At 71.9% G+C, this 55239-nt stretch carries 60 protein-coding genes (2 of these 60 running past the window's edge); 31 read left to right on the plus strand and 29 right to left on the minus strand.

Translation table 11 applies throughout. The features are described from left to right. From LWP59_RS04135 to LWP59_RS04150, 4 genes are all read right to left on the minus strand, one after another. On the minus strand, positions 1-570 hold the 5' end (the start) of the coding sequence (locus tag LWP59_RS04135; RefSeq protein ID WP_144643873.1) for a dicarboxylate/amino acid:cation symporter. The gene continues 759 nt to the left of window position 1, outside the view; 570 of the gene's 1329 nt are visible here — the first part of the coding sequence; the start codon lies at positions 568-570; the stop codon falls past the left edge of the window. A gap of 82 nt (positions 571-652) precedes the next feature. Further along, complete coding sequence (locus tag LWP59_RS04140) at positions 653-1276, minus strand: Maf family protein (protein WP_144643871.1); 624 nt, start codon at positions 1274-1276, stop codon at positions 653-655. Between the two features lie 3 nt (positions 1277-1279). Beyond that, on the minus strand, positions 1280-2728 hold the full coding sequence (locus LWP59_RS04145) for a DHA2 family efflux MFS transporter permease subunit (protein WP_144643869.1): 1449 nt from the start codon (positions 2726-2728) through the stop codon (positions 1280-1282). Continuing rightward, positions 2712-3356, minus strand: coding sequence for a PadR family transcriptional regulator (locus LWP59_RS04150; RefSeq protein WP_229858420.1), 645 nt, complete (start codon positions 3354-3356; stop codon positions 2712-2714). The genes LWP59_RS04145 and LWP59_RS04150 overlap by 17 nt, the downstream gene beginning before the upstream one ends. Positions 3357-3644: 288 nt before the next feature. On the opposite strand from LWP59_RS04150, the gene LWP59_RS04155 reads away from it, so the two are divergent. Both LWP59_RS04155 and LWP59_RS04160 read left to right on the plus strand, forming a co-directional pair. Beyond that, positions 3645-3860, plus strand: a complete 216-nt coding sequence (locus tag LWP59_RS04155; protein WP_186383570.1) for a hypothetical protein — start codon at positions 3645-3647, stop codon at positions 3858-3860. A gap of 195 nt (positions 3861-4055) precedes the next feature. Continuing rightward, a complete protein-coding gene (locus LWP59_RS04160; RefSeq protein ID WP_186383571.1) occupies positions 4056-4223 on the plus strand; it encodes a hypothetical protein in 168 nt (55 codons plus the stop codon). Here LWP59_RS04160 and LWP59_RS04165 read toward each other — a convergent pair. Then, positions 4220-4876: a GntR family transcriptional regulator gene (locus LWP59_RS04165; protein WP_144644377.1), complete on the minus strand. Its 657-nt coding sequence runs from the start codon at positions 4874-4876 to the stop codon at positions 4220-4222. The two genes, LWP59_RS04160 and LWP59_RS04165, sit on opposite strands and share 4 nt — an antisense overlap. A gap of 136 nt (positions 4877-5012) precedes the next feature. On the opposite strand from LWP59_RS04165, the gene LWP59_RS04170 reads away from it, so the two are divergent. After that, a complete protein-coding gene (locus LWP59_RS04170) occupies positions 5013-6263 on the plus strand; it encodes an MFS transporter (RefSeq protein ID WP_229858423.1) in 1251 nt (416 codons plus the stop codon). A 3-nt stretch (positions 6264-6266) separates the two neighbouring features. On the opposite strand, the gene LWP59_RS04175 is transcribed toward LWP59_RS04170, so the two are convergent. The 5 genes from LWP59_RS04175 to LWP59_RS04195 are packed head-to-tail and all read right to left on the minus strand — an operon-like array spanning position 6267 to position 10117. Next, complete coding sequence (locus LWP59_RS04175; RefSeq protein ID WP_144644381.1) at positions 6267-6488, minus strand: acyl-CoA carboxylase subunit epsilon; 222 nt, start codon at positions 6486-6488, stop codon at positions 6267-6269. A 7-nt stretch (positions 6489-6495) separates the two neighbouring features. Further along, entirely contained in the window at positions 6496-8136 is a 1641-nt protein-coding gene (locus tag LWP59_RS04180; RefSeq protein ID WP_144644384.1) for an acyl-CoA carboxylase subunit beta, read from the minus strand. A 49-nt stretch (positions 8137-8185) separates the two neighbouring features. Then, positions 8186-8986, minus strand: a complete 801-nt coding sequence (locus LWP59_RS04185) for an SRPBCC family protein (RefSeq protein ID WP_229858426.1) — start codon at positions 8984-8986, stop codon at positions 8186-8188. Continuing rightward, the gene (locus LWP59_RS04190; protein WP_144644389.1) at positions 8986-9297 is read right to left on the minus strand and encodes an ArsR/SmtB family transcription factor; all 312 of its coding nucleotides are present in this window, start codon (positions 9295-9297) and stop codon (positions 8986-8988) included. The genes LWP59_RS04185 and LWP59_RS04190 overlap by 1 nt, the downstream gene beginning before the upstream one ends. Before the next feature lie 13 nt (positions 9298-9310). Next, positions 9311-10117, minus strand: a complete 807-nt coding sequence (locus LWP59_RS04195) for an AraC family transcriptional regulator (RefSeq protein ID WP_229858430.1) — start codon at positions 10115-10117, stop codon at positions 9311-9313. A gap of 63 nt (positions 10118-10180) precedes the next feature. On the opposite strand from LWP59_RS04195, the gene LWP59_RS04200 reads away from it, so the two are divergent. Then, positions 10181-10591, plus strand: coding sequence for a DUF2000 domain-containing protein (locus LWP59_RS04200; RefSeq protein ID WP_144644392.1), 411 nt, complete (start codon positions 10181-10183; stop codon positions 10589-10591). Here LWP59_RS04200 and LWP59_RS04205 read toward each other — a convergent pair. Then, complete coding sequence (locus tag LWP59_RS04205; RefSeq protein ID WP_144644395.1) at positions 10566-11183, minus strand: TetR/AcrR family transcriptional regulator; 618 nt, start codon at positions 11181-11183, stop codon at positions 10566-10568. The two genes, LWP59_RS04200 and LWP59_RS04205, sit on opposite strands and share 26 nt — an antisense overlap. Positions 11184-11252: 69 nt before the next feature. Here LWP59_RS04205 and LWP59_RS04210 point away from each other — a divergent pair, with 69 nt between their 5' ends. Genes LWP59_RS04210 through LWP59_RS04220 form a run of 3 tightly spaced genes read left to right on the plus strand, consistent with a single transcriptional unit; the run spans position 11253 to position 13719 of the window. Continuing rightward, positions 11253-11819 carry a peroxiredoxin-like family protein gene (locus tag LWP59_RS04210; protein WP_144644398.1) on the plus strand — a complete coding sequence of 189 codons (567 nt, stop codon included), beginning with the start codon at positions 11253-11255 and terminating at the stop codon, positions 11817-11819. Continuing rightward, on the plus strand, positions 11816-12562 hold the full coding sequence (locus LWP59_RS04215; protein ID WP_144644401.1) for a DUF899 domain-containing protein: 747 nt from the start codon (positions 11816-11818) through the stop codon (positions 12560-12562). The genes LWP59_RS04210 and LWP59_RS04215 overlap by 4 nt, the downstream gene beginning before the upstream one ends. 2 nt (positions 12563-12564) lie before the next feature. After that, on the plus strand, positions 12565-13719 hold the full coding sequence (locus LWP59_RS04220; RefSeq protein ID WP_229858432.1) for a serine hydrolase domain-containing protein: 1155 nt from the start codon (positions 12565-12567) through the stop codon (positions 13717-13719). Positions 13720-13723: 4 nt separating this feature from the next. On the opposite strand, the gene LWP59_RS04225 is transcribed toward LWP59_RS04220, so the two are convergent. After that, the gene (locus tag LWP59_RS04225; RefSeq protein ID WP_144644404.1) at positions 13724-14296 is read right to left on the minus strand and encodes a helix-turn-helix domain-containing protein; all 573 of its coding nucleotides are present in this window, start codon (positions 14294-14296) and stop codon (positions 13724-13726) included. Between the two features lie 218 nt (positions 14297-14514). Here LWP59_RS04225 and LWP59_RS04230 point away from each other — a divergent pair, with 218 nt between their 5' ends. Then, positions 14515-14901 (plus strand): hypothetical protein, encoded by a 387-nt coding sequence (locus LWP59_RS04230; RefSeq protein ID WP_144644407.1) that lies wholly within the window; start codon positions 14515-14517, stop codon positions 14899-14901. A gap of 265 nt (positions 14902-15166) precedes the next feature. On the opposite strand, the gene LWP59_RS04235 is transcribed toward LWP59_RS04230, so the two are convergent. Beyond that, a complete protein-coding gene (locus LWP59_RS04235; protein WP_144644410.1) occupies positions 15167-15598 on the minus strand; it encodes a hypothetical protein in 432 nt (143 codons plus the stop codon). A gap of 81 nt (positions 15599-15679) precedes the next feature. On the opposite strand from LWP59_RS04235, the gene LWP59_RS04240 reads away from it, so the two are divergent. Then, complete coding sequence (locus tag LWP59_RS04240) at positions 15680-16117, plus strand: MarR family winged helix-turn-helix transcriptional regulator (protein ID WP_229858436.1); 438 nt, start codon at positions 15680-15682, stop codon at positions 16115-16117. Here the strand turns inward: LWP59_RS04240 and LWP59_RS04245 are convergent. Next, positions 16086-16958, minus strand: coding sequence for an alpha/beta fold hydrolase (locus tag LWP59_RS04245; RefSeq protein WP_144644416.1), 873 nt, complete (start codon positions 16956-16958; stop codon positions 16086-16088). The two genes, LWP59_RS04240 and LWP59_RS04245, sit on opposite strands and share 32 nt — an antisense overlap. A gap of 66 nt (positions 16959-17024) precedes the next feature. On the opposite strand from LWP59_RS04245, the gene LWP59_RS04250 reads away from it, so the two are divergent. Then, positions 17025-20153 carry a BTAD domain-containing putative transcriptional regulator gene (locus tag LWP59_RS04250; protein ID WP_144644419.1) on the plus strand — a complete coding sequence of 1043 codons (3129 nt, stop codon included), beginning with the start codon at positions 17025-17027 and terminating at the stop codon, positions 20151-20153. 4 nt (positions 20154-20157) lie between these two features. Here the strand turns inward: LWP59_RS04250 and LWP59_RS04255 are convergent, their stop codons facing one another. Then, positions 20158-20634: an FBP domain-containing protein gene (locus LWP59_RS04255; protein WP_144644422.1), complete on the minus strand. Its 477-nt coding sequence runs from the start codon at positions 20632-20634 to the stop codon at positions 20158-20160. Positions 20635-20687: 53 nt separating this feature from the next. On the opposite strand from LWP59_RS04255, the gene LWP59_RS04260 reads away from it, so the two are divergent. Next, positions 20688-21263, plus strand: coding sequence for a TetR/AcrR family transcriptional regulator (locus LWP59_RS04260; protein ID WP_144644423.1), 576 nt, complete (start codon positions 20688-20690; stop codon positions 21261-21263). A gap of 236 nt (positions 21264-21499) precedes the next feature. Further along, positions 21500-21712 (plus strand): hypothetical protein, encoded by a 213-nt coding sequence (locus tag LWP59_RS04265; protein WP_229858438.1) that lies wholly within the window; start codon positions 21500-21502, stop codon positions 21710-21712. Here LWP59_RS04265 and LWP59_RS04270 read toward each other — a convergent pair. Next, on the minus strand, positions 21682-22818 hold the full coding sequence (locus tag LWP59_RS04270; RefSeq protein WP_229858441.1) for a C40 family peptidase: 1137 nt from the start codon (positions 22816-22818) through the stop codon (positions 21682-21684). The genes LWP59_RS04265 and LWP59_RS04270 overlap by 31 nt on opposite strands. Positions 22819-22896: 78 nt before the next feature. Between LWP59_RS04270 and LWP59_RS04275 the strand changes: the two genes are divergently transcribed. The 7 genes from LWP59_RS04275 to LWP59_RS04305 all read left to right on the plus strand — a co-directional run bounded on the left by LWP59_RS04275 (position 22897) and on the right by LWP59_RS04305 (position 28743). After that, positions 22897-23709 (plus strand): biotin--[acetyl-CoA-carboxylase] ligase, encoded by an 813-nt coding sequence (locus LWP59_RS04275; RefSeq protein ID WP_144644426.1) that lies wholly within the window; start codon positions 22897-22899, stop codon positions 23707-23709. Positions 23710-23744: 35 nt separating this feature from the next. Beyond that, entirely contained in the window at positions 23745-24284 is a 540-nt protein-coding gene (locus LWP59_RS04280) for a PH domain-containing protein (RefSeq protein WP_144644428.1), read from the plus strand. 1 nt (position 24285) lies between these two features. Then, complete coding sequence (locus LWP59_RS04285; RefSeq protein ID WP_144644431.1) at positions 24286-25227, plus strand: hydroxymethylglutaryl-CoA lyase; 942 nt, start codon at positions 24286-24288, stop codon at positions 25225-25227. 96 nt (positions 25228-25323) lie between these two features. Continuing rightward, the gene (locus tag LWP59_RS04290) at positions 25324-25743 is read left to right on the plus strand and encodes a YbaB/EbfC family nucleoid-associated protein (RefSeq protein ID WP_144644433.1); all 420 of its coding nucleotides are present in this window, start codon (positions 25324-25326) and stop codon (positions 25741-25743) included. Continuing rightward, positions 25740-26042 carry a PE domain-containing protein gene (locus LWP59_RS04295; protein ID WP_144644436.1) on the plus strand — a complete coding sequence of 101 codons (303 nt, stop codon included), beginning with the start codon at positions 25740-25742 and terminating at the stop codon, positions 26040-26042. Before LWP59_RS04290 ends, LWP59_RS04295 begins: the two co-directional genes overlap by 4 nt. After that, entirely contained in the window at positions 26042-28471 is a 2430-nt protein-coding gene (locus tag LWP59_RS04300; protein ID WP_191334886.1) for a TNT domain-containing protein, read from the plus strand. The genes LWP59_RS04295 and LWP59_RS04300 overlap by 1 nt, the downstream gene beginning before the upstream one ends. Next, a complete protein-coding gene (locus LWP59_RS04305) occupies positions 28468-28743 on the plus strand; it encodes a hypothetical protein (RefSeq protein ID WP_144646174.1) in 276 nt (91 codons plus the stop codon). Before LWP59_RS04300 ends, LWP59_RS04305 begins: the two co-directional genes overlap by 4 nt. On the opposite strand, the gene LWP59_RS04310 is transcribed toward LWP59_RS04305, so the two are convergent. Both LWP59_RS04310 and hisN read right to left on the minus strand, forming a co-directional pair. Beyond that, a complete protein-coding gene (locus LWP59_RS04310) occupies positions 28733-29248 on the minus strand; it encodes a DinB family protein (RefSeq protein WP_144646176.1) in 516 nt (171 codons plus the stop codon). The genes LWP59_RS04305 and LWP59_RS04310 overlap by 11 nt on opposite strands. Positions 29249-29306: 58 nt before the next feature. Further along, a complete protein-coding gene (gene hisN / locus LWP59_RS04315) occupies positions 29307-30092 on the minus strand; it encodes a histidinol-phosphatase (RefSeq protein ID WP_144646178.1) in 786 nt (261 codons plus the stop codon). 47 nt (positions 30093-30139) lie between these two features. On the opposite strand from hisN, the gene LWP59_RS04320 reads away from it, so the two are divergent. Beyond that, the gene (locus tag LWP59_RS04320; protein ID WP_144646184.1) at positions 30140-30832 is read left to right on the plus strand and encodes a response regulator transcription factor; all 693 of its coding nucleotides are present in this window, start codon (positions 30140-30142) and stop codon (positions 30830-30832) included. Between the two features lie 6 nt (positions 30833-30838). After that, the gene (locus LWP59_RS04325) at positions 30839-32128 is read left to right on the plus strand and encodes an ATP-binding protein (protein WP_144646180.1); all 1290 of its coding nucleotides are present in this window, start codon (positions 30839-30841) and stop codon (positions 32126-32128) included. A gap of 19 nt (positions 32129-32147) precedes the next feature. Here the strand turns inward: LWP59_RS04325 and LWP59_RS04330 are convergent, their stop codons facing one another. The 3 genes from LWP59_RS04330 to LWP59_RS04340 form a co-directional block, all read right to left on the minus strand. Next, a complete protein-coding gene (locus tag LWP59_RS04330) occupies positions 32148-32690 on the minus strand; it encodes a GtrA family protein (RefSeq protein WP_144646182.1) in 543 nt (180 codons plus the stop codon). A gap of 38 nt (positions 32691-32728) precedes the next feature. After that, complete coding sequence (locus tag LWP59_RS04335; protein ID WP_186383655.1) at positions 32729-33268, minus strand: GtrA family protein; 540 nt, start codon at positions 33266-33268, stop codon at positions 32729-32731. Between the two features lie 167 nt (positions 33269-33435). Continuing rightward, positions 33436-35673: a sigma-70 family RNA polymerase sigma factor gene (locus LWP59_RS04340; protein ID WP_191334887.1), complete on the minus strand. Its 2238-nt coding sequence runs from the start codon at positions 35671-35673 to the stop codon at positions 33436-33438. 228 nt (positions 35674-35901) lie between these two features. Between LWP59_RS04340 and LWP59_RS04345 the strand changes: the two genes are divergently transcribed. The 5 genes from LWP59_RS04345 to purE all read left to right on the plus strand — a co-directional run bounded on the left by LWP59_RS04345 (position 35902) and on the right by purE (position 41009). Beyond that, complete coding sequence (locus LWP59_RS04345; RefSeq protein WP_373300017.1) at positions 35902-36765, plus strand: nucleotidyl cyclase domain-containing protein; 864 nt, start codon at positions 35902-35904, stop codon at positions 36763-36765. Between the two features lie 75 nt (positions 36766-36840). After that, entirely contained in the window at positions 36841-38169 is a 1329-nt protein-coding gene (locus LWP59_RS04350; protein WP_144643369.1) for a glycosyltransferase 87 family protein, read from the plus strand. After that, positions 38144-39289, plus strand: a complete 1146-nt coding sequence (locus LWP59_RS04355; RefSeq protein ID WP_144643368.1) for a glycosyltransferase 87 family protein — start codon at positions 38144-38146, stop codon at positions 39287-39289. Before LWP59_RS04350 ends, LWP59_RS04355 begins: the two co-directional genes overlap by 26 nt. Before the next feature lie 6 nt (positions 39290-39295). Continuing rightward, on the plus strand, positions 39296-40480 hold the full coding sequence (locus LWP59_RS04360) for a 5-(carboxyamino)imidazole ribonucleotide synthase (protein WP_144643367.1): 1185 nt from the start codon (positions 39296-39298) through the stop codon (positions 40478-40480). A 22-nt stretch (positions 40481-40502) separates the two neighbouring features. Then, complete coding sequence (gene purE / locus LWP59_RS04365; RefSeq protein ID WP_267903831.1) at positions 40503-41009, plus strand: 5-(carboxyamino)imidazole ribonucleotide mutase; 507 nt, start codon at positions 40503-40505, stop codon at positions 41007-41009. 25 nt (positions 41010-41034) lie between these two features. On the opposite strand, the gene LWP59_RS04370 is transcribed toward purE, so the two are convergent. Continuing rightward, on the minus strand, positions 41035-42684 hold the full coding sequence (locus LWP59_RS04370; RefSeq protein WP_144643366.1) for a class I adenylate-forming enzyme family protein: 1650 nt from the start codon (positions 42682-42684) through the stop codon (positions 41035-41037). Between the two features lie 94 nt (positions 42685-42778). Here LWP59_RS04370 and LWP59_RS04375 point away from each other — a divergent pair, with 94 nt between their 5' ends. Continuing rightward, positions 42779-43948 carry an acyl-CoA dehydrogenase family protein gene (locus tag LWP59_RS04375; protein WP_186383482.1) on the plus strand — a complete coding sequence of 390 codons (1170 nt, stop codon included), beginning with the start codon at positions 42779-42781 and terminating at the stop codon, positions 43946-43948. Between the two features lie 29 nt (positions 43949-43977). Here LWP59_RS04375 and LWP59_RS04380 read toward each other — a convergent pair whose 3' ends face one another. Further along, the gene (locus LWP59_RS04380) at positions 43978-44334 is read right to left on the minus strand and encodes an MmcQ/YjbR family DNA-binding protein (protein WP_186383481.1); all 357 of its coding nucleotides are present in this window, start codon (positions 44332-44334) and stop codon (positions 43978-43980) included. An 84-nt stretch (positions 44335-44418) separates the two neighbouring features. On the opposite strand from LWP59_RS04380, the gene LWP59_RS04385 reads away from it, so the two are divergent. After that, complete coding sequence (locus tag LWP59_RS04385) at positions 44419-44562, plus strand: hypothetical protein (protein WP_186383480.1); 144 nt, start codon at positions 44419-44421, stop codon at positions 44560-44562. Between the two features lie 137 nt (positions 44563-44699). On the opposite strand, the gene LWP59_RS04390 is transcribed toward LWP59_RS04385, so the two are convergent. The 3 genes from LWP59_RS04390 to LWP59_RS04400 are packed head-to-tail and all read right to left on the minus strand — an operon-like array spanning position 44700 to position 47990. Then, positions 44700-45383 (minus strand): TIGR03089 family protein, encoded by a 684-nt coding sequence (locus LWP59_RS04390; protein WP_144643363.1) that lies wholly within the window; start codon positions 45381-45383, stop codon positions 44700-44702. 9 nt (positions 45384-45392) lie between these two features. Then, positions 45393-46634: an LCP family protein gene (locus LWP59_RS04395; RefSeq protein ID WP_229858145.1), complete on the minus strand. Its 1242-nt coding sequence runs from the start codon at positions 46632-46634 to the stop codon at positions 45393-45395. Positions 46635-46688: 54 nt separating this feature from the next. Further along, positions 46689-47990 (minus strand): LCP family protein, encoded by a 1302-nt coding sequence (locus LWP59_RS04400; RefSeq protein WP_233459073.1) that lies wholly within the window; start codon positions 47988-47990, stop codon positions 46689-46691. A gap of 125 nt (positions 47991-48115) precedes the next feature. Between LWP59_RS04400 and rfbB the strand changes: the two genes are divergently transcribed. Together rfbB and rfbD are read left to right on the plus strand one after the other, a co-directional pair. Beyond that, a complete protein-coding gene (gene rfbB, locus LWP59_RS04405; RefSeq protein ID WP_144643376.1) occupies positions 48116-49108 on the plus strand; it encodes a dTDP-glucose 4,6-dehydratase in 993 nt (330 codons plus the stop codon). Between the two features lie 7 nt (positions 49109-49115). After that, on the plus strand, positions 49116-50006 hold the full coding sequence (gene rfbD / locus LWP59_RS04410; protein WP_186383484.1) for a dTDP-4-dehydrorhamnose reductase: 891 nt from the start codon (positions 49116-49118) through the stop codon (positions 50004-50006). Here the strand turns inward: rfbD and LWP59_RS04415 are convergent. From LWP59_RS04415 to LWP59_RS04425, 3 genes are read right to left on the minus strand one after another with little or no spacing between them, the layout of a single operon-like run. Next, positions 49982-51067 carry a glycosyltransferase family 4 protein gene (locus LWP59_RS04415; RefSeq protein WP_144643360.1) on the minus strand — a complete coding sequence of 362 codons (1086 nt, stop codon included), beginning with the start codon at positions 51065-51067 and terminating at the stop codon, positions 49982-49984. The genes rfbD and LWP59_RS04415 overlap by 25 nt on opposite strands. Beyond that, positions 51060-53570 carry a glycosyltransferase gene (locus LWP59_RS04420; RefSeq protein WP_144643359.1) on the minus strand — a complete coding sequence of 837 codons (2511 nt, stop codon included), beginning with the start codon at positions 53568-53570 and terminating at the stop codon, positions 51060-51062. The genes LWP59_RS04415 and LWP59_RS04420 overlap by 8 nt, the downstream gene beginning before the upstream one ends. Before the next feature lie 15 nt (positions 53571-53585). Continuing rightward, positions 53586-54551: a glycosyltransferase family 2 protein gene (locus LWP59_RS04425; RefSeq protein WP_144643358.1), complete on the minus strand. Its 966-nt coding sequence runs from the start codon at positions 54549-54551 to the stop codon at positions 53586-53588. Here LWP59_RS04425 and LWP59_RS04430 point away from each other — a divergent pair. Next, positions 54532-55239, plus strand: partial view of a glycosyltransferase family 4 protein gene (locus LWP59_RS04430; RefSeq protein ID WP_144643357.1) — the 5' portion only. Its footprint extends 321 nt past the window's final position; the window shows 708 of its 1029 coding nt (coding positions 1-708); it begins with the start codon at positions 54532-54534; its stop codon lies beyond the right edge, outside the window. The two genes, LWP59_RS04425 and LWP59_RS04430, sit on opposite strands and share 20 nt — an antisense overlap.

Consider the following 55239-nt stretch of genomic DNA (forward strand, 5'->3'; position numbering starts at 1 on the left):
GAACACGACCCGGTTGAACCGCACGAACGGCTCCGCGCGGTCGCCGAGCGCGTACGCGGCCAGCCCCACGGCCAGCGAGATGACGACGACCTGCAGGATCTCGCCGTCGGCGAAGGCGGCGAACACGTTGCTGGGCACCAGGTTCTGCACCAGGTCCAGCCACGACCCGTGGTCCCGGCTGGCGAGCTTGTCCACGGTGGACTGGTTCGGCCGCAGCGACACACCGGTGCCAGGGTTCACGATCTTGCCGACGGCGATGCCGATGAGCACCGCGATGAACGACGTGGTGGCGAACCACAGCACGGTCTTCCCGCCGAGGCGCGCCGCGGTGCGGGCGCCGCCGAGGCCGCGCAGGCTGGCGATGCCGAGCACGATCGCGGTGAAGACCAGCGGCAGCACGGTCACCTGCAGCAGGTTCGCGAAGATCGTGCCGATCGTGTCGAGGGTGGTGGTCAGCCAGCTGAGGTGTGCCTGCCGGGCCAGGACGCCGAGCAGCGCGCCGACGACCAGGGCGGCGACCACCACGAGGCCGAAGACCTTGGGTTTGCGGTAGGTCTGTAACAGGGACACGGGCTCGCTCCGGTGTGTGAAATTTCTTCTCGTTTGCCGGAAAGTGTGAACGCCCTGTCCCTTTCGGGTAATCCGTGTCCCGCTATGTGAGAGACCACAGGTCAGTGACGGTGAGGCCGACCTGGGCGAGCAGCCGCCGGGTGAGCGGCAGGCTGATGCCGATCACGCTCGACGGGTCGCCGTCGATGCCCTCGACGAACCAGCCGCCCAGCCCGTCGAGGGTGAACGCCCCGGCCACGGCGAGTGGCTCGCCGGTGCCGATGTAGGCCTCGATCTCCTCCGGTGACGGATCGGCGAAGCGCACGGTGGTCGTCTGGCTGCCGGTCGCCCGCCGGGTCGCCTTGCCGCCCTCCAGCCGAAGCACCGCGTGCCCGGTCAGCAGCTCACCCGTGTTGCCGGCGAGCTGCGCCCAGCGCTTGCGGGCGGCCTCGGGGGTGCCCGGCTTGCCGAGCATCTCGCCCTCGATCGAGAGCATCGAGTCGCAGCCGACGATCACCGCGTCGCCGTGCGTGCCGGCCACCGTCTCCAGCACCGCCTCGGCCTTGGCGACCGCGAGCGCGGTGACCAGCTCGTCGGGCCTCGGGTCGGTCAGCGCCGCGGCGACGGCGTCCTCGTCGACGCCGGAGACGACGACACTCGGTTCGATCCCGGCGGCACGCAGCACGCTGAGACGGGCGGGGGAGGCAGAGGCCAGCACGAAACGCACGGGCTATGAGGGTAGGGCAGGCTCCGGCTGGGGTGCCACGGGAGCCGGGCGGACGACCCGTTTCATCGCGATCGCGGCGACCGCGCCGAGCAGCAGCACCGCGGCGGGCAGGATCAGCGTCTCGCGCGCCGCTGTGGTCAGCGCCAGCGGCGCGTTGCCGTGTTCGGCCGTCATCGCGGCGCTGATGCGGGCCTGCAGCAGCACGCCGATCGCGGCAGCGCCGAGCACGCCGCCGACCTGCCGTGCGGTGTTGAAGATGCCGGAGGCGGAGCCGGCGAGGGTGCGGTCGACCGAGCTCATCGCCACGTTGCTCATCGGCGCGAACACGAAGCCGGTGCCGATCCCGCACAGCAGCAGCGCGGGGGTCAGCGCCCACGGGCTGGTGTCCGGCCGGGCCTGCAGGGCGATCACGCCGAGCCCCGCGGCGAGCGCCACGAAGCCGAACATCACCAGGTACTTGGCGTTGACCCGGTCCGAAAGACGGCCGATGAACGGCGCGACGATGCCCGACAGCAGCGACATCGGCGCGGTCAGCACACCGGCCGCGGTCGGGCTCATGCCCAGCACGTCCTGGATGTAGACGACGAGCGGGACGAACATGCCGGTGATCGCGAAGCCGATCGCCAGTGCGGTGGCCGTGCCGGCCGAGAAGTTGCGGTTGTTGAACACGCGCAGCGGCAGGAGTGGCTCGCGAGTGTTGAACCGTTGCCACACCACGAAGGCGACGAGGAACAGGACACCGGCGCCGATGATCTCGAAGATGTTCACCGGCCCGAACACCTTGCCCCAGCTGTACTGCTGACCGTTCTGGATGCCGAAGACCAGGCAGAACAGGCCGGCGGCCGACAGCAGGATGCCGGGGACGTCGAACGAGTGCGAGTGCCGCGGCTGCCAGTCCGGCACGAGCAGCGCGGTCAGCACGATCGCGACCACGCCTACCGGCACGTTCACGAAGAAGATCCACTCCCAGCCGAGGCTGTCGACCAGGACGCCGCCCAGCAGTGGGCCGGTGATGGTCGCCAGCCCGGCGACCCCACCCCACAGGCCCATCGCCGGGCCGCGCTTGGCGGGCGGGAACAGGTGCGTGATGAACGCGAGCGTCTGCGGGGTCATCAGCGCGGCGCCGAGACCCTGCACGGCGCGGGCGGTGATGAGCATTTCGACGTTGCCCGACAGGCCGCACCACAGCGAGGCCAGGGTGAACACCGTGAGCCCGGCGAGGAACACCCGCTTCGGGCCGAAGCGGTCGCCGAGCCGGCTGGTGAACAGCATCGGGACCGCGTAGGTGAGCAGGTAGACGCTGAGCACCCAGACCACGGAGTTGAGCGTGGTGCCCAGCTCCCGGACCATGGCCGGGATGGCGATGGACACGATCGTGGTGTCCAGCAGGATCATGAAGAAACCCAGGCACAGCGCGGAAAGCGCCGCCCACGGGTTAGGCTGTCTTGCCATCGGATCTTTCCTTTTCGTCCACAATGGAGAGATGGGGGAGCTGGTCCGGCTTCTGCTCGTCGGGCCAGGTGATGCGGCCGGACTCGAGGTCGGCGATCAGCTGCTCGGTCCAGTCCAGTTCGGACTTGCGCTGATGGTGGGTGAAGGCGTGCTCGATCCAGTACATGGTGGGCAGGTCCTCTTTCAGCACCTGCTCGATGACGACCTCGTCCGCGGCGATGCGGGCCCTGAGGTTGATCGCGCGCATCCGGAGCTGGTCCATGACGTCGTGCTGGTCCAGCTCGCTGGCGGCGGAGAGCGCGACCGGGTACTGCGGGTACTCCTGGGCCGGCGTGGCGATCATGTCGCGCGCCTGGTCGGCGAAGGTGTCGCGACCCTGCTCGGTCATCGCGTAGACGGTGCGCTCGGGACGCCGCCCCTGGCGCTGGGTGTCCACGACCTCGATGAAGCCCTGGCCCTCGAGGCGCTCGACCGTGTGGTAGAGCGAGCCGGGCCGCAGCTTGACCCGGTAGTCGACGCGGCGGTGGCGCATCAGCTGGGTCATCTCGTAGGGGTGCATGGGCTTCTCGTGCAGGAGCTCGAGGATCGCCATCGCGAGGGGAGTGAGCACCTGCTTTGCGGTGGACACTGTGAATCATTCCCTCCGGATGAGTCCTGATCGTATATTCCACATGGACTATAAGGCTGGGATGCGGGGTTGTCGAGGGGGTGGCCGCGGGTTCGGTGGCTGGGTTCGGGGGCGAGGGGTGGGGCGCGGGGCCGGTGGCCGGGTTCGGGTTCGGGTTCGGTGGCCGGGGTTTCGGGAGCGAGGGGTGGGCGCGGGGCCGGTGGCCGGGGCGCGGGGTCGGGGGCTGTGGCAGCCGCGGGTCCACGGCCGGGTGGGCTGGCCGCGGGTCCGGTGGCCGGGTGCGGAGCGATGTCCGCTGCGGGTTCATGGCCGGGCGCGGGTCTGCTGGCGGGCGCGGTCCGAGGGGTGGCCGCGGGTCCGGTGGCCGCGCACGGGCCGATGGCAGACTTCGGGTTCGCTGGCCGGGTGCGGGTGCGGGTGCGGGTGCGGTGGCCGGGGTTCGAGGGCTTGGCCGGGAGTCCGGTGGCCGGGCGCGGGAGCGATGGCAGGGCGTCGATCCGCTGACCGCCGCGGGACCGCTGGCCGCCCGCGGGTCCCATGGCCGACAGCGGCCATCGCGCAGCCGAAAGTTCGCGATCGTCGGCCGGGCGGAACGCCGTTCGCTGCACGGGATCGAGCGGCCCGCCGGGTTGAAAAAGGTGACAGTGCACGGAATTCCGGGGGTCGACGAGGTTTCGCCTGCTCGCCGGGCTGCCCGCGTTGCGGCAGCTGACCGTGCACGGCGCCGAGCCGCCCACGGACCTGGTCCGGCTGCGTCCGCTCACCGGGGTGCGCTTCGAGCTGTTCGACGTGACCGACCACGCCCGCCCACAACGCGCTGCCGGAGGCGGAGCTGACGATCACCCGCGTGCGCGGGCCGTTTCCTAGTCCCCGCCCACCCGGGCGCTCACGGCGAGGATGTGGTTGGCGATCAGCTCGTGCAACGCGTCTCCCTCGCCGGATTCCAGCAGGTCGCAGATGCGGGTGTGCTCCTCGATGATGATCCGGGGCCGGTCGGCGTTGTCCCGCCGCAGCGCGGTATGGACCATTCGCAGCTGCCGGTCGCGCAGGCCCGAGTAGAACTCGTCGAGCAGGGTGTTGCCGGCGGCGTGCACCAGTGCGGCGTGGAAGTCCCGGTCGATGGACGTGAAGCGCGGGTCCGGGTAGCTCAGCGAACGCTGCTCCGCCAGCAGTTCACGCATCGTCGCGGCCACCTCCTGCTGCCGGCCGCCGCCGATGACCTTCGCCGCGGCGTGCCGCTCCAGGAAGATCCGCGCCTCGGCGATGTCCTCGGCCTCGCTCGCGGACACCGGCACGACCAGCGCGCCCTTCTTCGGGTACAGCCGCAGCAGGCCCTCGGTGGACAGGCGCAGGAACGCCTCCCGCACCGGGGTCCGGGACAGCTCGACCTCGTCGGCGACCTCGCCCTCGCTGATCAGGCGCCCGCCTTCGAACCGGCCGTCCAGGATCCGCTCCTTCGTCCACCGGTACGCCCGTTCGCTCGCGGTCTCCGGTGAGCTGCGGGGGTTCCGGCGCACCATCGGTCCTCCTTCGCGGGCGCTCCTCGCCGCGCCCGCTTCGTGCGGGGCCTCCTGTGACCGGTCCCTCGTTGACATGGCCGCATCCTAACGACGACCCTGATAGATACAAGATAGATGCAACACGAGGAGGGCTGCTGTGCGCAAGGCGTGGTTCATGTGGGGGCTGGGTGCCCTCTGCTACCTCACCGCGCTCTTCCACCGGATGAGCCTGTCGGTGGCCGGTCTCACCGCACAGGAACGCTTCTCGGTCGACGCGACCGGTCTCGCCGCGTTCTCCGTGGTCCAGCTGGTGCTCTACGCCGTGCTGCAGGTGCCGGTCGGCGCCGCCGCCGACCGGTTCGGCCCGCGCCGGCTGCTGCTGGCCGGGACGGCGCTGATGGCGGTCGGCTCGACCGTCTTCGCCCTCGCCACGGCCTATCCGCTCGCGATGACCGGCCGCGCGCTGATCGGCGCGGGTGACGCCTTCCTGTTCGTCAACGTGCTCCGCCTGGCGCACAACTGGTTCCCCGGCCGCCGGTACGCACTCGTGGCCGCGCTGACCGGCATGATCGGTGGTCTCGGCCAGCTCATCGCGACCGCGCCGCTCGCCGCGCTGCTCACCGGGTTCGGCTGGACGACGGCCTTCCTCGCGGCGGGTGTGGTCACCGCGGTGCTGCTGGCCGTGGTGGGACTGCTGCTGCGCGAAAGCCCGACCGGCTCCGTGGCACCCGTCGTGACGGACGAGCCGTTCCGCGAGAGCCTGCGGCACGCCTGGCGCAACCGCGGCACCCGGCACGCGATGTGGACGCATTACACGTTGATGGGCACGTTCGTCTCGTTCACCGCGGTGCTCGGCCAGCCGTACCTGGTGAGCGCGCAGGGCCGGACGCCGGGCGCGGCGAGTGGCCTGCTGAGTGTCGTGGTGATCGGGTTCGTGCTGGTCAGCACCATGGCGGGGCAGGTGGGCTCCCGTCGTCCCGAACTGCGCGCACGGCTGGTCGCGACGTCGGCTTCGGTCAGCGCGGCGTGCTGGGTGGCGCTGGTCGCGATCCCCGGCCCGCTGCCGACGGACGTGCTCGCGCCCGTGCTGTTCCTGATCGGCGCGGCGGGCGGGGTGAGCATGCTGGCCTTCGACCTGGCCCGCACGTCGAACCACGGGCATCAGGCCGGGATCGCCAGCGGAGTGGCGAACATGGGCGGGTTCTGCTTCGCCGTGGTCGCCGAGCTGGGGGTCGGCATCCTGCTGGACGCGCTCGTCGCCCACGGCGTGGCGGCGCCCCTCGCGCACCGGCTGGCCTTCGGTGTCGTGCTGGTGCTGGCGCTGGTGGGCACGTTCCGGCTGTTCAGGCTGCACGATCACGCCGGTGTCCGGCCCCGGCGCGCGGAGGTGCTGGAGCCGGTCGGCTGAGCCTCAGCGCGGAAGGCCGGACGCGCGCCAGGCGCCCTCGCCCGGGTGGAGGGAGCGCCGCAGCAGGCGGGCGCGGTCGGCCCACTTCGAGCGCCGCTCGGGACTGGGTGGGGCGGGCGGCGTCGAGGCCGCCGCCGCCAGGACCACCGTCACGGCTGCCAGCTCGGCGTCGTCCGGGTTACCGCGCACGACCCGCAGGAACGGCCGCTTCTCGTCGTCACTCATGAGTGCCTCACAGCGGGATGTTGCCGTGCTTCTTGGGCGGCAGGGTCTCGCGCTTGTCCCGCAGCATCGACAGCGCGCGCGCAACGTGACCCCGTGTGTGCGCCGGGACGATGACGGAGTCGACGTACCCGCGCTCAGCCGCTTCGTACGGGTTGAGCAGCGCGTCCTCGTACTCCTGGATCAGCTCGGCGCGCAGCGCTTCGACGTCCTTGCCCTCTTCGGCGGCCTTCGCGAGCGTCTTGCGGTGCACGATGTTCGCCGCGCCCTGCGCGCCCATGACGGCGACCTGCGCGGTCGGCCACGCGAGGTTGAGGTCCGCGCCCAGGTGCTTCGAGCCCATCACGTCGTACGCGCCGCCGTACGCCTTGCGCGTGATCACCGTGACGAGCGGGACGGTGGCCTCGGCGTAGGCGAAGATCAGCTTCGCGCCGCGGCGGATGATGCCGTTCCACTCCTGGTCGGTGCCGGGCAGGAAGCCGGGGACGTCGACGAAGGTCAGTACCGGGATGTTGAACGCGTCGCAGGTGCGGACGAAGCGGGCGGCCTTCTCGGAGGCGTCGATGTCGAGGCAGCCAGCGAACTGGGTGGGTTGGTTGGCCACGACGCCGACGGCGTGCCCGTCGACGCGGCCGAACCCGACCAGCACGTTGGGCGCGAACAGCTCCTGGACCTCGAGGAAGTCGCCGTCGTCGAGGACGCGGGTGATGACCTCGTGCATGTCGTAGGGCTGGTTGGGCGAGTCCGGGATGAGGGTGTTGAGCTCGACGTCGGTCTCGCTGACGCCGTCCGCGATGGACTCGCCCGAGGGCTCCGGCGCCTCGAACACCGGCGGGTCGGACAGGTTGTTCGACGGCAGGAACGACAGCAGTTCCTTGACGTAGGCGACCGCGTCCTCCTCGTCCGAGCCGAGGTAGTGCGCGTTGCCGGACTTGGTGTTGTGCGTGCGTGCGCCGCCGAGCTCCTCGAACGTGACCTCCTCGCCGGTCACCGTCTTCACCACGTCCGGACCGGTGATGAACATGTGCGAGGTCTGGTCCACCATCACGACGAAGTCGGTCAGCGCGGGGGAGTAGACGTGCCCGCCCGCGTTCGCGCCCATGATCAGCGAGATCTGCGGGATGACGCCGGAGGCCTGCACGTTGCGGCGGAAGATCTCGCCGTACAGGCCGAGCGACACGACGCCTTCCTGGATGCGCGCGCCGCCGCCCTCGTTGATCCCGATGATCGGCCTGCCGGTCTTGATCGCCAGGTCCATCACCTTGACGATCTTCTCGCCGTAGACCTCGCCGAGCGAGCCGCCGAACACGGTCACGTCCTGGCTGAACACGCACACCGGGCGCCCGTCGACGGTGCCGTAGCCGGTCACCACGCCGTCGCCGTAGGGCCGGTTGTTCTCCTGCCCGAAGTTCGTGGACCGGTGCCGCGCCAGCTCGTCCAGCTCGACGAACGAGCCCGGGTCCAGCAGCAGGTCGATCCGTTCGCGCGCGGTCTTCTTGCCCTTCGCGTGCTGACGCTCCACCGCGCGTGCCGAGCCGGCGTGGACCGCCTCGTCGTAGCGCAGGTACAGGTCGGCGAGCTTCCCGGCCGTGGTGTGGATGTCCGGTTCTTCCACTGGGGGCGTCCCGATCGGCTCCGTCGCGCTGCTCATGTTTCCGGAGCTTAACGACTGTCGAGTACGCCCGCGTGTGGCGTCAACCTCACCGATCGGCGTGCACGGCGGTGAAGAGGTCCTCGAGCCGGGCGGGCCAGGCCGCCAGCTCCGCGTCCGCGTACTCGGCGGGCAGGACGTGCGTCAGCTCGACGCGGGTGCCGAAGTCGGGATCGGCGAACAGCTCCCAGCGCACCAGGCCGGGCTCGCCGTCGTGCTCCAGCAGCCTCGGCGCCTCGGCGCGGGTCGGCTTCGGTCCGCGCTCGGCGAGCACCTGCCAGGCCTCCTCGATCGGCTTCCACACCAGGTCGAGCCCGAAGTGCAGCTCGGCCCCCTCGGCGGTGTCGACGCGGGTGCCCTCGGCGAGGCCGAAGACGTCGAGGTAGTGCCGCATCGCGGAAAGCCAGTCGGTGAACGGCTCGTCCAGGCGGTCGTCCAGGCGGGCGCCGAGCGCGCCGAGGCAGTGGTCCCAGCCCGCCGCGTTGCGGCCCGCGGCCAGCCTGCCAAGATCGCCTCCGCCGAGCGTCTGCGTGAAGTGCAGGACGCAGCCGTCCCCGTCGGGCACCAGCTCGAACCGCAGGATGTCGTGGTTCCAGCGGAACGCGTACACCTTCGGTGGGTCCAGCTCGAGGATCTCCCCGTCGCGGGCGCCGTCGATGGGAGCCGTGCCGGGGAAGACGAACGTCATCGGCGCGCCGACCTTCAGCTCGGTCTCGACGGTTGCCGGGAACCAGTGCGCCATCTCGGCGGGATCGGTGATCGCCCGCCACACCTTCGCCACGGGGTGCTTGAACCGCCGCTCGAACCGCAGCACGGTCGCACCGCTGACCGTGTCCATCTCCGCGTCCATCAGTCGTCCCCTTCGCTGTCGAGGTGGCGTTCGAGGGCGTCGAAGCCGGCCTCCCACATCCGCCGGTACGGCGCGAGCCACTCGTCCAGCTCGACGAGCGGCTGCACGCGCAGCCGGTACCAGCGCCGTTGCGCGTCCTGGCGCACCTCGACCAGGCCCGCCTCACGCAGGACCTTCAGATGCTTGGACACCGCGGGCTGGGTGAGCGAGAGCCGGTCCACCAGGTCGCCGACCGGGCGTTCGCGGCCGCGCAGCAGGTCGAGGATCTCGCGGCGCCGGGGTTCGGCCAGCACCTCGAACATTGATGCCATGACAGTAATATAACTAGTTCGGAATATTATCTGTCAAGAACCGGCCCGGAGTGAGGCCGTAGTACCGCTTGAACCAGCGCGTCAGATGGCTCTGGTCGGCGAACCCGGCTCCCGCCGCGGCGTCGGCGGGAGGGTGGCCCTCGGTCAGCAGCCGCCGCGCGGCGCGGAGCCGGAGCTGACGCTGGTAGTCGCTGGGCGCGAGGCCGTACGCGGCGACGAAGGCGCGATGCAGCGCGAAGCGGCTGCAGCCGGCGGCCTCGGCGAGGTCGTCCGCGCGGAGGTCTTCCGCGTACGCGGCTTCGAGCAGGTCACGCGCCCGCCGCACCCCGACAGGGAGGCTCCGCGTTCGCGCCGGACGGGTCGAACCGCGGCCGACGAGTGCGCGGACGGTCGCGTGCAGGGCTTCGTCCTGCGTCAGCCGGCTCTCGCCCAGGACCGCGTGCAGGCGGCGCAGCGCGGCGGCGAGCACGGCGTCCTCGAGCACCGGTTCGGCGAACAGCGGCATGCCCACCTGGCGATCTGCCGTGTCCCGCAGGACATCCGTGATCAGCACCGGTCCGATGTGGACGATCCGGTAGGTGAAGCCGTCGGCGAGCGCGGCCTGTCCGTCGTGCGGGGCCTCGGGGTTGAACGCCATCACCATCCCGGCCGCGCTGGTCCGCGCGGCGCCCCGGCAGGTGAACGCCTGCGCGCCCGCCTCGGTGACGCCGAAGGAGTAGGTCTCGTGGCTGTGCCGGTGGTAGACGTGCCGTTCGAAATGGGCGTGCATCGCTTCGAGCGGGCGGTCCGCCGCCCGCCAGTAGCTCGCCCAGTCGGTCACGCCGCGATTATCCCGCACCAGCGTTCAAGACGGCCCGGTCCTTGTCCGGCGACGATCGCGGGTATGCAAGCGAAGACGAAGATCGCCGTCGTGGTGCGGGACGACCTGGCGACGTGGCAGCGGCTCAACGTGACGGCGTTCCTGGTGAGCGGCGTCGCCGCGCGGTTCCCAGAGACCGTCGGCGTCGAGTACGAGGACGCGTCCGGGCAGCGGTACCTGCCGATGTTCGGGCAGCCGGTGCTGGTGTACGCCGCGGCTGCCGGCGCACTGACCGCGGCGCACCAGAAGGCCGTCGAGCGCGAGCTCGCCGTCGCCGTCTACACCGAGGAACTGTTCGTGACCGGCAACGACGTCGACAACCGCGCCGCCGTGCGGGCTGTGCCGACCGAGAAGCTGGCGTTGGCCGGCATCGCGGTGCGCGGCCCCCGGAACGCGGTCGACAAAGCGTTCAAGGGCCTTTCGTTGCATCCTTGAAACCGCGGAGGAGGAGTTCCAGCCCCTCGCGGAATTCCTCCTCCGCGCTGACCTGCCCGGCGGCGTGCGCGGTTTCGGCGAGCACCGCGAAATGCTCCTGCTCGCGCAACGCGGTCGTCCCGGCTCCGGCCAGCGGGCTGTGGTAGCCGGTCTGCAGTGCGCCGAGCACGTAGCTCAGGTACGCGCGGAACGCGATCACCCTGGCCCTGCCGGTGAACCCCGCGTCGGTGAGTACGCCCAGCACGACCTCGCCCCACTGCCGTGAGGCGATCGACTTGTGCCGGTGGATCAGCAGCAGCGGCACGACGGCGGAATGCGCGCCGACGGCTTCGCGGACCCGTTCGGCGAGGATCCGCAACCGCTCGTACGGCGTGCCATCCGGCAGCTCGAACTCGGTGAGGCCGAGGACGAGGTCGACGACCAGCTCTTCGAGCTGCCCGCGGTCGGTGACGTAGCGGTACAGCGACATCGTGCTCATGCCCAGCTCCTTGCCGACGGCGCGCATGGAAAGGCCGTCGAGACCGTCGCGGTCGAGGACGGCGAGTGCGGCGGCGGCGAGCTGGGCGGGGTTGAGCGAGCGGGGGCGTGGCATGGCGGTTGACAGCGTACAAGATACGCGTAACTTCGTTAGCGTACGCCGCACGCTAACGAGGGAGTCAACATGCGGAAGTTCGAGACCGTCACCGGCGAGCAGGTCACCGTGCCCGACCCGGACTGCCTGGTGCACCTGCAGTTCCGGCGCTTCGCCGGCTGCCCGGTGTGCAACCTCCACCTGCAGTCGGTACTCCGGCGGCACGACGAGATCGTCCAGGCCGGCGTCCGCGAGGTCGTCTTCTTCCACTCGCCGGCCGACGAGCTGCGCAAGCACGTGGCCGACCTGCCGTTCGCGGTGATCGCGGACCCGGACAAGCGCGTCTACGCCGAGTACGGCGTGGACTCGGCGCCGCGCGCACTGCTCGACCCTCGCGTATGGGGCACGATCCTGCGCGCGGTGTGCACCGGGCTGCTCAGGCGCGACCCGGTGCCGTCGCGGCAGCCCGTGGGCGGACGGCTCGGGCTGCCCGCCGACTTCCTGATCGCGCCCGACGGACGGGTGGTCGCGAGCAAGCACGGCGTGCACGCCTACGACCAGTGGCCGGTCGACGAGATCGTCGCCCACGCCGATGAGTTTCGCGCCGCGGGCGGGTCCAACCAGGAAAGGACGGACGAGTCGAGGAGCAGAGGATGAGCCTGCCGCAGGTCGTTTCCCGGGAAGAGTGGCTGGTCGCCCGCAAGGAGCTGCTCGCGCGCGAGAAGGCCGCGACGCGGGCGCGGGACGAGCTCAACGCCGTCCGGCGCCGCCTCCCGATGGTCGAGCTCGGCAAGGAGTACGTCTTCACGGGGGCGGCCGGGAAGGCCACCCTGCTGGACCTGTTCGAGGGCCGGCACCAGCTGATCGTGCAGCACTTCATGTTCGGCCCGGACTGGGACGCGGGCTGCCCGAGCTGCACGGCCGCGGCCGACGAGATCTCGGCGGGCCTGCTCCAGCACCTCAACGTGCGGGACACGACGCTCGCCGTGATCGCCCGCGCCCCCTGGGAGAAAGTGCGGGCGTACCAGGCGAGCCGTGACTGGAACTTCGCGTTCTACTCGTCGTACGGCAGCGACTTCAACTACGACTTCCACGTCACGCTGGACGAGTCGGTGCTGCCGGTCGAGTACAACTACCGCACCGCTGCGGAGCACCGCGCGGCAGGCACCGAGGGGTACGTCGACGGAGAGCAGCCGCTCGAACGGCCCGGGCACAGCTGCTTCCTGCGCGTGGGCGACGACGTCTTCCACACCTACTCGGTGTACGGAAGGGGAGACGAATCGCTCGGCGGCTCCTACTATTTCCTGGACCTCACGGCGCTCGGGCGCCAGGAGGACTGGGAGGAACCCAAGGGCCGCGCGGACAGCGTCCGGGCTGCCGTCCCCGACTTTGCGGAGTGACGATGTCGCGGTTGCACGAGGTCATGGCCGGTCACGTCGAACGCGGCACCGTTCCCGGCGCGGTCACGCTGGTGAGCAGGCGCGGCGACGTGCAGGTCGATGTCGTCGGGAACCGGTCGCTGGACGGGCCGCCGCTGCGGCGGGACTCGTTGTTCCGGATCAGCTCGATGACGAAGCCGATCACCGCGGTGGCCGCGCTGACGCTCGTCGAGGACTGCTTGCTGCGGCTGGACGCCCCGGTCGACGACGTGTTGCCCGAGCTGGCGAACCGGCGGGTGCTCAAGAGCCTGGACAGCGAGCTGGACGACACCGTGCCCGCGGTCCGGTCGATCACGACGCGGGATCTGCTGACCTTCCGGCTCGGCTTCGGCCAGCTGATGGCGCAGCCGGACGCGTACCCGATCCTGAAGGCGGCGAACGACCGGTCGCTGGGAATGGGGCCGCCCCAGCCGTTCGACTACCCGGCGCCCGACGAGTGGCTGCGGCGGCTGGGCGAGCTGCCGCTGATGTGCCAGCCGGGCGAGAAATGGCTGTACCACACCGGTTCCGACGTGCTGGGGGTGCTGCTCGAGCGGGTGTGCGGGAAGCCGCTGGACGAGGTGCTGACCGAGCGGGTCTTCGAACCGCTGGGCATGAAGGACACTTCGTTCAGTACGTCCGATGTGGACCGCCTGGTGACCAGCTACCAGATGGACTACTCGGTTTTCGACGAGCCGTCCGGTGGCCAGTGGAGTCGTCGTCCGCCGTTCCTGTCCGGCGGCGGCGGACTTCTGTCCACTGTGGACGACCTGTCGGCGTTCGCGCACATGATGCTGAACTCGGGGCGCTACCAGGGCGTCCGCGTGCTGTCCCGGCCGATGGTCGAGCTGATGACGACCGACCAGCTCACGCCCGCGCAGAAAGCGGTTTCCGGGTTCTTTCCGGGGTATTTCGACGACCGCGGCTGGGGGTTCGGCGTCTCGGTCGCGACCGCGCGCACGAACGTCTTCCAGACACCGGGCCGGTTCGGCTGGGACGGCGGACTGGGTACGTCGTGGCAGGCGGACCCGAAGGAGGAGCTGACCGCGATCATGCTGACGCAGCGGGCGGGTTTCCCGGACCTCTCGGCCGTGTACACGGACTTCTGGACCTCGGTCTACGCGTCGCTGCCGGACTGACGCGCTAGCGACTGCGCGCCTTGACGTGCAGCCGCTCGCCCTGGGGGCCGAACAGGCTGAGGAACTCGGCGGGGCGGGAGTCGGCGTTGCCGAACCAGTGCGGGACCCGGGTGTCGAACTCGGCGACCTCGCCCGCGCGCAGCACGATGTCGTGCTCGCCCAGGACGACGCGCACGCGGCCGCTCAGCACGTACAGCCACTCGTAACCCTCGTGCACCCGCGGGTCCGGCTCCGCCCGCCCGCCGGGCAGGATGTGCTTGAACGCCTGCAGGCCACCGGGGTTGTGGCTGAGCGGGATCAGCGTCATGCCGTCGCGCTCGACCGGCTTCAGCCGCACGCGCGGGTCACCGGTCGGCGGGGCGCCGACCAGTTCGTCCAATGGCACGCGGTGCGCCCTGGCCAGTGGCAGCAGTAGCTCCAGGCTGGGCTTGCGGCTGCCCGACTCGAGCCGGGACAGGGTGCTGACCGAGATGCCCGTCGCCTCCGCGAGCGAGGCCAGGGTCGCGCCGTTCTGCTTGCGCAGCGCCCGCAGCCGCGGGCCCACCGCGGTCAGCACGTGGTCGAGTTCGTCCGTCATCTCCCAATTGCAGTTTCGGCAACTCGATTTGTCAAACCAGCGGTGTGGTGTACGAGACATCCCGCACGGGAAGGGTTTCTCGTGCCCGCGTGGTTGATCCAGATGGATCCCGGGAACAGGCCCGGAACCCTGAGCCGCCCAGGCCGGCGCACGACCTGCCCGACTCGTTCACGTAATGGTGAAGCCGCCATTCGTGGCGGTGTGGAGGTGTTTCGGCAATGTCGTTGAACACGCGTTTCGGCGTCGACGTGCTCGGTCTTCTCGCTGGTGTGTTCCTCGCGGTGACCGCCGTGGCGTTCACGGCCACGGTCGCCGGGTGGGTCGGCTTCGGTGTCTTCACCGGGCTGGCCGTGATCGGGGCGGCCGGTGCGGTCTTCGCCACCAGGTTGTCCGCCCGCATCGGGCACGGCGTACTCGGCCTGGTGGGCCTGTGGTCGCTGATCGCGGCCCTCGTCTTCACCAGCCCGGCGCTGCTGTTCGCCGACGCGCTGGCCGTGGTGCTGGTCGCGCTGGTGGACCTGACCGTGCACGAGCTTTCGACCGAGCGGGTGGTGCACCAGCTCGACGTGCGGACCACCGAGCCGGCGGCGAAGGCCGTCGCCTGACGCAGAACTCTCTCACCCGAGCCCGGCGCCCTTGTGGCGCCGGGCTTTTTCCCGTGCGCAGCGAGACGAGCAGCGCGTTCTTGTCCGGCTTGCCGTGCGCCGCCTCGGCCAGCGTTCGCCGCACCACGTCGCGTAGCGCGTCGAAGTCCGGGACGCGACCGGGCGCGGCGGCGACGGCCGTGTTGCTGGCGCTCGCCCGGGTCCGCAGGCGGGGTCTTCCGCGGGCCGACCGAGTGCCGCGGGGGCGCCACAGCAGGGCTGAGGCTCACACCCCCGTCGTCGAGCCGGGGCGGACGATCATCAGCACCACGACGACCGCCCACGCCAGCGCGAACAACCCGGTCACCATCCCGAGGTTCGGACCGCCGGCGTTCTCGTCCTTCTCCAGTGCCGCGAGGACTCTCCGCTGGCCCGGCACGATGACCAGTGCCAGCAACAGCGCGGCGACCGCGGTCAGCGCCATGGAGATCACCAGCCAGGCGTCACCGAGTACGTGCATCTGCCCCGCGAGCGCGATCCCGAACACCGGCACCGCGAGACCCGCCACGGCGTAACCGGTGCTGATCCGGTGCAGGACCCGCAGCACGCCGACCTCCTTCGCGCGGGCGTGCCGGGGGAACAGGCTCGCGGCGACGGTCACCGGCCCGATCAGCACGATCGCCGCCAGCACGTGCACGCTGAGCAGAACCTTGGTCACGGTCCACCTCCTAGTTTCAGTCAGACTGTAACCTAGGTTTGAGCCGGGCTGAAACGAAGGGCCTCTGCGAAGATGCAGGACGTGACCCAGCCACCCGCCACCAGCCCCGCGATGTTGCTCGTCCTGCTCGGCAGGCGGCTGCGCGAGCGGATGGACGCCGAGCTGCGGGAACAGGGGCTGTCGCTGCGGCACATGTCGGCGCTGGGGCACCTCGCCGGAGGGCCCGGCCTGTCCTACAGCGAGCTGGCGCGGCGCGCGCGGATCACCGTGCAGAGCATGCAGTCGACGCTGGCGCAGTTGGAGGCGATGGGCGCCATCGAGCGCCGTACCGAGCCGGGCCGCGGCCGCACGGCCGAACTGCACGTGACCGGCACGGGCGCGGCCCTGCTGGCGAAGGGGCGCGAGATCGTCCGCGCCACGGACGAGCAGCTGGTGTCCGCGCTCGGCGAGGACGAACACGCGCTGACGACGATGCTGTTGCGGGCGCTCAGCGCGTCAGCAGGTCCCGCAGCGCCTTGAGCACGTCGGCCGGGGACTCCTCGGCCATGAAGTGACCGGACGAGACGGTGCGGTGGTCGAGGTCGGGCGCCCAGGCCCGCCACACCGCGGCGGCGTCGTAGCCGAGGGCGGCGCCCCAGTCCTGCTGCAGCACCGTGACCGGCATCCGCAGCCGGTTGCCCGCCCCCCGGTCCGCGGTGTCGTGCTGGACGTCGATGCCCGCCGACGCCCGGTAGTCGGCGACGATCGAGGTCACCGCGTTCCGCGACGCGTCCAGGTAGGCGGCACGCACGTCGGCGGGAATGGCGTCCGGGCGCGTGCCCCAGGCGTCCAGGAAGTGACCGAAGAACGCGTCCGCGCTCGCGCCGATCAGCTGCTCGGGCAGGCCCGGCGGCTGCGCCATCAGGTACAGGTGGAAGGCGACGGCGGCGTTCGCCCCGTGCAGGACTTCCCACATGTCCAACGTGGGCAGCACGTCCAGCGACGCCAGGTGGGTGACGGCGTCGGGGTGGTCGAGTCCGGCGCGGATCGCGACCAGCGCGCCACGGTCGTGCCCGGCGAGGGCGAACCGGTCGTGCCCGAAGGCACGGGCGAGCGCCACGACGTCGGCGGCCATGGTGCGCTTCGAATAGGTCTGCCCGGCGGTGTCGGCGGGCTTGTCGCTGTCGCCGTAGCCGCGCAGGTCCGGGCAGAGCACGGTGTGGTCGCCCGCGAGGTCGGCGGCCACGTGCCGCCACATCAGGTGGGTCTGGGGAAAGCCGTGCAGGAGCACGACCGGGCTGCCCGAGCCGCCCACCGCGACGTTGAGTGCGACGCCGTCGGCCACGGTCACCCTTTGGTAGTCGAAACCGGAGATCTGCATGGCCCCGAGCCTGCCCGGCGCCGATCAGCAACCGGTCAGCGACGACTCAGCGGCTACAGTGCGTGCGTGCGGTTCGGCGTCCTCGGTCCACTCGTGGCGGAGGACGACCGTGGCCCGGTGGACCTGAAAGGGCCGCGGCACCGCGCGGTGCTGGCGCGGCTGCTGATCGCCAAGGGCCGCGTGGTCCCGGTGGACCGGCTGGTCGACGACCTGTGGGAAGACCCGCCCGACGGTGCCCTCGGCGCGATCCAGACCTTCGTGTCCACGCTGCGCCGAGCGCTCGAACCCGGCCGGGCGCCGCGGGCACCCGCCCGGCTGCTCGTGACGAGCCCGCCCGGTTACGCACTGCACGCGGCGCCGGACGGGGTCGACGCCTGGCGCTTCGAGTCCGCGGTGACCGCCTGCGGCGAGTCGCTCGCCGGCCACCGGCCCGCTGTCGCGCTGTCGCAAGTGGACGAGGCTCTGCGCCTGTGGCGCGGTCCGGCGTACGCCGAGTTCGACGACCAGGCCTGGGCGCGCTCGGAGATCGCCCGGCTCGACGAGCTGCGCGCGCTGGCAGCGGAACGTCGCGCGGAAGCGCTGCTGGCGCTCGGCCGCGCCGCCGAAGCCGTGCCGGACCTGGACGCGCACGTCGCCACCCATCCCTTGCGCGAGGACGGCTGGCGACTGCTCGCACTCGCGCTGTACCGGTCGGGGCGGCAGGGCGACGCGCTGGCCGCGCTCCGCCGGGCCCGGCACGTGCTGGCGTCGGAGCTGGGCATCGATCCCGCTCCCGGCCTGCGGCGGCTGGAGTCCGACATCCTGGCTCACTCGCCGGATCTCGACGTGCCCGCCGCACCGGCGGTCCAGCGGCTGGTGGGACGGGGCGACGAACTGGCCCGGCTGAAGGCCGCGGCCGCGACGACGGTCGCCCGCGGCCGGCTCGCTCTCGCGCTGATCTCGGGTGACGCGGGCGGGGGCAAGACCGCGCTCGCCGAAGCGCTGGCGTCGGAGCTGGGCTGGACCACCGCCTGGGGCACGAGTCCCGACCGCGAAGGCGTGCCGACGGCGTGGCCGTGGGCCCAGCTGCTGAGCGCACTCGGCGCCGACGCGGACGTGCTGGCACCGGCGCCCGCCGAGGACCCCGTGGTGGCCAGGTTCTCCTGGCATCGCGGCGTCGGCTCCTACCTGGCCGGCGTCGCGCAGCAGGGCCCGCTGCTGCTGGTGCTCGACGACCTGCACGCTGCCGGCGCGGAAACCTTGGCGCTGCTGGTTTCCCTGGTGACCGATCCCGTCCCGCAGCCGGTGCTGGTAGTCGCGACCCATCGCACGACCGATGTCTCCGCGCAGCTGACCGAGTTCCTGGGGCGCGTGGCCCGCACCGAGCCGACGCGGATCTACCTCGGCGGTCTTTCGCAGCCCGCGGTGGCCGAGCTGGTCCGCGCGATCACGGGTGACGACGTGGACGAGGCCACGGTGAACGCGATTTCCCAGCGCAGCGGGGGAAATCCGTTCTTCGTCCGTGAACTCGCGTGCCTGCTCGAAACGGACCGCGACCTCTCGTCCGTGCCGCCGGGCGTGCGCGATGTCGTCCGGTATCGCGTCGCGCGGCTGCCCGAGCCGGTCCAGGTGGTGCTGCGGCGGGCGGCGGTGCTCGGGACCGGGCTCGACCTCGACCTGCTGGCCGCGGTGACCGGTGGCGAGGTGCTCGACGCGGTGGAAACCGCCGTGCGACATGGGTTCCTGGTGGAGCGTGGGCCGCAGCGGTTCCAGTTCGCGCACGCCCTGGTCCAGGACACCGTGTACGGCGACCTGTCGCGTTCACGCCGCGCCCGCTGGCACCTGGAGACCGCCGACGCGATCGAGCGGCTGCGCCCGGACGACGTCGAATCGTTGGCACACCATTACCTTCTGGCCGGCAGCCCCGCTGCCGTGCGGTATGCGCGGGCCGCGGCGGAACAGGCCGAACGCCGGTTCGCCCCGCACGAGGCGGCCCGGCTGTGGCAGGACGCACTCACCGCGCACGACGGCTCGGACGACGTCCGAACCCGGCTCGACCTGACGATGGGACTGGTGCGGGCGCTCGCCGTCACGGGCGGGCTGGAGCAGGCGCGGCACCGCCGTGCGGAAGCGATCGCGCTCGCCGACACGCTTGGCGACCCACTGCTGACCGCGCGGGTGATCGGCGCCTTCGACGTCCCCGCGATCTGGACCGAGAACGATGATCCCGTGCTGGCCCGGCGGATCGCCGACGTCGCGGAGCGAACGCTCACGGCACTGCCGCCGGAAAACCGCGCCGACCGCGGCAGGCTGCTCGCCACGCTGGCACTGGAACTGCGCAACGCCGGGGGAGACCGCGCGCGGACGGCGGCTCGGGAGGCCGAGGTCATCGCCCGTGAGCTGGACGAGCCGACGTTGCTGGCCTTCGCTCTCGACGCCCGGTTCATCCAGTCCTTCGAACGTGCCGGGCTCGCGCCGGAACGCGCCCGGATCGGGGCGGAACTGGTGGCGCTGGCGGCCCGGCACGCGCTGGTGACGTTCGAGGTGCTGGGACATCTGATCCTGGTCCAGGCGCACTCGGCGCTGGCGGATTTCGCCGCCGCCGACCGGCACGCCGCCGCGGCCGACCGACTTGGGGAGGACTACCAGATCCCACTGGTGGGCGTGTTCACCCAGTGGTACCAAGCACTTCGCCTGGCCGTGCTCGGGTCGCCCGCCGAGGCCGCCTACCGTGCCGCCGCGGCCAGGCTGAGCGGCACGGGAATGTCCGGAGTGGACAACGGCATCCTGGGGCTGGCGTTGTTGTGCGACCGCGTCCAGCGCGGCGAGCCGCTCGACGTGCGGGCGGACTTCGGCGGCTACGAGCGCTGGTGCCGGCCCTTGATGACCGGGCGTCCGGTCGGATCCGTCCCGCCTTCCCCGCACGACTTGCTCTACGAAGCCCGGATCTGTCTACAAGCGATGGTCGCGATCGGACACAGTGATCGGGCGACGATGGAGCGGTGTCATGCCGACCTGCTGCCCGCCGCGGGTGAACTCGCCGGGGCGGGAAGTGGGATGGTCACCTTGCGGCCGGTGGCTTTCTACCTCGGCGACCTGGCCACCGCCCTCGACGATCCCCGGGCGGAAGAGCACTACCGGCAAGCCGAGGCGATCGCCCGGCGTGCGGGGGCGCCGCACTGGGCCGAGACCGCCCGGCAGCGGCTCGGGCGCTGACTGCTCACTTCTTCACCTTGCCCAGGAACGCGGCGAGGTTCGCCATCGTCCGGTCGATCTGCTCCGCCAGGGTGATCGACTCCTCGATGCGCCGGCCGCTGTTCTTCTTCCCGCGCAGGTAGAGCGGGCAGGCGAGGTCGGCGCAGATGTAGACGCCCACCGAGTTGTCCTGCCGGCCGGCCTTGCGCGCGGTCATCAGCGCGACCCCGTCTCCGGGGTGCGTGGTCAGGCACAACGAGCACATGCTGCGCCGCGCCCGCCCGGCCTGCGCGGCGACCCGCAGTGCGACTCCGGTGAGGCCGTCGGCGGACTCGGCGACCAGGTAGGCCCGCTCGCGGGCGCCGGGGTCCCGCCAGCCGAAGAAGTCCAGGTCGGGCCACGGTTGCTCGATCAGGTCCCGGGGCACGGTCAGCCGCTTCGCCTCGCCCTTGGTGCAGTTGACGAAGGAAGCGCGGATCTCACCCTCGCTCAGCGTTCTCATAGGCATTATCCTAGAGTACCTAGGCAATCGTTTAATGCCCTTAGGGGGACGCAATGGCACGCGCGGGGTTGACCGCCGAACGCCTGACCGAGGCGGCGGCGGAGCTGGCCGATGAGGTCGGCTTCGAGAACGTGACCGTCTCGGCGCTCGCGCGGCGTTTCGGCGTCAAGGACGCGAGCCTGTACTCGCACGTCAAGAGCGCCCAAGACCTGCGGGTCAGGGTCGCGCTGCTGGCGCTGGCCGAGCTCGCCGACCGGGTCGCCGACGCGCTGGCGGGCCGCGCGGGCAAGGACGCACTCGTGGCGTTCGCCAACGCTTACCGGGACTACGCGAAACAGCATCCGGGCAGGTATGCCGCGGGGCAGCTCCAGCTCGACCCGGAGACGGCGGCGGTGAGCGCGGCCCGGCGGCACTCGGACATGACGCGTGCGTTGTTGCGGGGCTACCACCTGTCCGAGCCGGGCCAGACGGACGCGATCCGGCTGCTGGGCAGCACTTTCCACGGCTACGTGAGCCTGGAGACCTCGGGCGCTTTCCGGCACCATGCCCGCCCGGCGGACGCCTCCTGGTCGGCGACCCTGGACGCACTCGACGTGCTCCTCCGGAACTGGCCTCGATCGGCGAGCTGACCCGGTTCAGCGGTGTGGACCTCTGGCGGCGCGCACCGGGGTCACTGAGGCGAGTGTCGTCGTGCTCGTTCGTCGGCTGTACCCATTGGCGCAGTGCGACCCGAATCGCGGCGGCGACGCTCGCCTCAACGACTTCCTCGGCGAGGCCGTCACAGCGGTCCGCGAGCGCTTCCGGGGGAAGGTCACCTACGCCTGCATACCGTTCGAGCACGTCGACTGGACCCTCTTCGACCTTCGTGTACCTCTTCGCGCTCGACAACTTCCCGCACAGCCCCGGCGTCCCCCGCCGTGACCTCGACCTGGGCAGTCTCGGCATCGTCAAGGTTCTCGAAGACCGCAACGGCGACACCTATCCGGACCTGCCGGGGGAACCCAAAGCCGCCTTCACCGCGCTAGCCCGCTACTACCGCGGCGTCGGTCAGGCCGACGGACGCCCCGCGCCCGCGTAGTCGTCGCCCGCGACGTGGTAGGTCGCGATCTGCACCGCCATCCCCTGCGTCGGCGCGTTGATCATCAGGCCGTTCCCCAGGTACAGGCCGACGTGGTGGATGCGGGTCGCCGGGCTGCCGTAGAACACCAGGTCGCCCATCTTCGGCTGCTGGTCGCCCGGCACGGCCGGCTCCGTGCGGAACTGCGAGTCCGCCGTCCGCGGCAGCGACACCCCGGCACTGTCGTACGCGGCCTTCGTCAGCCCCGAGCAGTCGAACCCGGCCGCGCCCGCGTCCGGGCCGTTGCCACCCCACACGTAGGGCAGGCCGAGCTGGTCGAGCGCGAACCGCACCGCGTGGACCGAGGGGTTCGCGGCCGTCGCGGGGGCGAGCGACAGCGCCGCGTACAGCTGGGCGTTGCCGAGCACCTGCTGGCGGAACAGGTCCGAGTCGCGGTAGTTCGCGATCGCCTTCCACCAGCCAAGGCCCGCCTGCAGATCGGTCCCGTTCGCGCACAGCACGCGCCCCGCCGCGATGGCCGCGTCGTCGATGTCCTGGATGCTCCCGGCGCCGCGAACCCGCTTCCACTCCTGCTGCGTCAGCTGCATCGGCCCGCCGCGCTGGTCGCTCGCCGCCTCACCGGCCGCGCCCTGCAGCGGCACGGCGCCCATGGCCGTCCTCACGGTGCCGTTCCCGTCGAGCGAATTGCCGCCGAACCGTCCGTGATCGGAGCTCGCCTTGCCTATCCCCGCAAGAGTGACCCAGGACAGGTGACAGCTTGGCTGTTCCTTACGCAGCGTCAGCTCCCCGGTGGCGTACCCGATGAGCGCGCGCTCAGGGATGTCCAGCGCTCCGCCCAGCCCGGCCGCCCACGTCTCCAGCTCGCTCTTGCTCTGCTGCTGCGGCGCCTGCGCCTGTACGGGCGCGCTCACCTGGAGCACGGACGGGCCTGCTGCCGTCGCCGCGTTACCCGCGGGGGCCTCGGCAGGCGCGACCAGCTGCGCCGGTGGCTGCTGGGGCTTGCGCGCGAGGATCCAGCCAGACGTCGCCAGCGCGCCCACCAGGATCAGGGCGATCAGGGCACGGCCCGCGATGGCGCGGCCCCACTTCGGGAAACGAATGGTCACCTACCTGACACTAGGGAACTTCGAAGATCTCTAACGAGTGAAACGAGTGAAACGGATCTCGGTTACTAGGCTCGCGGCATGACTTCGATCAACGCGGCCCGCCTGCGTGCCGAGCTCGTCGGCCCGTACGCCGCAGTGGACGTGGTGAGCAGCACCGGCTCGACCAATGCCGACCTGCGGGTGGCCTCGGTCGAGGGCGCGCCTGATCGCACCGTGCTCATCGCCGAGGAACAGACGGCCGGCGTCGGCCGCCGGGCCCGTGCCTGGAGTTCGCCGAAGGGCGCCGGCATCTACCTCAGCGTGCTGCTGCGGCCGCACGGCGTCGGGTTCGCCGAGCTCGGCTCGCTGGCCATCGTCGCCGGGCTCGCGGTCACCGACCTCACCGCCGAGCTCGGCGTCGACGCGGCGCTGAAGTGGCCCAACGACGTTCTCGCCGGGCCGGGCCGCGGCAAGTGCGCCGGGATACTGGCCGAGTCGGTCGCCGCCGAGGAGGTCGCGGTCGTGCTCGGCATCGGGTTGAACGTCCGTCCGCTCGGCGCCGAGGTCAAACCCGGCGCGGGCGGGCTCCTCCCGACGTCACTCGCCGAGCACGGCGCCCGCACCACTGACCGCACCGAGATCGCGTCCGTCCTGCTGTCCGCGTTCGCCCGCCGGGAGAGCCGTTGGCGCGCCGCGGGCGGCAACCTGTCCACGGCGGGCCTGCTCGAGGACTACCGTGCCCGCTGCGAGACGCTCGGGCAGCAGGTCCGCGTCCTGCTGCCGGGCGACGCGTCGTTGCTGGGCACGGCGACCGACGTGGACCCGTCGGGCCAGCTCGTGGTCGTCGACGAAGACGGGCTGCGGCACACGGTGTTCGCGGGGGACGTCGTCCACCTGCGAGCGGTACCTTGACCCCACCAGCTACCCGAGAATCGGAGCGTGCCGACGTGGCGTACCCGGAGGACCTGCTCAGTGCGAACGAGAAGGTCATTGTGCACAGCCATCCGCACTTCAAGATGCTGATCTGGCCGGTGTTCTGGCTGATCGTGACCGTCGGCGTCGGGATCTGGCTGTTCACCCTCACCGACGGCGTCACCGCGGGCTGGGGCCAGGTCGCGGAGATCGCCATCGGCGTGGTCGGCGTGGTACTGATCTGCTGGCTGTTCCTCGCGCCGCTGATCCGCTGGCGCACGACGCACTTCATCGTCACCACGGACCGGCTGATCACCCGCGAAGGCGTTCTCAAGCGCGTGGGCATCGACATCCCGATGAGCCGCATCAACAGCGTCCAGTTCGAGCACGGGCTGGTCGACCGGATCTTCGGCTGCGGCACGCTGGTCGTCGAGTCGGCCTCGCACGAGCCGCTGCGCTTCGAGGACATCCCCGGCGTCGAGCGTGTGCACACGGTGATCTATCGCGAGGTCAACGACAACCCGTACGACGACTTCCCGGGCGAGGGAACCCCGGAGACCCGGGGAAGGCGCTGACATGGGAGTCCGCGAGCTCGGCCTGCCGCAGCGGGCCGCGTCCGAGGGCCTGCCGGCACGCGTCACGATCTGGGAGGTCGGGCCGCGCGACGGGCTGCAGAACGAGAAGTCGATCGTGCCCGTCGAGGTCAAGCTGGAGTTCCTCGACCGGCTCGCCGCGGCGGGGCTGACCGTGCTGGAGGCCACGAGCTTCGTCTCGCCGAAGTGGGTCCCGCAGCTCGCCGACGCCGAACAGCTGCTCGACGGGCTGACCCGCCGCCCCGGCGTGCGGTACCCGGTGCTGGTGCCGAACGAGCGCGGCCTGGCGCGGGCGCTCGACGCCGGGTGCACGGACATCGCGATCTTCGCCAGCGCCACCGAGACCTTCGCGCAGCGGAACCTGAACTCGACGCTCGACAAGCAGTTCGACATGTTCACCCCGGTCGCCGCGGGCGCACGGCAGGCCGGGATGGACGTGCGGGGGTACCTGTCGATGTGCTTCGGCGACCCGTGGGAGGGGCCGGTCGGCTACGAGCAGGTCGTGACGGCCGGGCAGCGCCTGTTCGAGCTCGGGTGCTCGCAGCTCTCGCTCGGGGACACCATCGGCGTCGCCACGGCCGGGCAGGTCGAAGGCCTGCTCGCCGCGTTCGGCGCCGCCGGGATCGGCCCGGAGCGGCTGGCGGTGCACTTCCACGACACCTACGGCCAGGCACTGGCGAACACCCTCGCCGCGCTGCGTTGTGGCGTGTCCACTGTGGACTCGTCCGCCGGTGGGCTCGGCGGCTGCCCGTACGCCGAGTCGGCCACCGGCAACCTCGCGACCGAGGACCTGGTGTGGCTGCTCGACGGGCTCGGGGTCGAGACCGGGGTGAACCTGGACGAGCTGGTCGCGACGAGCGCCTGGATGGCGGAGCGGCTCGGCAGGCCCAGCCCTTCGCGGGTGGTCAACGCGCTCGCCGGGTAATCCGATCGGGCACCCTTTTTCGCGGCCCCGGAACCGGGTCGGTTCCCACTGCGTCGGACCTCGAAGCCGTCCGCTGTACTACCGAGGAGGGGTGCCGTGAGCGAGCACCACGCGCAGGTGGAGGAGCTGCTGGCCGACTACCGGCGCAGCAGGGAGCAGCTCGCCTCGGTGCAGCGAGAACTGAGCGCGGTGACGGCGTCGGCGAGCGATCCCGAGCGGCTCGTCACCGCCACGGTCGGCCCGCGCGGCACGCTCACCGGGCTGGTGATCTCGGACGAGGCGTACCGCCGGTACCGGCCGGCCGAGCTGGCGGAGCAGATCGTGCGTGCGACAGCCGCCGCCACCGTCCGCGCGCTGGCCGCGGCGGGGGACATCATGGCGCCCGCGCTGCCCGCGGGGACCGACCCGCAGGCGTTGCTGCTCGGCACCGCGGACCTCGGCGGGTCCGAGGTGTCGCGGCCCAGGCACGCGCTCGACGAGGACAGCTACGAGGACCAGAACTGGATCACCCGGTGACCGGCTTCGAAGCCGACGTCGACCGGCTTTCCGCGCACGCCAAGGACTTCGACGGGCTCGTGGAGCGGGCGGCGCGGATCTCCGCGGACCTGGCGCAGGCGCTGGAGGGAGCGCCGTGGGGTGACGACGTCGTCGGCCGGAGCTTCGCGGCCGCGCACGCGAAGCCCGCTTCGGAGACAGCGACACGGCTGACAGGGCTCGCCGCGGATCTGGGGCGCGCGGGCGGTTCGTTCGCGGAGGCGGCGCGGCGGTACCAGGCGGGCGATGCGGGCGCGGCGGACTCGATCAAGGAACTGTGATGGGTATCGAGCTGCCGCCGGAACTCGCGGACGTCGCGGCCGCGACCGGGCTGACCTGGCCGCAGGCGGACGAGGACAAGCTGCACGCGCAGGCGGGTGCGTGGCGGGCGGCGCACGAGAAACTGACGGCGCTGGCCGCGGACGCGGACAGCGCGGCCGGTGCCGCGACAGCTGCGTTGACCGGGCCGTCGAGTGACGCGGCGCGGCAGATGTGGTCGGAGTTCGTGCATCCCGACCACGGGAAGCTGACGCTCGCGGCGCGGGGGGCCGGTGCGGCGGCGGACAGGTTGACGCACGCGGCCGAGCAGGTGGGGGCCGCGAAGGTCGAGATGGTCCGGCAGCTGGTCGATGCCGCGAAGAACAGGGACGCCGCGCAGACGGCGGCGTCGGCAGGTCACCCGTCGGCGCTGCTGGGTCTGGACACGGTCCTCCACGGCACGGCGGCGAACCTTTCGTCGCTGACGCACGGCCTGGCGGGTGCCGTGGGCCCGGGCGGTGGTGGCGCGGCGGAGTTGGTCGACCCGAACCCGGGTGCCCGTTCACCGCACGGGCAGGGTGGTCTGCTCGGCGCGGTCACCGGCCTGCCGGCGCAGCTGCTGACCCCGGCCCCGGAGGACGGCCGGTCCTTCGAGGACAGCCCCCTGCTCCGGCCGGTCCACGACGTGGTCGGCGGAGTGGTTTCCGGGGTGGGCGGTGGCGCTGATGGCGCGGTTTCTGGCGTCGGCGAGGTTGCGCGCCCGGTGACGGATGTCGCGAGCGGGGTGGCAGCGGATGTCGCCAGTGGGGTGCCGGATGTAGCGGGTGGCGTCGCGCCGGGACTCGGGGATGTGGCGGGGAACGTCGCGCCGGGGCCGGATCTGGCCAGTGCCGTGCCGGGGTCGGCGCAGCCAGGGGCGGACCTGGCGGGTGGCGCTGCGCCAGGGCTCCGGGATGTGGTGGGCGGCGCCGATGCGGTGCCTGGCCTGGCTCCGTCGCCGGACCAGGTCGCGGATATGGGAACCGGGCCGATCCAGACCGGGCACTACGGAGGCCTGCTCGCCCCAGGAGGTTTCGACGAGGTCCCGACCCCGCCCACCGGGACGCCGCGCATCCCGGGTGAGACGGTCGCGTCGGGCTTCGCCGATGGCACGTACACCCCGCCGCCCGTGGTGCAGGCCGGTTACGCGCCGCCGGTGGTCGGGCCGCAGCCTGTTGTGCCGCCGCCACCTGCCGCGCCCGCATCGGTCCCGGGGATTCCGTCCGGCGCGCCGCCAGTGCTGGGGGTGGCGCCCCCGGTCGCTCCCGCCGGGCCACCTCGCTCCCCGCAAGCCGGGGCCCAGCCGCCACGTCAACCCGGTTCGGTACCGGGAGGCGGGATCCAACCTCCCGGTGCCCGGCCAAGGGCAACCCTCGCGAGCCCGCCCGGCGCCCAGCCATCCGGAAGCCCGCGCCCCGGCGCCGGGGCCCGGCCACCTCTGAACCCGTCAGGCGCGGAGCCGCCGGAGACCCCACGCACGGGAACCCCCGCTGGTCCAGCGGGTGCGCAGCCCCGAAGCCCGCGCCCGGGGTCCGGCGCCCAACCGCCCGCCGGCTCCGAGTCGCCGGAGACCCCGCGCACCGGGACCCCGGCGAGGCCGCCCGGCGCCCAGCAACCCGCGAGCCCCGCGCCCGGCGCCCAGCCACCCGGCGCCCTCGCAGGCTCCCAGCCACCTGCCAGCCCAGGCCCCCAACCACCCGGCGCCCACCCGCCGCAGTACCCGCCCCTTGGCGCGCCCCGGCAGGAGCGGGAGAGCATCGTCGCGCTGTTCCGCGTGCACATGTTCCCCATCGGCCATCTGCCCGTCGCCGCGATGCGGCCGGCCCGGCAGCTCCCCACACCACCGTCCGAAGTGGACTACGCCCCCGGGCTCCGCTTCCCGCCGCACGACCATCCGCGCTCCGCGCTGATCGACTCCGCCGACGCGCTCGAGAAGGTCCGCGGCGGCTTCAGCCGGCTCCCCTCCCCGCCGCAGGCCCCGCCCCCGGCGCTGACCGAGGGCTACGACCCGCTCGCCGGCCTGCACGAACGCGACTGGGACCGCCGATTCCTCGCCGGCATGCGCGAAGACATCCCGGAGTACGCCTGGCCGCCCGGCGAGCTGTACCCCGAGGGCGGCCACGAACCGGGCGAACCCGAGCTCCTGGCCGAAGGCACGCTGCTCGACCGCTTCGGCGGCGTCCACGGCCGCGTCTTCGCCCCTGACGGCACCCTCTACGTCAAGCGCTCGCTGCCACCGTCGGCGCTGCGCGGCGAGTACCGCCGGTACCGCGTGCTCCGCGAGGTTCCGATGTGGACGGCCGTGTCGGCGCCGTGGTTCGGCCAGTCCGGCGGCGGCATCCGTTACCGCGCGGTCTACTCCGCCGACGAACTGGTCACCATGGGATACCTGGCCCTCGAGGAGGGGGAGTGAACGTCGAATCGATCGTGCGCTGGCTGGAGTCGATCGGGGTACCGCACGAGGTCGTCTCGATCGGCGCCGAGGCCGACAACGCCTGGTGCCTCCTGCGCGTCGACGAGTCCGAAGAGGGCACGCCCGTCTGGGAGGTCTTCTGGCGCGAGCAGGGCAACCGCTACGACTGGGCCCGCTTCACCAACGAACAGGTCGCCTGCCACTACCTGTTCGGCAGGCTCGCCTGGTCGCAGGTCGCCCGCGGCGCGGTCGGGCTCCTGCCTACCCCTTGACGTCGTGCAGGTGATGCACCGGGTCGTGGATGAAGTACCGCGCGAAGCTCTCGACGGTGAACCGGGCGCCGTCGCTGCGGTTCCCGGTGCGTGACCACGCGTCGCCGCGCACCGCCTCGAAACCCGCCGCCAGCGTGGCCGCCGTTTCGGTCAGCTCGACCGCGACCCGCGCGGGGTCCTGCTCGCCGTAGCGCTCCTCCGCGGCCGTCTTGTCCTGGTCCCAGTTCGGGAAGCCCGGGTTCTCGGTGGTCAGCATCAGCTCCAGCCGTTCCGCGAAGACACGGCACGCGTCGCGCACGTGGCAGGCGTACTCCAACGGCGACCACGTGTTCTCGTCCGGACGGACGCCGACGTCCTCGCGAGCCAGCACTGCCTGCCATGCCGCCGCGTTCTCCCGCAGCAGCACCGCGACGTCCTCGCGGTCGAAGCCCGACGTGTCCAGCCCGCAATCGGGGCAGGGGCGCTGCAGCACCCAGGTCCAGTCCTTGGTGTCCGGCGTGATCATGCGTTCAGCATCGACCAGCCGCGCCCGGCGGACCAGCGCGGATTTCTGCACGGACCGTTCAGCTGCGCTGCAGGATCGCCAGCGCCGGGTCGTGCAGATGCCCGTTGGACGACAGCGCCGAGCCGCCGTCGAAGCGGACCGCGCCGCTCAGGTCGCTGAACCGGCCGCCTGCCTCGGTCACCAGGACCTGCATCGGCGCGACGTCCCACGGGTTGACGATCGCCTCGGCGGCGAGGTCGATCGCACCCTCCGCGACCAGGCAGTGGTGCCAGAAGTCGCCGAAGGCGCGGGTCTCCCAGCACGCGTCGTTCAGCGCCAGGTACGCGTCGCGCGAGTGGTGTTCGGCCCACGAGTTCAGGTGGGTCGTCGACAGGTACGCGTCGCCGAGCGAGGACACGCCCGACACCGAGATCCGCCGTTCGCCCGCCGAGTCGCGCAGCCACGCGCCCTCGCCGAGGCTCGCCCACCAGCGGCGCCCGAGCAGTGGCGCGCTCACCATGCCGACCACGGGCGTGCCGTCCTCGACGAGCGCGATCAAGGTGGCCCACACCGGCCCGCCGCGCAGGAAGTTCTTCGTGCCGTCGATCGGGTCGAGCACCCAGGTGCGACCCGCTGACCAGCTGGAACCGCCGCGTTCCTCGCCCGCGACCGCGTCCGACGGGCGCTCGGCCGCGAGCAGTTCACGCACCGCGTCCTCGACCGCGGTGTCCGCGTCGGTCACCGGCGTGCGATCCGGTTTGCTGCGCACTTCGAGGTCCCGCGCGCGGAATCGGGCGGTCGTGATCGCGTCGGCGGTGTCGGCGAGACGCCCTGCGAGAGTGAGATCGTCGGAGTAGCTGGCCACGCGACGATGTTTTCACGCCCCGCGGTCGTAGAGTTGGCCAGGTGAGCATGGTGCTACTCGCCGAAGACGATCCCGCGATCGCGGAGCCGCTGTCGCGTGCGCTGCAGCGGGAGGGTTACGAGGTCCAGGTCGTCGGGGACGGGCCGACAGCGCTCGACGCCACCGGCGAGCATCGGGTCGACCTCCTGGTGCTCGACCTGGGCCTGCCCGGGATGGACGGGCTCGAGGTGTGCCGCAGACTGCGCGCGAGCGGCACCGAGCTGCCGGTCCTGATGCTCACCGCGCGCACCGACGAGGTCGACTTCGTCGTCGGGCTCGACGCGGGCGCCGACGACTACGTGGCCAAGCCGTTCCGGCTCGCCGAGCTGCTCGCCCGGATCCGGGCGCTGCTGCGCCGCCGGGCGCCGGAGGTCCTGGAGTCCGGGGGCGTCCGGATGGACCTCGGAGCCCGGCTCGTCACGGTCGAGGGCCGCGAGATCCAGCTCGCGAACAAGGAGTTCGAGCTGCTGCGGGTGCTGATGAGCCGCGCCGGCCAGGTGGTCAGCCGCGACGAGATCCTCGCCGAGGTGTGGAACGAGCTGGAGTCCAAGACCTCGAAGACGCTCGACATGCACATGTCGTGGCTGCGCCGGAAGCTCTCGGTGACCAGCGACGGCAAGGGCGCGGTCGTGCACTCGGGCGACGGCGAGCGCCGCATCGCGACGGTGCGGGGCGTCGGCTTCCGCTTCAACACCGAATAACGCGCTGTGCGCCGTCGAATCCTGCTGGCCATCCTGCTGGCCGTCGCGGTGACCGCGGCCGCGCTCGGCATCCCGCTGGGCATCACGGCCTGGAAGCTCGTCGACAGCATCACCACGGAGGATCTCGGCGCCCGCGCCTCGCAGATCGCGGCCACACTCGACACCGACCTCGCCGACGGCGCGCTCAGCAAGGACGACCTGGCGACCGTCGCCGTCGCCATCCCGCCCGGCGGCAGGCTGACCGTGGAGCTGCCGGGGCAGCCGGCGCAGGCCGAGGGATCCGACCCGGGCGGCGACGTGGTCACCGCGCGCGTGCAGCTGGCCCGTGACGGCACCCTCGAACTCGCCATTCCGGCGGGGCCGACCCGGTCCCGGCAGACGACGGTCACGCTCGCCGTGCTCCTGCTGGTCGTGCTGTCGGTGAGCATCGGCACCGTCGTCGCGACGGTGACCGCTCGCCGCCTCGCCAAGCCGCTGCGGCACGTCGCCGAGCGCGCCGCGAAGCTCGGTGGCGGTGACTTCCGGCCCGATCCCAGCCGGTACGGGGTCGGCGAGCTGGACATGGTCGCCGAGGCGCTGGACACCTCTGGGTCCGCGCTGGCGCAGCTCGTGCAGCGGGAACGGCAGCTCGTCGGCGACGTCTCGCATCAGCTGCGCAGCAGGCTCACCGCGCTGCAGCTGCGGCTGGAGTCACTGACGATCGTCGACGACAAGGACATCGCCGAGGAGGCGCACGCCGCGCAGGAGCAGGCCGACAGGCTGTCCGAGGCGCTGGAGGAGCTGCTGGCCGCGGCGCGCGCGGCCAGCGAGGTCGACGCCGAACCGGTGGAGCTCGCGACCGCGCTGCCCGAGGTCGCGAAGGAGTGGCGGCAGCTGTTGCGCGCCGAGGGCCGGAACCTGCGCCTGAAGATCGGCGACGGCCTCATCGCGCGGGCCACCCCGGGGCGGTTGCGCGAGGTCGTCGGCGTGCTGCTGGACAACGCGCTGCGCCACGGCGCGGGCACGGTCACGCTCGCCGCCCGGCGGGGCGACGCGGAGGGCACGATGGTCATCGAGGTGACCGACAACGGTTCGGGCATCCCCGACCAGCTGGTGCCGCACGTGTTCGAGCGCGGCTTCTCCGGCGGCGGCTCGACGGGCGTGGGCCTGGCACTGGCCCGCGCGCTCGCGGAGGCCGACGGCGGGCGGCTGGAGCTGTCGAGCCGGCGGCCGGCGGTGTTCAGCCTGTTCCTGCGCGTGCCGAGCCCCGGGGACGTGCGCGAGGTGCGCTGGCCCTCGGAGCGGGTGCCCCGCTGAGTCGGTGTGCACGGAGGGCTCAGCCTTTCGGCCGCAGCTCCGTCACTTCGGCCTTCGCCGTGTCACGGCGTCGCTGGCCCAGGTCGTCCGGGAACACCCACTTCTTGAAGCCCCAGAACCGGAACACCATCGCCAGCAGCATGCCGATGATCGAGCCGCTGACGAAGTCGGCGGTCTCCTGCACCCACCGGCTCACCTGTGGCACCTCGAGGTGGAACGCGTAGCGCGAGAGGTACAGCGGAATCAGGTTCACCACCACCGCGAGCCCGCTGATCACGAAGAACAACGCCGCCTCGTGATGGCGTTCGCGACCGCCGCGGGTGCGGAACGACCATTCCCGGTTGAGGATGTACGAAACGATTGTCGCGACGATGATCGCGATCGCTTTCGAGGTGGTCGGCTTGTCCTCGAGCACGCTCAGTTTGAGCACGTACCACACACCGTTGTCGACCACGAACGTCGTGCCGCCGACAATGCCGAACTTCAGCAGTTCCCGATGTTTGATCAGCACCGAGCGCAGCGGCTCAGGGGTGTGCGAAAGCACGCTTTCCACAACGGTCACGAATCGCAGTGTACGGAGTTCAGGAATAGTCCCGGAGTTCAGGCAGCTCGTTCGCCCGGTTCGTCCGATTCCACGACAGGGGTGCGTACGACCCGCGGCCGGGCACCGGCCTGCGGGAACACCCACTTCTTGAACGCCCACCAGCGAAAGACCATCGCGACGAGCGTGCCGAGGATCATTCCGCTGAAATAGTCCGCGATCTCCTGGGTCAGCAGCCCGACGTGCGGGGTCTGCAGCTCCAGCACGTACCGCGAGATCGCCAGTGGCAGTGAGTTGAGGCCGACCGCGATCCCGCTGATCACGAAGAACAGCGCCGCCTCGTGCTGCCGTTCCCGGCCGCCGCGGGTGCGGAACGACCACTCGCGCGACAGCACGTACGACACGACTGTCGCCACCAGTACGGCCAGGATCAGCGCCGTCACCGGGTTGCCGCGCAGGACGGTGAGCTTCAGCGAGTAGTTCACGATGTTGGTCAGCACGAAGCACGCGCCGCCCACCATGGCGAACTTCAGCAGCTCACGGTGCTTGAACAGCAGCGTCCGCACGGGCCGGGGCAGCAGCCCGAGAGCCCTGTTCATGCGGGACACCCGCACCCGTTCGGTCCTCCTCGCAGCGATCCCGGCGTCGCGCTCGCTGCGTCCGGGCCTCGAGTGTCAATGGCGGCCATGTGTCGAATGTAGTCCGGGCGCGAAGCGTCTCCGTTGCGGGTGGTGGTGGGGAAGAGACCGGCGGGTACTCCTGCCGGTCACCACGGGAGCCACGGGAGCCACCACCACGGCCGTCCGGGCTTCGAGGAGCTGACCGGCGCGGTCGTCGTGGTGGTCGTGGTCGTGCTCGGTTGCGTGCTTTCCGCCGGTTCCCCGGAGGTCGTGGTGGTCGTGGTCGTGGACGGCGTGGTGGATGACGTCGACGCACCGGACGACTCCTGCGACGTGGTCGTCGTCGTGGTGCGGGTCGGGGTCGGGCTCGTCGTCGGCAGCAGGCCCGGCGGCACGGGCGGCGCCGGCGGCCGGCAGAACGGGCCCCAGTCCCAGCAGCCGAACTCGACCGTCTTCGACTGCGCGGCCAGGCCGATCGTGGCCGTCACCGTGACCGACCGCGCGTCGACGGGATAGGTGTCCAGCTCGAACCACAGCCGCAGATGGCCTCCGGGCAGCAGCGGATCGGTACTCGTGCAGGTGGTTCCCACGCCGCCGGGCGCGCAGCCGACCTGCCAGCCGCCGAGCACGGCGTGCACCGGCTGGTCGATGGTCACCGTCGCGGGCTTGGTGTTGAAGCCCGCGTTCGTGACGTCCACGCTCACCCAGGCCGGATGCGCCCACGGCCACGGGTCGTTCCAGCTCGCCTCGACGCTCAGGGCGACCACGTCCGGCACCTGCTTGACCGCCACCGGCACGTCGACCGCCAGCCGGATGCTGGCGCCCGCGGTGACCGAGCCGGTGACCTGACCCGGCTTGGCGTCGGAGCCGGCGATCAGGCGGAACGTCAGCACGGCCGTCTCGCCGGGCTGCAGGCCGCGCGTCGTCGAGCAGGTGACCGTGCCGGTGCCGGCCGGGCAGTCGACGTTCAGCGGACCGCTCTGGTCCGCGGCCTGCGTCGCGTCCTGGTCCCCGGCCTGGCCGGCGAAGCTGCGGCTGCCCACGGCGCCGCCCCCACCGCCGGGCCCGACCGCGCGAACGCCGTCGGGCAGGTTGAGGGTCGCGGACACCGGGTCGGACACCGTGCCACCGTCGTTGCGCACGGTGATCGGCAGCTCCACCGGGGTCGCCGAGTTCGGGTCCAGCTCGACGCCGCCGGGCGGCGCCTGGGCGGTCAGGTTCGCCGGGGTCGGCGCGGGTGGCGGCACCGGCGGCGGCGGGGCGACCGGCGCCGGGGGAGGTGCGACCGCGGGCGCCGGCGGCGGGGGCACGGGCTTGGGGGCGGGCACCACCGGCGGGGGCGCCGGGGCGGGTGCGACCGCGGGAGGCGGGGCAGGCAGCGAGGCCGCGGTGGGGATGTTCTGGCCGCCACCGGCGGCCAGCGCCGTGGCGATCGCGGCGGCGATCGCGACGCCCGAGGCGGCGACGCCGAGGAACTGCCGTGGCCCGGCGGCGGCCGCGCCCGCGGCGCCACCGGCCGAACCGGCCGAAGCCGCGGCCACGGTGGCCGTCGCGGCGGTGGCCTTGGCGCCGGAGGCCGCGAGGTAGGCGAACACCGCGCCGCCCAGGACGATCGGGGCGACCACGGCACGCAGCGCGCCGTTGACGTCGGCGAGCTCGGCGGCCAGCGCACGGCACCGGTCGCACTCGTCGAGATGGGTCTCGACCTGGGCGCGTTCGCGTTTGGACAGACCGTCGCGGGTCCAGGCGCCCAGCCGCTCGGCCGTCGCGCGGCAGCGTTCGGCGGAGGTCTCGGCGAGGTGGACCTGCAGGTACGCCTGCCGCAGGCCTTCACGCGCGCGGTAGGCCAGCGCCGACACGCCGTTGGCGGTCAGGCCCAGCAGGGGCGCGACCTCGGCGGGCGTCTGCCCCTCGATCTCGGTGTGCCACAGCACGGCCTGCCAGCGCTCGGGCAGCCGCGCGAAGGCCTTCGCGGCCATCGTGCGCTCGAGGCCGGCGACGGCGGTGTCGGAGAACGGCACGGTCAGCGCCTCGGTGGCCTGGCCGCCGGCGCCGCTGAGCGTGCTCATGTCCTCGTTGAGGTCGAGCCGCTTGTCCTTGCGGGTCTTGTCGTAGGCGGTGTGCCGCAGGGCGGTCAGCAGGTAGGCACGGAAGGCGCTGTCAGGGCCTTTGCCCGCGCGCAGCGTGTCGAGGACCTTCGCGAAGGCGTCGGAGACCAGGTCGTCGGACTCGGCCTTCGAACGGGCCAGCTGCCGGGCGAGGTTGTAGGCGGCACCGACGTGACGTTCGTACAGCGTGCCGTAGGCGGCCAGGTTCCCGCTGCGCACCGCGGCGATCAGTTCGGCGTCGCTGTTCTCCTGGAAATCCGCGGAAACGGTGGACACTGGTCTCCTTCTGTCCAGGCATTTGTAACGGTGACCGCCACACCGCCTATCAATCCTTGAGTCGCGCAGCGATCAGTGTGACGGACGTTGGCGTTCGCGTCACCCTCCGGGGTCGCGGATGACACCAAGGGTGCAACAAGATCACCGAATCCGGCGCGGAAATGCCGTCACGAAAGCGGGCCGGATCCGTCACCTGATCGCACGGATGGAGCGAAAGGACGGTCGCGAGTGGATGTACCGGCCGGCGGCGGGGACGGACCCCGCCAGCGGAGCTGGCGGCCGCGCGGTGTGCTCACCGACCCCGACCACGACCGCTCCCTGCGCGAGCTGCGCGCGAGATGGCAGACGGCGAGCCTCGCCGCGGGCTGGCGCTTTCCGAGTGACTGGGCACTGCCCGAGGTGGACGCGGTGTGCGCCGCGGCGATCCGGGGCGGCGGGACCGAGATCCCGCTGGCCGGGCTGGCCAGGGCCAGGGCGGCGGCGGGCGCCGGGCTCGCCGAGGTCCTGACCGATCTCGCGGCGTTGCACGCCGTGCTCAACGACCCACGGGCGGAGGACGGGTTCGTCTCCCCGGACGTGGACGCGATCCCCGCGCGGATGCTCAGGGTGACGGCGCTGGCGTGGGCCGACGTGACCATGGACCAGCTCGCCCGGATCGAGGTCGTCGACCCGCTCACCGGCCTGCCGAACTCGGCCTACCTGCGCACCCGGCTCGGCGAGCTCTACCGCCAGGCCGAGTCCGCCGGGCAGAAGGTGAGTGCCGAGCACACCCTGCTGGTGGTCAGCCTGGATCTGTCCACGGTGTCCGGATGGCACCGGGTGACCGGGATGATCCTGCTCGCCGAGGCGCTGCGGACGGTCCTCGACGGCGGGGAGAGCATCGCGACGCTCGGCCCCTCCACGCTCGTCGCCGTGCTGCCGCGGGACGGCCAGATCACCTCGAAGGCCATCGAGCTGCGCCGCGTGCTGCACGAGCGGCTGTCGGTGGACGACCAGCTCGACGGGATGAGCGGCCCGCGGATCCGGCTCGTCCGGCTGCCCGCGACCCACGAGGCGGCCGCCGATCTGCTGCGCAGGCTCGCCCGCTCTTGAGCCCCAAGTCCGGTTTGCGCGCGCGATCCCGGGGCTTGTGCGCCCGGGCATGCGGATTCGTGATTTCCTGAAGGGGTGACCCAGTCAGTGCCCGTAACCGGCAGCGAGCCGTTGACCCGCCCGTCGCCGCCGCGCCTGGCCCTGCGGACCTCCCTCGCCCGGCTGTCGATGCGGCCGCGCTCGATGCTGCTGTTGTCCGCGGTGCCGGTACTGGCCATCACCCTCGGTGTCGTCGGCTGGCTCGTGGACTGGCGCCTCGGCGTGGACAGCGCGGTGTACCGCGCGGGCGCGCTGACGCTGCTGCACGGCGATCCGCTCTACGACGCCAGCACGCTGCCGCCCGAGCCGTGGTGGGCGCTGCTGCCGTTCACCTACCCGCCGACGGCCGCGCTGCTGTTCGTGCCGCTCGCGATCGTGCCCACACAGGTCGCCTGGGGTGTGCTGACGGCCGTTTCCGTCCTGGCGATGGCGCTGGTCATCCGGGTCGCGATCGGCTCGCTGCCGAAGCCGGTGGCGGGCGGTGCGCGCTGGTGGTCCTCGCCGGCACGCGCGACGCTGGTGTTCTCGGTCGTGCTGCTGGGCCTGGAACCGGTGTGGCGGACGATCTTCCTTGGCCAGATCAACCTGATCCTGATGGCGCTGGTCGTGCTGGACGTGCTGGTCGTGACCTCGCGCGGCGGCCGTGGCGGCGGCATCATGGTCGGCGTCGCGGCGGCCGTGAAGCTGACGCCGTTGATCTTCGTGGTGCACCTGTTCCTCACCGGCAAGCGCGCCGACGCGGTGCGTGCGCTGGTCACGTTCCTCGGCCTGCAGCTGCTCATGTTGCTGCTGATCCCGGGCGACACGATCCGCTACTGGACCAAGACGATCTCCGACACCGGCCGGATCGGGCCGGTGCACTGGGCGGGCAACCAGTCGCTCAACGGCCTGATGAACCGCGTCACCGACCTCGCGCCGTGGGCGTCGAAGGCCGCGATCGGCATCAGCGCGCTGCTCGCGATCCCGGCGATCTGGTTCATGCTGCGCTTCCACCGCCGCGGCCAGGCGCTCGCCGCGCTGCTGGTCAGCGCGTTCTTCGCGTTGCTGGCGTCGCCGATCTCGTGGTCGCACCACTGGGTGTGGGCCGTGCCGTTGATCGTGCTGCTGATCTCGCGTCTGCCGCAGACCACGCCCGCCACCGCGTGGCGCAGATGGCTGGGTACGGGCGCGGTGATCGCGGTGTTCATCAGCTGTGTGCTGCTCGTGCTGCCCAACGGCCGCAACATCGAGCTGCACTGGAAGTTCTGGCAGGGCGTGCTGGGCAACGCCTACATCCTGATGCCGCTCGTCCTGGCCGTGGTGCTGGTGACGCGCTGGGCCCTGCTGCGGAAACACCGCCGTGTCGACGCGACGACTGCCGGCTGAACCCGGACGGCTGCTGGTCGGCCTGCTCGTCCTGGGCACCCTCGCGGTCGGGGTCTTCGGCTGGCTCGCGGACTGGCGGCTGGGCGCGGACAGCGCGGTGTACCGCGCCGGCGCGCTGACCTTCCTGCGCGGCGACTCGCTGTACACCTGGGAGCGGCTGTCGGCGCTGCCGTCCTGGGTCGCGCTGCCGTTCACCTACCCGCCCGCGGCCGCGCTGCTGTTCGTGCCGCTGGCCGCGCTGCCCGCCGGGCTCGCCTGGGGCATCGTCTCCACGGCGTCGGTGGTCTCGCTCGCCGTCGTCGTGCACCTGTGCCTTCGGCCGTCGCGGTGGGCCGCTGTGGCGGGCCTGACGGTGCTCGGGCTCGCGCTCGAACCGGTGTGGAAGACGCTGTTCCTCGGGCAGATCAACCTGATCCTGATGGCGCTGGTCGTGGTGGACGTGCTGGTCCGCCCGCGGTGGTCGGGGGTGCTGGTCGGTGTCGCGGCGGCGGTGAAGCTGACCCCGCTGATCTTCGTGGCACACCTGTTCGTCGTCGGCCGCCGCCGCGACGGGCTGCGGGCGCTGGGCACGTTCGCCGTGCTGCAGGCCCTGATGTTCGCCCTGATGCCGCACGACGCGGTGAGCTACTGGACGCAGGCGGCGTTCGATCCCGACCGGGTCGGCGGCGTGCACTGGATCTTCAACCAGTCGCTCAACGGCCTGTTCCACCGCGCCACGCACGACGCGCCGTGGTCGACGAAGCTCGCGCTGCTGGTCGCGGCCCTGCTCGCGGTGCCCGCGGTGTGGCTGGTGCGGCGGTTGCACCAGCGGGGCGAGGATCTGGCGGCGCTGCTGGTGACCGCGTTCCTCGGCCTGCTGGCGTCGCCGGTCTCGTGGTCGCACCACTGGGTGTGGGCGGTGCCGCTGGTGGCGCTGCTGGTCGCGAAGCGGCGGTGGGCGTGGGCGGCGCTGGTGACGGCGTTGTTCGCGAGCTGCGTCGTGATGCTGGTGCCCAACGGCGGGAGCACCGAGTTCGGCTGGGGCGTGGGCTGGTCGATCCCGGGGAACGCGTACGTGCTCGCGGCGGCGCTCGGGATCATCGGCCTCGCGGCCCGTGACCTGCGTCTCCGGCTATTCTGACTAGTCGTGGATCCTCGCACCGGTCTCCCGGTAGTCGGCATGGTGGGCGGCGGCCAGCTCGCCAGGATGACGCATCAGGCCGCGATCGCGCTCGGCCAGTCGCTCCGCGTGCTCGCCGCGGACGAGAACGACGCCGCGGCGCTGGTCGCCGCCGACGTGACGATCGGTCACCACACCGACTTCGAGGCGCTGCTGGCGTTCGCGAAGACGGTCGACGTGCTCACCTTCGACCACGAGCACGTGCCCGGCGAGCACCTGCTCGCGCTGGCGATGAACGACGACACCCCGATCCGTCCCGGGCCGGACTCGCTGGCCTTCGCGCAGAACAAGCTGATCATGCGTGAGCGGCTCTCGGTCGAGGACTACCCGTGCCCGCCGTTCGCCGAAGTGTCCGAAGTGGACGACGTGCTGAAGTTCGGCGCCGAGCACTCGTGGCCGGTGGTGCTCAAGGCGGCCACCGGCGGCTACGACGGCAAGGGCGTCTGGATGCTCGACTCCGACGCCGAGGCGCGCTCGCTCGTGCCGGAGCTGCTGGCCGCGGGCACCCAGCTGATGGTCGAGCGGCGCGTCGAGATGCGCCGGGAGCTGTGCGCGCTCGTGGCCCGCTCGCCGTTCGGCCAGGGCGCGGCGTGGCCGGTCGTGGAGACCGTGCAGAAGGACGGGATCAACACCGAGGTGCTCGCCCCCGCGCCCGGGCTGACCGCGCGGAAGGTCGACGAGGCACAGGATCTCGCGTTGCGCATCGCGAACGCGCTCAACGTCGTCGGCGTGCTCGCGGTCGAGCTGTTCGACACCGACGGCGGACTGGTCATCAACGAGCTCGCGATGCGCCCGCACAACTCCGGCCACTGGACGATGGACGGTTCGCGCACCTCGCAGTTCGAGCAGCATCTGCGGGCCGTGCTGGACTACCCGCTGGGCTCGACCGAGCTGCTGGCGCCGACCGTGATGGCGAACGTGCTCGGCGCGCCGGTCCTGCCGAAGATGGGCTCGGACGAGCGCCTGCACCACCTGTTCGCGCGGTTCCCCGACGCGAAGGTGCACCTCTACGGCAAGGGTGAGCGGCCGGGCCGCAAGCTCGGGCACGTCAACTTCGTCGGCCGCGACATGCCGGAGCTGCGCTCCCGCGCCACCCTGTCCGCGCACTGGCTCTCGCACGCGGAATGGCTCGACGGCCACCAAATCCACTGACCACCCACGGCAAGGAGCGACAGTGACCTCGGCGACCCCCCAGGTGGGCGTGATCATGGGCAGCGACTCGGACTGGCCGGTGCTGGAGGCCGCCGGGCAGGCGCTGGACGAGTTCGGCGTGGCCTACGAGGTCGGCGTCTACTCGGCGCACCGGACCCCGCAGCGGATGCTCGACTACGCCTCGTCCGCCGCGGACCGGGGCCTGAAGGTGATCATCGCCGGGGCCGGCGGCGCGGCACACCTGCCGGGTATGGTCGCCGCGGCGACGGTGCTGCCGGTGATCGGCGTGCCGGTGCCGTTGAAGTACCTGGACGGGATGGACTCGCTGCTGTCGATCGTGCAGATGCCGGCCGGGGTCCCGGTCGCGACGGTCTCCATCGGCGGCGCGCGCAACGCCGGGCTGCTGGCGGTCCGCGTGCTGGCCGCCCACGACCCGGCGCTGCGCGAGCGCATGGCCGCGTTCCAGGCCGACCTGGAGAAGCTGGTGCTCGACAAGGACGCGGCGCTGCGGGAGAAGCTGGGCAGGTAGCGGCCGCCTGCCCGCGGCTCGCCGATCAGTCCAATTGCTTGCGCAGCTCCCGCTTGAGCACCTTGCCCGCCGCCGACACCGGGATCTCGTCGACGAAGTACAGCTCCCGGAGTCGCTTGTAGGGCAACACGTTCTCGTTCACCGCAGCCATCAGCGACTCCTCGGTGACCGCGTCGTCGCCGCGTACGACGAAGGCCACCGGCAGCTCGCCGACGTCCGTCCGCCGGCGGCCGACCACCGCCGCTGAGCGCACGCCGGGCTGCGACATCAGCAGCTCCTCCAGCTCGCGCGGGTACACGTTGTAACCCTTGTACAGCAGCATGTCCTTCTTTCGGTCCACAATGGACAAGTAGCCTTCCTTGTCCAGCACGCCGATGTCCCCGGTGTGCAGCCATCCGTCGACGAGCACGGCGGCCGTCTCCTCGGGCCGGTTGTGGTAGCCGATCATCACCTGCGGGCCCCGGATGCAGACCTCGCCCTGCTCCCCGGTCGGCAGCGGGTCCTCGCCGCCCTCCGCGGGCACGATCTTCACCTCGGTGTCGAACACCGGCACCCCGACCGTGCCCTGTTTCCGCACCCCGGAACGGAATCCGGGCCCGCTCGTGGCGCCCATGGTGACCTCGGTGAGCCCGTAGCCCTCGTTGATCACGGCGTCCGGGAAGCGGCGGGCGAGCGCGCGGATCATCTCGTGCGGCATCGGCGCCGCACCGGACGACAGGGCCCGCACCGAGGAGAGGTCGCGCGTCCGGAAGTCCGGGCACGCCAGCAGCGCCGCGAACAACGCGGGCGCGCCGCCGATCTGCGTGATGCGCAGGCGTTCGCCGTCGGCGAGGTAGCGCACCGGGTCGAACCCGTCCTGCAGCGCGATCGTGCCGCCGGACAGCATCGGCACGTTGAGCCCGCCGATCGTGCCCATCGCGTGGAACCACGGCGTGAGGTTGATGCCGACGCCCGTGCCCAGCCTGGCCGGCCACTCCGCCTCGCCGCCGACCTGGTCCAGCGTCAGGTTCCCGTCCGCGTCCGGCGCCGGCACCGAACCGCTGCCCCAGCACCCGTACTGCAGGGAGTTGACGACGACGTTGCGGTGCGGCAGTTCGACGCCCTTGGACCGCCCGGTGGTGCCGCCGGTGTAAGCCAGGTGCGCGAGCCGGGTGCGGACGTCGATCCGCACGTCCGGGCGGGTTTCGGGCTGTCCGGCGGAAAACTCCTCGAACTCGAGCTGGCCGGGGCCGGGCTCGCCACCGGTGACGACGACGAGCCGCACCTGGGTGTGTTCCCGCACCGCCGCAAGCGCTTGCGCAGCCCGGCCGAAGCTCACCGCCGCGACGGCGCCGGAGTCGGCCAGCTGGGCGGCAAGGTCGGCGGGCGGCAGCAGCGGGTTGGCCGGGGTGAACGTCGCGCCGGCGAGCAGGATCCCGTAGTACGCCACGGGATACGCGAGGCAGTTGGGCGCGTGGATGGCCACCGTGTCGCCGGGACCGATGTCGTGTGCGCGCAGCGCGTTCGCGAACCGGCAGGCGGCGCGGTACACCTCGGCGAAGGTCAGCTGCCGGTCGTGGTGGAGGTAGGCGACGCGGTCGCCCCAGCGGGCGGCCGCCCCGGCGACGATCGCACCGACGGGCAATTCGGGATAGTCGAGCGAACCAGGCACTTCGGCGGGCAAGGTGATCGGCATCACTCCACCATAGGGCGGAAGTGCGGCCAAGGACACAAAGGCAGCAGGTGAACGAGCGCTAACCTGGGAGGGGAATCTTGCGACGCGAGGAGGGGTGACACCGGTGTCTGACGGTCCGGGGCTGTACCAGTTGGCCGAGGAGCACGAGGAGTTGCGTGCCGCGGTGCGTGCGCTGGCGGAGAAGGAGATCGCCCCGTACGCGGCTGATGTGGACGAGCGGGAGCGTTACCCGTCCGAGGCGCGGGACGCGCTGGTCAAGGCCGGTTTCCACGCGGTGCACGTTCCGGAGGAGTACGAGGGTCAGGGTGCGGACGCGGTCGCGGCGTGCATCGTGATCGAGGAGGTCGCGCGGGTGGACGCGTCGGCGTCGTTGATTCCGGCGGTGAACAAGCTGGGTACGCAGCCGATCATCCTCTCGGCGTCGGATGCGGTGAAGAAGCTGGTGTTGCCGGATATCGCGGCCGGGGCGTCGGCCTCGTACGGGCTCTCGGAGCGCGAGGCGGGTTCGGACACCGCGTCGATGCGTACCCGGGCCCGGCTCGAGGGTGATGTGTGGGTTCTCAACGGCACCAAGGCGTGGATCACCAACGCGGGGGAGTCCACCTGGTACACCGTGATGGCGGTGACCGATCCGGACGCGGCGAAGAAGTCGAACGGTATCTCGGCGTTCGCGGTGCACAAGGATGATCCGGGCTTTTCGGTGGGGCCGAAGGAGCGCAAGCTCGGTATCAAGGGTTCGCCGACGCGGGAGATCTACTTCCAGGACTGCACGATCCCGGTGGACCGGATCATCGGTGAGCCCGGCACCGGTCTGAAGACGGCGTTGCGCACGCTGGACCACACCCGCCCGACGATCGGGGCGCAGGCACTGGGCATCGCCCAGGGTGCGCTGGAGGCGGCGGTGGCGTATGTGAAGGACCGCACGCAGTTCGGCACGGCCGTCGCGGAGTTTCAGGGCGTGCAGTTCATGCTGGCCGACATGGGTATGAAGATCGAGGCGGCACGGCACCTGGTGTACGCCTCCGCGGCGGCGACCGAGCGCGGTGACTCGCGGGCGGGTTTCATGGCGTCGGCGGCGAAGGCCTACGCGAGCGATGTGGCGATGTCGGTGACCACCGACGCGGTGCAACTCTTCGGTGCTGCCGGCTACACCCGCGACTTCCCGGTGGAACGCATGATGCGCGACGCGAAGATCACCCAGATCTACGAAGGCACCAACCAGATCCAGCGGATGGTCATGGCAAGGGCACTGCTGAAGGGCTGACCTGGTGGGCGGTTCACGGGCGGCCAGCCCTAGACCGGCCCGCCCTGGTTGGCCACCAGGCTCTTCGGCGCCTGCTCACGCCACGCCGCCTCGACGAGTGACTGCACCCGCTCGGCGTCGACGTTGCGCAGGACGACCTGCAGCCCGAGGAAGCTCCGCCGCGCGTCTTGGCGGCGGACGGCCTCGTACGTCGCCGGGTCATTCGCCGCCGCCTCGGTCGCGTCGTGCTCACTCACGCGGAACACCGCCGTCGTCTCGTCCTTGCCCATGCCCGCGAAGGCCCGGCCCCGCACCTTGAACGCCGGGACGCGGAACCGGAAGTGGCTGGTCTCCTCGACCTCGGGCAGCGCGCTCGCCCAGCGGCGGATGTCGTCCGTGGTGGTCATCGCCTCACGGTATAGCCGCGACCCGGGTGAACGACCACCCATTTCCACACGGCCGGCGTACGGCGGATGCGGCACCCTGGACCCATGGCGAAGGATGCCACCCCCGTCCTGGCGTTCGCGGCGATCGTGCTCGGGATCGTCGCGGCCGCCGCGAACAGCGACGCCTGGTGGTTCCTCGCCGGCCTCATGGCCCTGGTCTTCCTCATCGAGAAGCCCATCGACGCCTGAACTCGCGTACCACCGCTCCGGTCGCCGTCGAGGCGGCGGGCGCGATCGCGTTCATGCTCGGCCTCGCGCTGCCGCTGCCGGGCATCGCTGGACCACCTGCTGTTCTGGTGCGAGCGCGCCTCAGCCCGCGTGACTCCTCAGGCGAGCAGGTCGACCGTCGTGCGCTCGGCGCGCCGGCGGTCGGCCAGTTTCGCCGGGTCGGGGTTCGACACCTGGACCAGGTGCGCGCCGGCGGCGAGCGGGGCGAGGAAGCCGCGCAGCACGCCGTCCGGCACGGTCCATTCCACTGTGGACAACACCCGCTCGCCCGCCGGGAGCTCGGCGGCGCGGGCCTGGGCGAGGACCTCGTCGACGCTCGCTCCCGCCAGCGCGGGGGTGCCGCCGTCGATCGGGACCAGCGGGCTGAACGTGTCGCCGGACAGCCGGGCCTCGCCGAGGTAGTCGAGCGCGCCGTCCGGCGGTGCGCCGGGCAGGCCGCGGCCCATCGGGTCGAGCGCGACCACCGCGGTGGTCCCGGACACCGGCGCACCCGGCGCGACGAACGTCACCCGCGCCCCGTCCGGCTCGCCGACGACGTGGGCGCCGCACCACCACGCGCCCAGCAGCACCCCGGCGGTCTGCCAGTGCGCGGGCAGCGCCACGGCCACGGGATCGCCCGGCTCGACGTCGAACTCGTCGACCAGCCAGTTCGCCGTCTTCGCCGCCCAGTTCGCGACCGTCGCCACGGACAGTTCGACCCGGGTGCCCGCCGCGTCGTCGTAGTGCGTGATCAGCGGGCGCGACGGCGACAGGGGACGCAGGAGGTGTTCGGTCAATGACACGGAACCAACCTAGTTGACGCAGGTGACGCCGTTGATGCTGGACTGCGAGTACGCCGCGGGCGCGACCCCGCCCGCCGCCGCGCCACCGCCACCGGTGTGTCCGGCCAGCCCGGCGATGAACTGCTGCACCGCCTTCGGATCCACCTCGACGATGCTCTGCCCGTCGGGGCTGCGGCCGTTGATGGTGATCACCGGGATCGTCTCGAAGCCCACGTCCCCGGAGGCCAGGCCCTTCGCCTTGTCCGCGAACTGCAGCAGGTCGAAGTCGGGGTCGAGCACCAGCGACCGGTGCAGCGCGTCGGTCAGGCCGCTCAGCTTCCCCGGGTTCGTCAGCACGCCTGCCGAGAGCACCTTGTGCAGCGCCGAGCCGAGGAACACCTGCTGCCGCACGATCCGGTCGAGGTCGCCCCGCGGCAGGTTCTTGCGCTGCCGCACGAACGACAGCGCCTCGCCGCCGGTGACCGTGTGCAGGCCCGCGGAGAAGTCCGCGCCGGAGTCCTTGTCCTCGGTCGCGTGGCTGAGGCACACCTGGACCCCGCCGAGCGCCTCGGTGATGAGGTAGAAGCCGAGCAGGTTCACCTCGGCGTAGTGGTCGATGCGCACCTGCGTGAAGTCCTGGATGGTCTGGACCAGCGCCTTGCGTCCCGCCTGGTCGGAGTCCCGCTCGACCTCGGCCGAGTCGCGCTTGCCCTGGGCGCGCAGCTGCGCCGCGGCCGCCGCCTTGGCCGTGCCGAACACGGAGTTGATCTTCGCCTGGCCGCCGCGCGGCACGTCGAGGTAGGTGTCGCGGGGGATCGAGATCGCCGTCGGCTTCCCGCCGTTCTTCGGCACCCGCAGGATGATCAGCGTGTCGGTGTTGATCGTGCCGCTCTGCTCGGTGCGCAGGGTCTTGAGCATCGACAGCGGCAGCGGGTTGCCCTGCATGTCCGTCCGCGCGTCGACGCCGACGAGCAGGATGTCCTCCACGCCGTCGTCCGCGGGTGGTGCCTTGACGTCAGGCGTGTCGGGCTCGCCGAGGATGTCGGAGGTGTGCAGGTCGCCCTGCACCTGGTGGTACGTCAGGTAGGCGTAGCCGGTCGCCACGAGCGCGACCACCGACAGCAGCACGAGCACGGTTTTGGCCATCCCGCGCGGGATCGACCGCTTCCGCCGCGGCGCCGCCTCGGGCGGCTCCTCGGGCTCTGCCGTCCGGGGATACGGCGTCGGCTTCGGCCTCGTCTCCTCGGCGGTGCCGTCCTCGTCCTCGTCCAACCCCGTGTCTCCCCCTGGTCGCCCCTGCTCCGGTCTCAGGTTAAGGCACCTGCATCAGTTGACGCAGGGGACTTCACCACCCGTGATGGGGGGCGTGACGCTGGAGGTGGGTGAAAGGGGCACGCTGGTCGAAGGCGTGCTCGGCCGTTTGGCGGAACTCCGCGGGGGAGCGGACGGCGACGTGGGCGTGGTCGTCGTCGTGACCGACGTCCTGGCGCCCGGGTCGGCGGTGAGCCCGTCGACGAACTGGTGCACCTGGCCGGGGTCCACCCGCAGCACGTCCGCCCCGCCGATGACCGCCGGGCCGACCACGGGAATGGTCCGGAACTGGATGTTGCCGCTGTTGAGCCCGCGCATCTGGGCGGCGAACTCCGCCAGGTCCCAGTTGTCCGAGAGCACCACCGACTTCTTCACGGCCGTGAGCACGTCGGAGAGCTTCGAGGGGTTCGCCAGCACGTCCCGCGAGAGCACCTTGCGGGCCAGCCCGGACAGGAACGCCTGCTGCCGCGCGATCCGGTCGAGGTCACCGTTGGGCAGGTCGTAGCGCTGGCGCACGAACGCGAGCGCCTGCACGCCCTCGACCGTCTGCGGCCCGCCGTGCAGGTCGACGCCGGACTTGAGCTCGTGCACGGGGGCGTTGAGGCACACGTCGACCCCGCCGAGCGCCTTGGTGACCTCGTAGAAGCTGGACAGGTTCACCTCGGCGTACCGGTCGATCATGCCGGGCTTGCCCATGAAGTTCTCGAGCGTCGCGACGAGGTTCTTGCGGCCGGCGATCTTCGCCTGCCGGTCGGCCTCCGCGACGTCCGTGCCGTGCTGTTGCAGCTGGTGGAACTTGTCGTTGTAGGCGTAGACGAAGGCGCCGTTGAGCTTGTGCTTGCCGTACCCGCCGGCGAGCTCCACCCACGAGTCGCGCGGGAAGGAGATGGCGACCGCGCGCCTGCCGTCCTGCGGGATGTGCACGAGGATCATCGTGTCGGTCTGCTTCTCGCCGTCGGCGTCCCCGGCGTGCAGCATGTCGAGCACCTCGCGCGGCAGGGGGCTGCCCTGGGCGTCGGTGCGGCTGTCCATGCCGACCAGCAGGATGTCGACCGCGCCGTCGAGTGGGACCGCGTGCAGCTGGTTGTCCTCGAACACCTGGCTGGTGGTCAGCCCGCTGTTCGGGTCGCCGATGAACTGCCAGCCGTACCAGGTCAGCACCAGCACGGCGACCGAGACGAGGCTGACGACGGCCTTCCCGCCGCGCAGTGCGAACACGGCGAACCACGGCCGGTGACGCCGCTGCCAAGGGATCGGCGGCGGGGGCCAGCCGATGTCCTCCGCGGCGTCCTGGCGGGTGGCAACCCCGTCGGCCACGCTAGCTCCTCCCGCCCCCATCTTTTGTGAATGCTTTCAGATTACTGTTCCCTCTACTGAGACGTGTGCGGGCTGGGCTACGTTGCCCGGGTTGCGCAAACCGACGTGCGGAAGGCGGGGTGACCATGCGGGTGCTGGTGACCGGGGGAGCGGGTTTCATCGGGTCGCACTACGTGCGGCAGGCGGTGTCGGGTGCCTACCCGGCGCTGGCCGACGCCGAGGTGGTGGTGCTCGACAAGCTGACCTACGCCGGCAACCCGGTCAACCTGGCACCGGTCGCGGACGACCCGCGTTTTCGTTTCGTGCAGGGGGATATCTGCGACGGCGCGCTGGTCTCCGAGCTGATGACCGGGGTCGACCTGGTGGTGCACTTCGCCGCCGAGTCGCATGTGGACCGGTCCATCCTCGGCTCGGCCGACTTCGTGCTGACCAACGTGCTCGGCACGCAGACGCTGCTGCAGGCGGCGCTGGGCGCGGGGGTGGGCAAGTTCGTGCATGTCTCCACCGACGAGGTGTACGGGTCGATCGCCGAGGGCTCGTGGTCGGAGGACCGCGTGCTGGAGCCGAATTCCCCCTACTCGGCCTCGAAGGCGTCCTCGGACCTGCTGGCTCGCGCCTTCCACCGCACCCACGGGCTCCCGGTGTGCGTGACACGGTGCTCGAACAACTACGGGCCGTACCAGTTCCCGGAGAAGGTCATTCCCTTGTTCGTGACGAATCTGCTCGATGGGGCAAAGGTGCCGCTGTACGGGGACGGGCTGAACGTTCGTGACTGGCTGCACGTGGACGATCACTGCCGCGGTATCCAGCTGGTGGCCGACGGCGGCCGCGCGGGCGAGATCTACAACATCGGCGGCGGGACCGAGCTGACCAACCGGGAGCTGACCGAGCGGCTGCTGGCGGCGCTGGGTGCCGGCTGGGACCGGGTCGAGCAGGTGCCCGACCGGCTGGGCCACGACCGGCGGTACTCGGTGGACATCACCAAGATCAGTACCGAGCTGGGTTACCGGGCCGAGGTTCCCTTCGACGAGGGCTTGGCCGACACTGTGCGGTGGTACCGCGAGAACCGCTCGTGGTGGGAGCCGCTCAAGGAGCGCGCCGCGCTGGTGGGGAAGTGAGGTGCCGATGCTGAGTCTGCTGGTGCCCGGCGGGACGGGCCAGCTCGGCCGCGATCTCGCCGCGCTGTCCTCGCCGGAGATCGACGTCGTCGCGCCCGGGTCCGCGGAGCTGGACGTGACGAGCGCGGGCGCCGTGGTCGCCGCGGTCAGCGCGCTGGCGGAGCGGGCCCGCGAGGCCGGCGCCACGCCGCTGGTGATCAACGCGGCCGCCTACACCGCGGTCGACGCGGCGGAGACCGACGAGCGGCGCGCGTTCGCGGTCAACGTGGACGGCCCGCGGGTGCTCGCGGCGGTGTGCTCCTCGCGCCGGGTGCCGCTGGTGCACGTGTCGACGGACTACGTGTTCGCCGGGAACGCGGACCGGCCGTACGAGCCGGAGGACGACCTCGAGCCGCACAGCGCGTACGGCCGGACGAAGGCAGCCGGTGAGGACGCGGTGCTCGGTTCCGGTGCCCAGGCCTGGGTCGTGCGCACGTCCTGGGTCTACGGCGCGAGCGGGTCGAACTTCGTGAAGACCATGGTGCGCCTCGAAGGCGAGCGCGAGACACTGTCCGTGGTGGACGACCAACACGGGGCGCCGACCTGGTCGGCCGACCTCGCCTCGGGGCTGCTGGAGCTCGGCCGGTCCATTGTGGAAGGACACGGTCCGTCCCGGCGCATCCTGCACTGCACGGGCGGCGGCGAGACGACCTGGTTCGGCTTCACCCGCGCGATCTTCGAGGAGCTGGGTGCGGACCCGGAGCGGGTGAAGCCCTGCACGACGGAGGAGTTCCCCCGGCCGGCGCCGCGGCCGGCGTACTCGGTGCTGTCGAACAAGTCGTGGGTGGACGCCGGGCTGACCCCGTTGCGCCCGTGGCGCGATGGCCTCGCGGCCTACTTCGCGGCGGCGCGGCGGTAGGCGGCGACGGTGGCGTCGGCGCAGCGGCGCCAGGTGAACCCCGCCGCGTGCGCCCGGCGTTCCATCGACATCGAGGCGGCGCGCGGTTCGGACACGGCCTCCCGCATCGCGTCGGCGAGCGCCTCGACGTCGCCGTACGGCACGAGGTGCGCGTAGCCGCCGGAGATCTCGCGCAGCGCCGGGATGTCCGTGCACACGACAGGTGCGTCGCACGCCAGCGCTTCGAGCACCGGCAGCCCGAAGCCCTCGTCGCGGGAGGGCAGGACCAGCGCCGACGCGCCCGCGACCACGTTGCGCAGGTCTACTTCGGACAGATAGCCGATGTGCCGGGCCCGGCCGGACACCGTGACCGGCCCGGGGCCCACCAGCACCAGCGGTGGCAGCTCGGGATCCGCTGCGTGGGCCTTCAGCAACCAGTCGAGGCCCTTGCGCGGCCCCGAAGCGCCGACGAACAGCAGGTACTCCGAAGGCAGCCGGAGCCGGTCCCGCATCTCCTTGTTCGGCGGCCGCCCGGTGAACCACGCGGCGTCCACGCCGAGCGGGGTCACCTCGATCTTCTCGCGCGGCGCGTCCAGCCGCTCCGCCACCCTGTCCGCAACGGCGGCCGTCGGGGTGCAGATGACCCGCGCCTGGGCCGCACCCTGCCGCACGAGCTGCGGCAGCTCGCGGTCGCTGGGCGCCAGCTCCTCGGGCGCGTCGAGGAACGCGAGATCGTGGATGGTCAGCACGCCGGCGGCGCGCAGCGACCGGGGCAGCACGAAGTTCGTGCCGTGCACGACGTCCGTCAGCCCGGCGAACAGCTCGATCGGCGGGAACGGCGAACGCAGCCAGGCCTTGCGCAGCAGCCGTGCCGCGACGGGCATGCCGGTGGCGCGGGCGCCGTGCGGCAGCACGTGCCGCAGCCGCCGCCAGCCGCGCAGCGTGAACGCGACCGCCAGAGTGTCCACATCGGACCGCGAGGCCAGCTCCTCGGCCAGCGAGGCGGTGTACCGGCCGATGCCCGTCCGGTTGCCCAGCAGGGGCGTCCCATCGAGCAGGACTCTGAGCGGTCTGTCAGCCACGGCCCCGGGCTACCTTCTTCACCCGGCCCGCGGCACGGCGGACGAGCTCCTTCGGGCCGCCGTCGGCGAGGTACTCCCGCACCAGCGCGAGATCCCGGCGGACGAGTTCCTTGCCCCGCACCGGATCCGAGACCACCAGGTCCGTCGCGCCGGGCAGCCGGTCGGCGGCCGGGCGCGGGTTCCGGCAGTACTCGACGAGCGGCGCGAGCGCCTCCGGCCACGCGTACCGCTGCGCGACCTTCGCGATGCGCTCCTTGCAGGCGGCGGCGAACTCGGTGTCGTACATCGCGCGTTCGAGCGCGTCCGCCAGGGCTTCCTCGTCCTCCGCGGGCACGACGACGCCCAGCCGCTCCTCGCGCACCAGGTCGGCGAACGCGTCGCCGTCGGTGGTGACGATCGGCAGCCCGGCCCACAGGTAGTCCAGCACCCTGGTGCGGAACGCGAAGGTGGTCTCGACGTGCTCGAAGTGCGTGGTGACCCCGCAGTCCGCGTCGAGCAGCCAGTTCTGCCGCTCGCTGTAGGGCACCCAGTGCTCGTTGAAGAACACGTGCTTGCCGGTCAGGCCGAGCCGGTCGGCCAGCCGCATCGTCCGGGCGCCGATGTCCATCTCGGCGACCTCGGGGTTGGGATGCTTCATCCCCAGGAACACCAGCCGCACGTCCGGCTGCCGCCCGCGCAGCCGGTCGATCGCGCCGACCAGGGTCAGCGGGTCGAACCAGCTGTACACCCCGCCCGCCCACAGCACGACGTGGTCGGTCTCGTCGACGCCGTCCAGCTGGGCACGCAGGCCGGGCCCGGTGCGCACCGGCGGCTCGGCCGAGAGCCCGAACGGGACGACGGCGAGCAGGGACTGCGTGGTCGGGTCGGCGTCGTACAGCCGAGGGGTCAGCCGGCCGAGCGCGGCGAGGTGGCCGAGCCAGAAGTGCCGCTGCCGCTGCGAGGCGCACAGGAAGAAGTCACCGCGCTCCAGTTGCGCGTCGAGCACCTTCGTGACGCCGATCAGGTCCGCCGCGCGCTTGTCGTCCGGCGCGCTCTTGCTCTGTTCGAGCAGCTCCAGGTGCATCGGGTCGTAGAGGTCGCAGACCACCAGCTTCCTCGAGTGCTCGGCCTTGAGCGCGGGCGCCATCTCGAGCACGTGGCCCTGCAGGATGACGATGTCGGCCCACTCGATCGGCTCGGTGAGGTCGCGCTTGCGGGCCGCGCTGACCGGGAACGGCGCGGGCGGCGGCGCGGCCAGCGGGTTGACCGTGACCAGCCGGACGTCGTGCTCGGGGGCGAGGATGGTGGCGATGTTCCAGGCGCGGATCGCGGGGCCCGCCATCCGGTCGGTGATCGCGTCGCCGGTGATCACCAGTACCTTGCGCCGCTGTCCGAAGACGCTCTCGATGCCGAACGCCTCGACCAGTACCTCGTGCGCGGCGAGGTAGCGCGGCAACGGGTACGCCGGCTCCAGTGCCTTGCGCAGCAAGGGGATCAGGTCGGCGTCGGTGCGCACCCGGGCGGCCTGCTCGATCTTGCGGGACTCGGCGAGCGAGGGCAGCAGCTCGACGAACTGGTCGACCGCCAGCACGCCCGCGAGCGTGGTCCGGGGGATCTCGACCGGGCCGGTCTCGACCGGGCCGACCCCGTGCGCCAGGTCGAGCTGGGTCGCGTCCAGCTCGCCGCGCGCGGTGGCGCGGCGGATCGCCAGCGCGAGCGCCGCGGGCAGCACCTTCGCCAGCGTCTCGTCGGAGACGTTCTTGTACAGCGCGGCGAGCGCGTTGCGCTCCAGCAGGAAGGTCTCCCGGCCGGTCTCGGGAGCGTCCACTTCGGACATCGTGGCGTGGTGGCGGTGGTAGGCGATCGACTCGGGCACGTAGCGCACGCGCCAGCCGCGCAGGTTGAGCCGCCAGCCCAGGTCGACGTCCTCGTAGAACATGAAGAACCGCTCGTCGAACCCGTCCAGCTCGGCGAACACCCCGGCCCGCACGAACATCGCCGAGCCGGTCGCGAACAGCACGTCCTTGGCGTTCTCGTGCTCCGCCGCGGGCAGCCCGGCCAGCGGGCCGCCCGCGTGCCGCTTGTAGCCCATGCCGAACCAGGTCAGGCCCGCGTCCACGAAGTCGACGCCCGTGCCGTCCCAGTCCAGGACCTTGCTGGCGACGGCGGCGACGGTCGGGTCGGCGGTCAGCGCGCCGACGGCCGCCCGTGCCCAGCTCGCGTCCGGGCGGGCGTCGTTGTTCAGGAACGCCAGCACGCTGCCGCGCGCGTGCCGGGCGCCGAGGTTGCAGCCGCCCGCGAAACCGAGGTTCTCGGCCGATTCGACGAGCTTCACGTCCGGCGCCGCGGCCTTGATCCGGGCGACGTCGTCCCCGCCGGAGGCGTTGTCGACGCAGATGACCTCGAGCCGCGGGTAGTCCAGGTCGCCGGCCAGCGCACGCAGGCAGGTGATCGTGTCCGCCGCGCCGCGGTAGTTCACGACGATCACCGAGACCAGCGGTAAGGGCGTTTCCCCCTGCGTCAACGCGTGACCTCCTGCTCAGCGGATGGGCCGAAGCTTACTGGGTGTCCAGTTCCGCCAGATCTGCCCTCGTCCCACGGTCGAGCGCCGGGTGATGGCCCGGCGTGCGCGCAGCGTGGCGGGCAGCCGGAGGACGACCTCGGCCAGTACCCGGCAGCGCAGCGCCGGGGAGAAGTTGGCGGCGTCGGGCACCTGCCCGCGCAGCGGCAACACGGCGGTTATCGCGGCGAACCGCGCCAGTTCGCGGACGGCGACCGCGGCGGGCGCGCAGCGCAGGAGGGTCAGCAGGCGGTTGCGCTCGTTCCAGAGGTGGAACCGCCGCGAGCCCGGTCGCGTGCTCACGCCGTGACGGTGAGTCACCCGCGCCTCGGGGACGGCCACGATGTAGTGTCCCGCGAGCCGGAGCCGCCACGCGGTGTCGGTGTCCTCGTAGTAACAGAAGAAGCTCGCGGGGACGCCGCCGATCGCACGGAGGACCTCGGTGCGCAGGAGCGCCGCGCCGCCGCAGAAGCCGAACACCGGCGTGTCGAGCGCGTCCGCGCCGTAGCCGTCTGCGGTGAGCCGGACGCCCAGCGACTGCGGCGACCCGTCGGGCCGGTCGAGCCGCGCGCTCGCGGCCGCCGCGCTGCCGAGCGCGTCCTCCAGGGTGCCCAGCCAGGCCGGGTCCGGCGCCGCGTCGTCGTTGAGCCAGGCCATCAGCGGGGTGTCCACAAGCGACAGCGCCGCCGCCATCGCGCCGGCGTAGCCGCGGTTGCGGGAAAGGCGCACGACCTGCGGCTTCGCCGGATGCGCCGCGAGCAGGCCTGCCGTGCCGTCGTCGGACGCGTTGTCCACCACGAGCGTCCGATGTGGACGATCCTGGGCGGCGAGGGCGTCGAGACAGGCGGTGATGTGCTCGGCCCCGCGCCAGGTGACGACCACCACCGTCGAGCTGACCTCGGTCACGGCGAGCACAATACGGCTCGTGCCGGAACTCGTGGTCATCGCCGAGCAGCTGCTCGCGCCCGTGCCGGGTGGCACCGGCCGCTACACCGCCGAGCTGCTGCGCGCGCTGGCCGCGACCGCGCCCCCGGGCTGGGAGGTCACCGGTGTCGTCGCCCGGCACGCCGAGCAGCGGCTGGACGGGGTGCGGATGCTGCCCCTGCCGCCGCGCGCGCTGATCGCGGCCTGGCAGCTGGGGCTGCCCTACTGGCCCGGTGGCGACGCCGTGCACGCGCCGACCCCGCTCGCCCCGCCGCGCGGCCCGGTCTCGGTGACCGTGCACGACACGGTGCCGTGGACCCATCCGGAGACGCTGACCCCGCGCGGGGTCTCCTGGCATCGGAAGATGATCGGCCGGGCGGCGCAGCGGGCTCGCGGGCTGGTCGTGCCGACCCGGGCCGTGGCCGACGACCTGCGCCGGCGGGTGCCGGTGCGGGTGCCCGTGCACATCGCCGGGCACGGCGTGGCGCCCGCTCTTTCGGCCGGTGCGGAGGTCGCCGACCTGCCAAAACGTTACGTACTGGCGGTCGGCACGCTCGAACCGCGCAAGGGTGTCGACGTGCTGCTGGACGCGATGACGGAGCTGGACGTGCCGCTCGTGCTGGTCGGCCAGCCCGGCTGGGGCGGTGTGGACCCGCGGCGGGACGGGGTCGACGTCCGCGTGCTGGGCAGGGTTTCGGACGGGGAGCTG

This window comes from Amycolatopsis acidiphila, assembly GCF_021391495.1.
Taxonomy (GTDB): Bacteria; Actinomycetota; Actinomycetes; order Mycobacteriales; family Pseudonocardiaceae; genus Amycolatopsis_E; species Amycolatopsis_E acidiphila.

Bases quoted from the DNA above. Each gene is read 5' to 3' on its own strand.
- LWP59_RS04145 (WP_144643869.1), bottom strand. From the start codon at position 2,728: ATGGCAAGACAGCCTAACCCGTGGGCGGCGCTTTCCGCGCTGTGCCTG.
- LWP59_RS04155 (WP_186383570.1), top strand. From the start codon at position 3,645: ATGTCCGCTGCGGGTTCATGGCCGGGCGCGGGTCTGCTGGCGGGCGCG.
- LWP59_RS04165 (WP_144644377.1), bottom strand. From the start codon at position 4,876: ATGGTGCGCCGGAACCCCCGCAGCTCACCGGAGACCGCGAGCGAACGG.
- LWP59_RS04175 (WP_144644381.1), bottom strand. From the start codon at position 6,488: ATGAGTGACGACGAGAAGCGGCCGTTCCTGCGGGTCGTGCGCGGTAAC.
- LWP59_RS04180 (WP_144644384.1), bottom strand. From the start codon at position 8,136: ATGAGCAGCGCGACGGAGCCGATCGGGACGCCCCCAGTGGAAGAACCG.
- LWP59_RS04185 (WP_229858426.1), bottom strand. From the start codon at position 8,986: ATGGACGCGGAGATGGACACGGTCAGCGGTGCGACCGTGCTGCGGTTC.
- LWP59_RS04190 (WP_144644389.1), bottom strand. From the start codon at position 9,297: ATGGCATCAATGTTCGAGGTGCTGGCCGAACCCCGGCGCCGCGAGATC.
- LWP59_RS04200 (WP_144644392.1), top strand. From the start codon at position 10,181: ATGCAAGCGAAGACGAAGATCGCCGTCGTGGTGCGGGACGACCTGGCG.
- LWP59_RS04205 (WP_144644395.1), bottom strand. From the start codon at position 11,183: ATGCCACGCCCCCGCTCGCTCAACCCCGCCCAGCTCGCCGCCGCCGCA.
- LWP59_RS04210 (WP_144644398.1), top strand. From the start codon at position 11,253: ATGCGGAAGTTCGAGACCGTCACCGGCGAGCAGGTCACCGTGCCCGAC.
- LWP59_RS04215 (WP_144644401.1), top strand. From the start codon at position 11,816: ATGAGCCTGCCGCAGGTCGTTTCCCGGGAAGAGTGGCTGGTCGCCCGC.
- LWP59_RS04220 (WP_229858432.1), top strand. From the start codon at position 12,565: ATGTCGCGGTTGCACGAGGTCATGGCCGGTCACGTCGAACGCGGCACC.
- LWP59_RS04225 (WP_144644404.1), bottom strand. From the start codon at position 14,296: ATGACGGACGAACTCGACCACGTGCTGACCGCGGTGGGCCCGCGGCTG.
- LWP59_RS04230 (WP_144644407.1), top strand. From the start codon at position 14,515: ATGTCGTTGAACACGCGTTTCGGCGTCGACGTGCTCGGTCTTCTCGCT.
- LWP59_RS04245 (WP_144644416.1), bottom strand. From the start codon at position 16,958: ATGCAGATCTCCGGTTTCGACTACCAAAGGGTGACCGTGGCCGACGGC.
- LWP59_RS04255 (WP_144644422.1), bottom strand. From the start codon at position 20,634: ATGAGAACGCTGAGCGAGGGTGAGATCCGCGCTTCCTTCGTCAACTGC.
- LWP59_RS04260 (WP_144644423.1), top strand. From the start codon at position 20,688: ATGGCACGCGCGGGGTTGACCGCCGAACGCCTGACCGAGGCGGCGGCG.
- LWP59_RS04275 (WP_144644426.1), top strand. From the start codon at position 22,897: ATGACTTCGATCAACGCGGCCCGCCTGCGTGCCGAGCTCGTCGGCCCG.
- LWP59_RS04285 (WP_144644431.1), top strand. From the start codon at position 24,286: ATGGGAGTCCGCGAGCTCGGCCTGCCGCAGCGGGCCGCGTCCGAGGGC.
- LWP59_RS04300 (WP_191334886.1), top strand. From the start codon at position 26,042: ATGGGTATCGAGCTGCCGCCGGAACTCGCGGACGTCGCGGCCGCGACC.
- LWP59_RS04310 (WP_144646176.1), bottom strand. From the start codon at position 29,248: ATGATCACGCCGGACACCAAGGACTGGACCTGGGTGCTGCAGCGCCCC.
- LWP59_RS04320 (WP_144646184.1), top strand. From the start codon at position 30,140: ATGGTGCTACTCGCCGAAGACGATCCCGCGATCGCGGAGCCGCTGTCG.
- LWP59_RS04335 (WP_186383655.1), bottom strand. From the start codon at position 33,268: ATGAACAGGGCTCTCGGGCTGCTGCCCCGGCCCGTGCGGACGCTGCTG.
- LWP59_RS04370 (WP_144643366.1), bottom strand. From the start codon at position 42,684: ATGCCGATCACCTTGCCCGCCGAAGTGCCTGGTTCGCTCGACTATCCC.
- LWP59_RS04380 (WP_186383481.1), bottom strand. From the start codon at position 44,334: ATGACCACCACGGACGACATCCGCCGCTGGGCGAGCGCGCTGCCCGAG.
- LWP59_RS04385 (WP_186383480.1), top strand. From the start codon at position 44,419: ATGGCGAAGGATGCCACCCCCGTCCTGGCGTTCGCGGCGATCGTGCTC.
- rfbB (WP_144643376.1), top strand. From the start codon at position 48,116: ATGCGGGTGCTGGTGACCGGGGGAGCGGGTTTCATCGGGTCGCACTAC.
- rfbD (WP_186383484.1), top strand. From the start codon at position 49,116: ATGCTGAGTCTGCTGGTGCCCGGCGGGACGGGCCAGCTCGGCCGCGAT.
- LWP59_RS04425 (WP_144643358.1), bottom strand. From the start codon at position 54,551: ATGACCACGAGTTCCGGCACGAGCCGTATTGTGCTCGCCGTGACCGAG.